Origin of the sequence: Mesorhizobium vachelliae (genome assembly GCF_033977325.1) — a bacterium.
Classification (GTDB): domain Bacteria; phylum Pseudomonadota; class Alphaproteobacteria; order Rhizobiales; family Rhizobiaceae; genus Mesorhizobium; species Mesorhizobium vachelliae.
The window spans coordinates 1-47,655 of record NZ_JAVIIR010000026.1; the positions used below are offsets into that span (position 1 = coordinate 1).

49 protein-coding genes and 1 tRNA gene are annotated in these 47,655 nt (G+C 63.7%); 22 read left to right on the plus strand and 28 right to left on the minus strand.

The window, feature by feature from the left end; all coding sequences use genetic code 11:
- The first annotated feature begins 187 nt into the window (after nt 1-187).
- The 8 genes from RFM41_RS31795 to RFM41_RS31830 all read left to right on the plus strand — a co-directional run bounded on the left by RFM41_RS31795 (nt 188) and on the right by RFM41_RS31830 (nt 7,687).
- On the plus strand, nt 188-616 hold the full coding sequence (locus tag RFM41_RS31795) for a DUF2267 domain-containing protein (protein WP_320319334.1): 429 nt from the start codon (nt 188-190) through the stop codon (nt 614-616).
- A gap of 3 nt (nt 617-619) precedes the next feature.
- A complete protein-coding gene (locus RFM41_RS31800) occupies nt 620-1,339 on the plus strand; it encodes a phosphoribosyltransferase (RefSeq protein ID WP_320253165.1) in 720 nt (239 codons plus the stop codon).
- Between the two features lie 209 nt (nt 1,340-1,548).
- A complete protein-coding gene (gene arcD, locus RFM41_RS31805; protein ID WP_320253166.1) occupies nt 1,549-3,018 on the plus strand; it encodes an arginine-ornithine antiporter in 1,470 nt (489 codons plus the stop codon).
- Between the two features lie 10 nt (nt 3,019-3,028).
- Nucleotides 3,029-4,243 carry an arginine deiminase gene (locus RFM41_RS31810; protein WP_320253167.1) on the plus strand — a complete coding sequence of 405 codons (1,215 nt, stop codon included), beginning with the start codon at nt 3,029-3,031 and terminating at the stop codon, nt 4,241-4,243.
- Nucleotides 4,244-4,254: 11 nt separating this feature from the next.
- Nucleotides 4,255-5,256 (plus strand): ornithine carbamoyltransferase, encoded by a 1,002-nt coding sequence (argF, locus tag RFM41_RS31815; RefSeq protein ID WP_320253168.1) that lies wholly within the window; start codon nt 4,255-4,257, stop codon nt 5,254-5,256.
- A 1-nt stretch (nt 5,257) separates the two neighbouring features.
- A complete protein-coding gene (gene arcC, locus RFM41_RS31820; RefSeq protein WP_320253169.1) occupies nt 5,258-6,160 on the plus strand; it encodes a carbamate kinase in 903 nt (300 codons plus the stop codon).
- A gap of 243 nt (nt 6,161-6,403) precedes the next feature.
- The gene (locus RFM41_RS31825) at nt 6,404-7,231 is read left to right on the plus strand and encodes a universal stress protein (RefSeq protein WP_320253170.1); all 828 of its coding nucleotides are present in this window, start codon (nt 6,404-6,406) and stop codon (nt 7,229-7,231) included.
- Between the two features lie 240 nt (nt 7,232-7,471).
- Nucleotides 7,472-7,687 carry a hypothetical protein gene (locus tag RFM41_RS31830; RefSeq protein ID WP_320253171.1) on the plus strand — a complete coding sequence of 72 codons (216 nt, stop codon included), beginning with the start codon at nt 7,472-7,474 and terminating at the stop codon, nt 7,685-7,687.
- Nucleotides 7,688-8,006: 319 nt separating this feature from the next.
- On the opposite strand, the gene RFM41_RS31835 is transcribed toward RFM41_RS31830, so the two are convergent.
- The 9 genes from RFM41_RS31835 to RFM41_RS31875 all read right to left on the minus strand — a co-directional run bounded on the left by RFM41_RS31835 (nt 8,007) and on the right by RFM41_RS31875 (nt 20,238).
- Entirely contained in the window at nt 8,007-8,522 is a 516-nt protein-coding gene (locus RFM41_RS31835) for a host attachment family protein (RefSeq protein ID WP_320253172.1), read from the minus strand.
- 331 nt (nt 8,523-8,853) lie between these two features.
- On the minus strand, nt 8,854-9,450 hold the full coding sequence (locus RFM41_RS31840) for a DUF2478 domain-containing protein (RefSeq protein ID WP_320253173.1): 597 nt from the start codon (nt 9,448-9,450) through the stop codon (nt 8,854-8,856).
- An 80-nt stretch (nt 9,451-9,530) separates the two neighbouring features.
- Nucleotides 9,531-9,770, minus strand: a complete 240-nt coding sequence (locus tag RFM41_RS31845; RefSeq protein WP_320253174.1) for a hypothetical protein — start codon at nt 9,768-9,770, stop codon at nt 9,531-9,533.
- Nucleotides 9,771-9,825: 55 nt separating this feature from the next.
- Nucleotides 9,826-10,617 carry a peptidylprolyl isomerase gene (locus RFM41_RS31850; protein WP_320253208.1) on the minus strand — a complete coding sequence of 264 codons (792 nt, stop codon included), beginning with the start codon at nt 10,615-10,617 and terminating at the stop codon, nt 9,826-9,828.
- 111 nt (nt 10,618-10,728) lie between these two features.
- Nucleotides 10,729-11,508 (minus strand): respiratory nitrate reductase subunit gamma, encoded by a 780-nt coding sequence (gene narI, locus RFM41_RS31855; RefSeq protein ID WP_320253175.1) that lies wholly within the window; start codon nt 11,506-11,508, stop codon nt 10,729-10,731.
- A gap of 12 nt (nt 11,509-11,520) precedes the next feature.
- Nucleotides 11,521-12,222: a nitrate reductase molybdenum cofactor assembly chaperone gene (gene narJ / locus RFM41_RS31860; protein ID WP_320253176.1), complete on the minus strand. Its 702-nt coding sequence runs from the start codon at nt 12,220-12,222 to the stop codon at nt 11,521-11,523.
- The gene (narH, locus tag RFM41_RS31865; RefSeq protein ID WP_320253177.1) at nt 12,222-13,748 is read right to left on the minus strand and encodes a nitrate reductase subunit beta; all 1,527 of its coding nucleotides are present in this window, start codon (nt 13,746-13,748) and stop codon (nt 12,222-12,224) included. Before narH ends, narJ begins: the two co-directional genes overlap by 1 nt.
- The gene (locus RFM41_RS31870; protein ID WP_320253178.1) at nt 13,745-17,485 is read right to left on the minus strand and encodes a nitrate reductase subunit alpha; all 3,741 of its coding nucleotides are present in this window, start codon (nt 17,483-17,485) and stop codon (nt 13,745-13,747) included. The genes narH and RFM41_RS31870 overlap by 4 nt, the downstream gene beginning before the upstream one ends.
- A 14-nt stretch (nt 17,486-17,499) precedes the next feature.
- Entirely contained in the window at nt 17,500-20,238 is a 2,739-nt protein-coding gene (locus RFM41_RS31875) for a nitrate/nitrite transporter (protein WP_320253179.1), read from the minus strand.
- 135 nt (nt 20,239-20,373) lie between these two features.
- On the opposite strand from RFM41_RS31875, the gene RFM41_RS31880 reads away from it, so the two are divergent.
- The 5 genes from RFM41_RS31880 to RFM41_RS31900 all read left to right on the plus strand — a co-directional run bounded on the left by RFM41_RS31880 (nt 20,374) and on the right by RFM41_RS31900 (nt 24,518).
- Nucleotides 20,374-21,132, plus strand: coding sequence for a helix-turn-helix domain-containing protein (locus RFM41_RS31880; protein ID WP_320253180.1), 759 nt, complete (start codon nt 20,374-20,376; stop codon nt 21,130-21,132).
- 230 nt (nt 21,133-21,362) lie between these two features.
- The gene (locus tag RFM41_RS31885) at nt 21,363-21,908 is read left to right on the plus strand and encodes an iron transporter (RefSeq protein WP_320253209.1); all 546 of its coding nucleotides are present in this window, start codon (nt 21,363-21,365) and stop codon (nt 21,906-21,908) included.
- Entirely contained in the window at nt 21,908-22,270 is a 363-nt protein-coding gene (locus RFM41_RS31890; RefSeq protein ID WP_320253181.1) for a cupredoxin domain-containing protein, read from the plus strand. Before RFM41_RS31885 ends, RFM41_RS31890 begins: the two co-directional genes overlap by 1 nt.
- Entirely contained in the window at nt 22,267-23,115 is an 849-nt protein-coding gene (locus RFM41_RS31895; RefSeq protein ID WP_320253182.1) for an FTR1 family iron permease, read from the plus strand. Before RFM41_RS31890 ends, RFM41_RS31895 begins: the two co-directional genes overlap by 4 nt.
- Nucleotides 23,112-24,518, plus strand: coding sequence for a 4Fe-4S binding protein (locus RFM41_RS31900; RefSeq protein ID WP_320253183.1), 1,407 nt, complete (start codon nt 23,112-23,114; stop codon nt 24,516-24,518). The genes RFM41_RS31895 and RFM41_RS31900 overlap by 4 nt, the downstream gene beginning before the upstream one ends.
- 1 nt (nt 24,519) lies before the next feature.
- On the opposite strand, the gene RFM41_RS31905 is transcribed toward RFM41_RS31900, so the two are convergent.
- On the minus strand, nt 24,520-24,723 hold the full coding sequence (locus tag RFM41_RS31905) for a hypothetical protein (protein ID WP_320253184.1): 204 nt from the start codon (nt 24,721-24,723) through the stop codon (nt 24,520-24,522).
- 284 nt (nt 24,724-25,007) lie between these two features.
- Here RFM41_RS31905 and RFM41_RS31910 point away from each other — a divergent pair, with 284 nt between their 5' ends.
- The gene (locus tag RFM41_RS31910; protein WP_320253185.1) at nt 25,008-25,385 is read left to right on the plus strand and encodes a hypothetical protein; all 378 of its coding nucleotides are present in this window, start codon (nt 25,008-25,010) and stop codon (nt 25,383-25,385) included.
- Nucleotides 25,386-25,506: 121 nt separating this feature from the next.
- Here the strand turns inward: RFM41_RS31910 and RFM41_RS31915 are convergent, their stop codons facing one another.
- From RFM41_RS31915 to RFM41_RS31925, 3 genes are read right to left on the minus strand one after another with little or no spacing between them, the layout of a single operon-like run.
- A complete protein-coding gene (locus tag RFM41_RS31915) occupies nt 25,507-25,794 on the minus strand; it encodes a DUF2249 domain-containing protein (protein WP_320319335.1) in 288 nt (95 codons plus the stop codon).
- Nucleotides 25,794-26,387, minus strand: coding sequence for a UbiX family flavin prenyltransferase (locus tag RFM41_RS31920; RefSeq protein WP_320253187.1), 594 nt, complete (start codon nt 26,385-26,387; stop codon nt 25,794-25,796). Before RFM41_RS31920 ends, RFM41_RS31915 begins: the two co-directional genes overlap by 1 nt.
- Complete coding sequence (locus RFM41_RS31925; RefSeq protein WP_320253188.1) at nt 26,384-27,886, minus strand: UbiD family decarboxylase; 1,503 nt, start codon at nt 27,884-27,886, stop codon at nt 26,384-26,386. Before RFM41_RS31925 ends, RFM41_RS31920 begins: the two co-directional genes overlap by 4 nt.
- A gap of 170 nt (nt 27,887-28,056) precedes the next feature.
- On the opposite strand from RFM41_RS31925, the gene RFM41_RS31930 reads away from it, so the two are divergent.
- From RFM41_RS31930 to mog, 5 genes are read left to right on the plus strand one after another with little or no spacing between them, the layout of a single operon-like run.
- Nucleotides 28,057-28,479 carry a hypothetical protein gene (locus RFM41_RS31930; RefSeq protein WP_320253189.1) on the plus strand — a complete coding sequence of 141 codons (423 nt, stop codon included), beginning with the start codon at nt 28,057-28,059 and terminating at the stop codon, nt 28,477-28,479.
- A 50-nt stretch (nt 28,480-28,529) separates the two neighbouring features.
- Nucleotides 28,530-29,075: a ubiquinone anaerobic biosynthesis accessory factor UbiT gene (gene ubiT, locus RFM41_RS31935; RefSeq protein ID WP_320253210.1), complete on the plus strand. Its 546-nt coding sequence runs from the start codon at nt 28,530-28,532 to the stop codon at nt 29,073-29,075.
- Entirely contained in the window at nt 29,072-30,070 is a 999-nt protein-coding gene (gene ubiU / locus RFM41_RS31940) for a ubiquinone anaerobic biosynthesis protein UbiU (RefSeq protein WP_320253190.1), read from the plus strand. The genes ubiT and ubiU overlap by 4 nt, the downstream gene beginning before the upstream one ends.
- 18 nt (nt 30,071-30,088) lie before the next feature.
- A complete protein-coding gene (gene ubiV, locus RFM41_RS31945; protein ID WP_320253211.1) occupies nt 30,089-30,988 on the plus strand; it encodes a ubiquinone anaerobic biosynthesis protein UbiV in 900 nt (299 codons plus the stop codon).
- A gap of 5 nt (nt 30,989-30,993) precedes the next feature.
- Nucleotides 30,994-31,509, plus strand: coding sequence for a molybdopterin adenylyltransferase (gene mog, locus RFM41_RS31950; RefSeq protein WP_320253191.1), 516 nt, complete (start codon nt 30,994-30,996; stop codon nt 31,507-31,509).
- Between the two features lie 20 nt (nt 31,510-31,529).
- Here the strand turns inward: mog and RFM41_RS31955 are convergent, their stop codons facing one another.
- From RFM41_RS31955 to RFM41_RS31970, 4 genes are all read right to left on the minus strand, one after another.
- Nucleotides 31,530-31,895, minus strand: coding sequence for a hypothetical protein (locus RFM41_RS31955; protein ID WP_320253192.1), 366 nt, complete (start codon nt 31,893-31,895; stop codon nt 31,530-31,532).
- A gap of 115 nt (nt 31,896-32,010) precedes the next feature.
- A complete protein-coding gene (locus tag RFM41_RS31960) occupies nt 32,011-34,341 on the minus strand; it encodes a xanthine dehydrogenase family protein molybdopterin-binding subunit (protein WP_320253193.1) in 2,331 nt (776 codons plus the stop codon).
- Nucleotides 34,338-35,207 carry an FAD binding domain-containing protein gene (locus RFM41_RS31965; protein ID WP_320253194.1) on the minus strand — a complete coding sequence of 290 codons (870 nt, stop codon included), beginning with the start codon at nt 35,205-35,207 and terminating at the stop codon, nt 34,338-34,340. The genes RFM41_RS31960 and RFM41_RS31965 overlap by 4 nt, the downstream gene beginning before the upstream one ends.
- Nucleotides 35,207-35,668 (minus strand): (2Fe-2S)-binding protein, encoded by a 462-nt coding sequence (locus RFM41_RS31970; protein ID WP_320253195.1) that lies wholly within the window; start codon nt 35,666-35,668, stop codon nt 35,207-35,209. The genes RFM41_RS31965 and RFM41_RS31970 overlap by 1 nt, the downstream gene beginning before the upstream one ends.
- Nucleotides 35,669-35,676: 8 nt before the next feature.
- Between RFM41_RS31970 and RFM41_RS31975 the strand changes: the two genes are divergently transcribed.
- Complete coding sequence (locus tag RFM41_RS31975; protein ID WP_320319337.1) at nt 35,677-35,841, plus strand: hypothetical protein; 165 nt, start codon at nt 35,677-35,679, stop codon at nt 35,839-35,841.
- On the opposite strand, the gene RFM41_RS31980 is transcribed toward RFM41_RS31975, so the two are convergent.
- The 9 genes from RFM41_RS31980 to RFM41_RS32020 all read right to left on the minus strand — a co-directional run bounded on the left by RFM41_RS31980 (nt 35,795) and on the right by RFM41_RS32020 (nt 45,216).
- The gene (locus RFM41_RS31980) at nt 35,795-36,073 is read right to left on the minus strand and encodes a DUF2249 domain-containing protein (RefSeq protein ID WP_320253196.1); all 279 of its coding nucleotides are present in this window, start codon (nt 36,071-36,073) and stop codon (nt 35,795-35,797) included. The genes RFM41_RS31975 and RFM41_RS31980 overlap by 47 nt on opposite strands.
- 166 nt (nt 36,074-36,239) lie before the next feature.
- A complete protein-coding gene (locus RFM41_RS31985) occupies nt 36,240-36,398 on the minus strand; it encodes a hypothetical protein (RefSeq protein WP_320319336.1) in 159 nt (52 codons plus the stop codon).
- Nucleotides 36,399-36,414: 16 nt separating this feature from the next.
- Nucleotides 36,415-37,467: an FAD:protein FMN transferase gene (locus tag RFM41_RS31990; RefSeq protein WP_320253198.1), complete on the minus strand. Its 1,053-nt coding sequence runs from the start codon at nt 37,465-37,467 to the stop codon at nt 36,415-36,417.
- Nucleotides 37,464-38,012 (minus strand): nitrous oxide reductase accessory protein NosL, encoded by a 549-nt coding sequence (locus RFM41_RS31995; RefSeq protein ID WP_320253199.1) that lies wholly within the window; start codon nt 38,010-38,012, stop codon nt 37,464-37,466. The genes RFM41_RS31990 and RFM41_RS31995 overlap by 4 nt, the downstream gene beginning before the upstream one ends.
- On the minus strand, nt 38,009-38,839 hold the full coding sequence (locus RFM41_RS32000) for an ABC transporter permease (protein ID WP_320253200.1): 831 nt from the start codon (nt 38,837-38,839) through the stop codon (nt 38,009-38,011). Before RFM41_RS32000 ends, RFM41_RS31995 begins: the two co-directional genes overlap by 4 nt.
- Nucleotides 38,836-39,744 (minus strand): ABC transporter ATP-binding protein, encoded by a 909-nt coding sequence (locus RFM41_RS32005; protein WP_320253201.1) that lies wholly within the window; start codon nt 39,742-39,744, stop codon nt 38,836-38,838. Before RFM41_RS32005 ends, RFM41_RS32000 begins: the two co-directional genes overlap by 4 nt.
- Nucleotides 39,741-41,015 (minus strand): nitrous oxide reductase family maturation protein NosD, encoded by a 1,275-nt coding sequence (locus RFM41_RS32010; protein WP_320253202.1) that lies wholly within the window; start codon nt 41,013-41,015, stop codon nt 39,741-39,743. Before RFM41_RS32010 ends, RFM41_RS32005 begins: the two co-directional genes overlap by 4 nt.
- Nucleotides 41,012-42,943, minus strand: a complete 1,932-nt coding sequence (gene nosZ, locus RFM41_RS32015; RefSeq protein ID WP_320253203.1) for a TAT-dependent nitrous-oxide reductase — start codon at nt 42,941-42,943, stop codon at nt 41,012-41,014. The genes RFM41_RS32010 and nosZ overlap by 4 nt, the downstream gene beginning before the upstream one ends.
- Complete coding sequence (locus RFM41_RS32020) at nt 42,940-45,216, minus strand: 4Fe-4S binding protein (protein WP_320253204.1); 2,277 nt, start codon at nt 45,214-45,216, stop codon at nt 42,940-42,942. Before RFM41_RS32020 ends, nosZ begins: the two co-directional genes overlap by 4 nt.
- Nucleotides 45,217-45,404: 188 nt before the next feature.
- On the opposite strand from RFM41_RS32020, the gene RFM41_RS32025 reads away from it, so the two are divergent.
- Nucleotides 45,405-46,328, plus strand: coding sequence for a ferritin-like domain-containing protein (locus tag RFM41_RS32025; RefSeq protein WP_320253205.1), 924 nt, complete (start codon nt 45,405-45,407; stop codon nt 46,326-46,328).
- 133 nt (nt 46,329-46,461) lie between these two features.
- Here RFM41_RS32025 and RFM41_RS32030 read toward each other — a convergent pair whose 3' ends face one another.
- Complete coding sequence (locus tag RFM41_RS32030) at nt 46,462-47,040, minus strand: pseudoazurin (RefSeq protein WP_320253206.1); 579 nt, start codon at nt 47,038-47,040, stop codon at nt 46,462-46,464.
- Nucleotides 47,041-47,085: 45 nt separating this feature from the next.
- Between RFM41_RS32030 and RFM41_RS32035 the strand changes: the two genes are divergently transcribed.
- Nucleotides 47,086-47,340, plus strand: coding sequence for a hypothetical protein (locus RFM41_RS32035; RefSeq protein WP_320253207.1), 255 nt, complete (start codon nt 47,086-47,088; stop codon nt 47,338-47,340).
- Nucleotides 47,341-47,573: 233 nt separating this feature from the next.
- Here RFM41_RS32035 and RFM41_RS32040 read toward each other — a convergent pair.
- Nucleotides 47,574-47,650, minus strand: a tRNA-Met gene (locus tag RFM41_RS32040).
- Nucleotides 47,651-47,655: the final 5 nt, after the last annotated feature.

The following is a 47,655-nucleotide window of genomic DNA, read 5'->3' on the forward strand; positions in this document are numbered from 1 at the left end:
GCCGAGTTGCAGGACGCGCTGGTCGAGACCTGGGATGCGCTGGGCATTCCCTATGCCAACTCCGGCCGTCCCGCCGTCGCCGAGACCGATCGGATCGTTCCGCTGCTGGTGAGCAACGCGGGCGGGTGAAGCATGTCTCCCGAAAGTGGGAACCGGTTTCGGGATAATAGATTGAAGGATGGCAAAGATGACACGCTCTGTTTCGCACACTTCCCTTATCCATGCCGCCGAGCAGGCGCAGCAATGGGTGAACGAACTCGCAAAGGATCTGGACTGGAACGAACAGAGCGCATTTCGGTTGTTGAAATCAGTGCTGCATGCTTTGCGCGACTGGCTCTCGCCCGAGGAAATGGCCGATCTGTCCGCCCAGTTGCCGACATTGATCAGGGGCATCTACTTCGAAGGGTGGAACCCGGCCGAACCGACTTGGGAACGAAAGAAGCGCGACTTCGTCATCTGCGTCCGCGACAGCTTTGGCTACGAGCCGGAGATCGACGTCGACAAGGCCATCGGAGCGGTGTTCAGGCTCCTTGACCGGCATATCTCCCGCGGCGAGATCGTCCAGGTCCGAAACTCGATGAAGAAGTCGCTGCGCCAACTCTGGCCGGAAGGATGAGCGATGTTTCGCGATCGCCAGGAAGCCGGACAAATGCTCGCGGACGAGCTTGCCAAGCTGACCCTGCAGGATCCTGTGGTCTTGGCCTTGCCGCGGGGCGGCGTTCCGGTCGCCGCGCAAATTGCGAAGGCTCTCAAAGCTCCGCTGGACCTGGTCATCGTCCGCAAAGTCGGAGCACCCGACAATCCGGAACTGGCGGTTGCCGCCATTGTGGACGGCGAACCACCGGACGTCGTTCTCAACCGGGAGATCGTGGAAGCCTATAGGCTCGGCGACGACGCGCTGCGCGTCCTCATCGCGAAAGAGCGTGGGGAGTTGGAACGCCGTCGCGCTGCATATCGCGGCGAACATGCGCCCTTGTCGGCTGAAGGCAAGACGGTGATCCTTGTCGATGACGGCGCAGCCACCGGAACGACGATGAAAGTGGCCATCCGCGCCTTGAAGCACCGCTCGCCGCGCCAAATCATTGCTGCGCTCCCGGTCGCGCCGCCGGAAACTGTCGGCGAGCTTGCGCAGGAAGCGGATCTGGTCCTCTGCCTCAGTCAGCCGGCGCATTTCCGCGCGCTCAGCTATTACTATCTCAACTTCCAGCAGCTCTCTGACAACGATGTCCTCGGCACCTTGGAAGAATTTGCGCAGGCACGCAAGGCCGACCTCGGCGATGGCAACCGGCGCTCCGCCGGACATGCCGTGAAAAAATCAAGGCACGCGTCCAGCCAATAAGGTTCGCTGAAACCTGTCCGAACGCCTCCGTCCTTGGCCAATCGCGCCGGCCTGGCGAAGGACCGGCAGCATGGACCGTCCAACATCCTTGAGATCCATATCCCTCCCATGCGGTCATCGGCGCAAGACAATCGGAATTGACCAGCATCAAGGCCGGCGGCTCCGTTTCCTGTTGAATCCTCCCACTTTTCCAAATCTGGGAGGGCATCTTGTCCACGACAACAGAAGTCAACATTCCGACCAGGGAAGCGTCGACCGCGGCATCGACGAAGTTAAGACTGGGTTCCCTGACGGCGCTCGTAATCGGCTCGATGGTGGGCTCAGGCGTGTTCAGCCTGCCCCAGAACATGGCTGCCGGCGCCGGCCCGCTTGCGATCCTGATCGGGTGGGCCATCACCGCGGTCGGCATGCTCGCGCTTGTGTTCGTCTACCAGTCGCTGGCGGTGCGTCGGCCCGAGCTCGACGCCGGGCCCTACGCCTATGCCAGGGCCGGCTTTGGTCCGTTCATCGGCTTCAACAGTGCCTGGGGCTATTGGATCAGCGCTTGGGTCGGCAATGTCTCCTACGCGGTGGTCGTGTTCAGCGCGCTGTCCTATTTCTTTCCTGCCTTCGGTGACGGGAACACCTGGCAGGCGGTGCTCGGCGCATCCATCCTGTTGTGGGCCATCCACTTCCTGATTCTTGCCGGCATTCGCCAGGCTGCGATCGTCAACACCATGGTGACCGTGGCCAAGATTGCTCCTGTCGTCCTCTTCGTCGGCGTCGTCGCTGTCGCCTTCAAGCTCAACGTCTGGTCGCTCGACTTCACGGGTCTCGGCAACGCTTCGCTCGGCACCATCGCGGCTCAGGTCAAGAGCACGATGCTGGTGACGCTGTGGGTGTTCATCGGCATAGAGGGCGCCAGCGTTTTCTCTGCCCGGGCGGAGCGCCGCAAGGATATCGCGACCGCGACGGTGCTCGGCTTCTTCACCTGCCTCGCGCTTTACGCGCTGGTCTCGCTGCTTTCGCTCGGCGTCCTCAGCCAGCCCGAGCTCGCCGCCCTGAAGAACCCCTCGATGGCAGGCGTGCTGGAGGCGGTGGTCGGGCCTTGGGGCGCCGTGCTCATCAATCTCGCGCTCGTCGTCTCGGTCGTCGGCGCCTTCTTGAGCTGGACCTTGCTTGCGGCCGAAATCCCGCATGTGGCCGGCAAGGACGGAACCATGCCAAAATTCTTCGGCCGGGAAAGCGAACGCGGCGTTCCCTCGACCTCGCTGCTGATCACCAACCTGCTCGTTCAGGCCTTCCTGGTGATCACGCTCTTTGCGCAAAGCACCTACCAGGCGCTGTTCTACATCGCCTCGGCCGCCATCCTCGTGCCTTACATCTTCTCCGGCGCTTTCGCCGCCAAGTTGGCATTGACCGGGGAAAGCTATCAAAGCGGCGAAGGTCGAACGGCGCCGCTCGTTGCCGGCATCGTGGCGACGATCTACGGACTGTGGCTCGTCTATGCGGCGGGACCTGCGTATCTGTTCATGTGCGCGATCCTCTACGCACCGGGCATCGTCTTCTACATCTGGGCTCGCCGCGAGGCCCATCAGCACGCCTTCCACCCGGTGGAGGCCGTCATCGCCGCCGCGCTCGTCGCAGTCGCAATCCTTGCCGTCTACGAGATGTGGACCGGCGCCGTCAGCGCGCTTTGAGAGCCGTCCCATGGCAAATCTGGGGGTTCATTCGGAAGTCGGCCGCCTGCGCGAGGTGATGGTCCACAGGCCGGATCTCAGCCTGCGCAGACTGACGCCGGACAACTGCAAGTCGCTGCTGTTCGACGACGTGCTGTGGGTGAAGCGGGCGCGCCAGGAGCACGACGTCTTCGTCGATGCCTTGCGAGAGCGCGGCGTGGTGGTGCATTCGTTCGGCGAGCTCCTCGCCGAGACCATGGGGATCGGCAAGGCCCGCGACTGGCTTCTTGATCGCCGCGTGCATGCCGGGGTGGTTGGCCTTGACATGGTCGACGAGATGCGAGGCTGGCTGAACGAGATGTCGGCCGGCCTGCTGGCAACCTGCCTCGTCGGCGGCATCGCCCGCGCCGAACTGCCATTCGAGCCCAAGGGGCTGACCGGGAGAACGCTTGCGCCTCAGGACTTCGTGCTGCCGCCGCTGCCCAACCAGCTGTTCACCCGCGACAGTTCCTGCTGGATCTATCGCTCCGTCTCCGTGAACCCCATGTATTGGCCTGCCAGACGGCCGGAAGCGGCCAATGTCGAGGCGGTCTACCGCTTCCACCCGCATTTCCGTGACGGTGGCATTCCGTTCGTATCGCCGCAGGCCGGAGCGGGTATCAGCCTGGAAGGCGGCGACGTCATGCCCCTCGGCGGAGGCGGCGTTCTCGTGGGCATGGGCGAGCGCACCACGCCGCAGGCGGTCGGCGATCTTGCCCGCAGCCTGTTCGCCGCCGGCGAGGCCACCCGCGTGATCGCGGCGCTGATGCCGCGCGACCGCTCCTTCATGCATCTCGACACCGTCTTCACCTTCTGCGACCGGGACCTCGCCACCATGTATCCGCCGGTGGTCGAAAGGCTGCGCACCTTCTCGATCCGGCCCGGAGACGGCGATGCGGCGGTCGAGGTCAGGGAAGAAAAAGCTCCCTTCGTGGCAGTCGTTGCCGAGGCCCTCGGGCTGAAATCGCTGCGGATCATCGCCACGGGCGGCGACCGCTGCGAGGCAGAACGCGAGCAGTGGGACGACGGCAACAACGTCGTCGCGGTCGAGCCGGGCGTCGTCATCGGCTACGATCGCAACGTCTACACCAACACGCTTCTGCGGCGCGCGGGTATCGAAGTGATCACCATCGAGGGCGCCGAGCTCAGCCGCGGCCGGGGCGGCGGTCATTGCATGACCTGCCCCATCGCACGCGACCCGATCTGAAAGGATATCCAATGTCGATCAACCTTCATGGCCGCTCGGTGCTTTCACTGGATGACCTTTCGGCCGAAGAAATCCGCTTTCTCCTGAAGTTGGCGGCCGACCTCAAGGCGGCCAAGCAGGCCGGGCACGAGATACCTCGCCTCGCTCGCAAGAACATCGCCCTCATCTTCGAAAAGGATTCGACACGCACACGGACCGGCTTCGAAGTCGCCGCTTACGATCAGGGCGCCCACGTCACGTATTTCGGACCCACCGGCAGCCATATCGGGCACAAGGAATCCATGAAGGACACCGCGCGCGTGCTCGGCCGGATGTATGACGCCATCGAGTACCGCGGTTTTGCCCAGCATCAGGCCGAAATGCTGGCGGCGCATGCCGGCGTGCCCGTCTACAACGGACTGACGGATGAAGCGCATCCGACGCAGATCCTCGCCGATTTCATGACGATGCGCGAATTCACGCACAAGCATCTGTCGGACATGACCGTCGCATTCGTCGGTGAAGGTCGGGACAATGTCGCCCAGTCGCTGGCGTTGGGGGCAGCCAAGGTCGGTATCGACATGCGCATCGCCTCGCCGAAGGAGCTGTGGCCGGACGAAGCATTTTGCGCTCACATCAAGGAATTGGCGGAAAACAGCGGCGGCCGCTTCCGGCTGGACGAAGACGTTGCCGATTGCGTCCAGGACGCCGATTTCATCTACACCGATGTCTGGATGTCGATGGGAGAGGACAAGTCCGGATGGGCGGAGCGCATCCGACTGCTGACGCCCTATCGGGTTACGAAAAAGGTGATGGCGGCCAGCGGCAATCCGCACGTCAAATTCATGCACTGCTTGCCGGCATTCCACGACACCGACACCGAAGTCGGCGCCTATGTCGCGCGCGAATATGGGATCGACTGCATGGAGGTGACTGACGAGGTGTTCGAGTCCGGTGCTTCGATCGTCTTCGACCAGGCGGAGAACCGCATGCACACGATCAAGGCGCTGCTCGTCGCCACGATCGGCAACTGAGATGCTGATCGTCGTCGCGCTCGGCGGGAACGCGCTGCTGCGGCGCGGCGAACCCATGACCGCCGAAAATCAGCGCAACAACGTCAAGCGCGCCGCGTCCGCCCTGGCCGCGCTGATCGGCGAAGGCCATTCGCTCGTGATCACCCATGGCAACGGTCCGCAGGTCGGCTTGCTCGCGCTCCAGTCGGCTGCCTCACCGGATGGGGCTTTCCCTCTCGATGTTCTCGGCGCCGAGAGCGCCGGCATGATCGGCTATCTGATCGAGCAGGAGCTTGCCAACCTCGCCTCTCAGAGACTGTACGCGACACTGCTGACACAGATGAGGGTCGATCCGCACGATCCCGCATTCTCGCGTCCGACAAAGCCGATCGGCCCGGTCTATGACGAAACGACGGCGCGACGGCTCGCGGGAGAGCGCGGCTGGTCTATCGCGCCCGATGGCGACAGATGGCGCAGGGTGGTGCCCTCGCCTCGTCCGGCCGAGATCCTGGAGGCACCCGTCATCTCCTTCCTCGTCGACCATGATGTCATCGTCATCTGCGCAGGTGGCGGCGGCGTTCCCGTTATCGCGCGCGAGGATGGCGGTATGATCGGCGTCGAAGCCGTCATCGACAAGGACCTGGCCAGCTCACTGCTGGCGCGCCAGCTGAAGGCTGACATGCTGCTGATGCTGACGGATGTCGATGCGGTCTATGTCGGCTATGGCAGGCCGGAGGCCCGCGCGCTTCGCAGGGTCGGGGCGACAGAATTGTCCGGAAGCGGCTTTCCGGCCGGCTCGATGGGGCCCAAGGTCAGCGCCGCGATAGAATTCGTTCAAGCGACGGGCAACCCTTCGGCGATCGGCCGGCTCGAGGACGCGGCGGAGATCGTCAAGGGCCGGCAGGGCACCTTGTTCGAAGCATAGCGTCGTCGTTTCTCCGTAGGGCCATTTGCCCGAAGCCTGGATCGATCCGGGATGGCCGGGGCCAACCATCCATCACGTCGGCAACGGCGCCTTCGTGGACGACGGCGAGGCGATCCATCTCAAATCCCGCATGCCGTGAAGATCGGCCCGGCCTGGAAGCGACTTTGATCCGCATCAAGGCGCGCGCGCTCTTGCGAAATAGGGTTCAGCCTATCGAGAGCAATCAAGCCGAAAGCGCGTGCGATGAGCTACAAATCAATTCTCCTCAACCTCAATATCGATGGTTCGATCGAACCGCTTACGCGGATCGGCGTGAACCTCGCCAAGCGTTTTGACGCCCGCTTGATCGGGTTCTGCGCTGCGGATGCTCCATTGCCGGTGACGATGGCGCCGGAGGGCGCGGCCATCGCCGCCGAGATCTGGGAACAGTCGAGGGATGAGATCCGGCGCCGCCTGAGCGATCTGAACGGCGCGTTCGGCGATCTCGTGGCCGGAGCGGTCGAGACGGATTGGCATGGCGCGATCGAAAATCCGGATCATGCCCTGGCCAGGGGAGCTCGCAGGGCCGACCTGGTTGTGACCAGTGCCCCCAAAGGCGCGTCTACAGGCGATTCCTACCGCACCGTCGATCCGGGGTCGCTGGTGTTGCGCGCCGGCCGGCCGGTCCTGGTCGCCGCTGATGGCGCGGCGGATTTGCCGGCTCGCAGGATCGTGGTGGCCTGGAAGGACACGCGTGAAGCAAGGCGTGCGGTGGCGGACGCTGTGCCCCTGATGGCCATGGCAGATGAAGTCACAATAGTGGCGGTCGACCGCAACCCGGATGATTGGATCAGGGACGGTGTCGATGACGTGGCGAGCCTGCTGGCCGGTCACGGCATCAAGGCGCGCACCGAAGTCATCAAGACGGACGATGATGAAAGCAATTGTCTCGTCGATTTTTTCACCTCGGTGAGTGCCGAACTGGTTGTGTCGGGCGCGTACGGGCATAGCCGGTTGAGGGAATGGGTGTTCGGCGGCGTTACCCGTTCGCTGCTGGACGAGGTGTGGCTCAATCGGCTGATGTCGAGCTGACGCCGGCTTGATCCTTGCTGAAGGCGGGCCTGGCTGAACGCGGGCCGCATGAGATTTCCTTGTTGAACGGCGACGTGAGACGGAGCTTGGAGGCGGCATGGACCCGCCTATGCCTCGCAGCGAGGAGACGCGGTGGGTGACACCGTGGGACTGCATTCGACGTTTTTGATCGAAATCAAACCTTTGTCCGGAATTCCCGGTCATACGTTTTTGAATCGGGCGCTCAGGTAATTCCGTTCAATGACCAACATGATTGCGAGGCTCGTCGTTGCGTGCAACGACGAGAGAAAAAAGGGATCGGACTTTCCAACGATCTGGAAGGACGTCCTCAAGGCACATCCTTATGTTCGCGGATTGCCGATACAAGACAGCGGCGAGGACGGCCCTGTCCTGAAGATTCCTCTGATCACCGGTCAGTTTCTCGTGTTCCTGGGCTCGCATTTCGCTCTTTTGTAGTTCAGCGTCGTCAATGGCTGACCGTCGCCGCCGATCAGCCTGCCCTCGACCAGCTCGATGATGCGGTCTCATTGGGGGGCAGGATCATGGTCGCGAGCGTCGCCCAGGAAGGCCGCGCCCCGTGTCGGTTGCAGCTATCGCCGCTGATCCGCCCGAGCAAGGATGCATGAGCCAAGATGCACGTCGCCATCCATGCGACGATGCTTGATTTTCGCTCAGAGCATGGCCCCGAAAAGTGGTAACCGGTTTCGGTATAAAGATATGCGTAAGGTCAAAGATCTAAAACGCATGGAGCGAACCTGAAAGATCGCGACGCGCTTTAGGCTATCGAAACGGCGAACTTGATCGCCTCTACCGAATGCTTGACGAAATCCTTGCCGATCTCGCCGGTCAGTTTCGCACTCAATGAAGGCTGGTAGTGCTTGCGCATTTCACCAAGCGTGCGTGGATCGGCGATCACCAGTATATGCTCGTATGCTTTCCCACGGGCCTGATCGTTGAGATAGTTCGCGATCGATGCGGCAAAGTCATCTTCACGCAGCCGCGACTGGTCCGGATTGGCGGTTGAGCTGCGATGCCTGGCGCCGGATCCGGCGTGGGCCATTTCAAGGACAGGGTCCTCGACTTCGATCAGATCGAGATGAGGTTCGTGTCCCTTGTTATGGAACAGCCGCAGGCTCTCGCCATCGGTGACCGCGACAAGAGTGCCATTGTTCAGGATCATGTATTTCTCCATCCTCGGATCAGTTGAGTGCTGCGCCGAGGTCCGATCATTTTGTTGCCATTGCCAGGCAGATAACCCCGGATCGGGTGGCATCGCCTTGACCTCGATCAAGGCCCGGCAAGGTCATGACCGATCGATCCATGACGGCGAAAGAGGTCAAGGGCTCTGCGCCAGAGCCTGGTCGTCCCGGCGATCCACGCGATGCCGCGCTACGGGTCCGCATGCCGGCTCCAGTCTTGCCGGGCACAGCTCCGTCGAAACGCCGCTGCCTGGGCGGCCCGCCAGGCCGGCAAGCCGTGAGCTCTAGCGGAAATCGCTGGAGACGCCGAACACGATCAGGATCGCCGCCAAAGAAATCAAAACTGACGGACTTCCCGTCACATTGACAACAGCCGCCCAGGCGCTCGTGACTGCGCCGGCAACGACGGAACGCACAATGGTCTCAAGCCACCTCGGCACCGGCCATGCTCCCGCCCTGGGATTGGTAGGGGCCGCGCACCGTGACACCGCGGTCGAGCAGGCGTTCCAACGCCGCCGAGCGATCGGACGGCAGATCAGACAGTTCGATTTCCCGGGCGAGGTCGGCTGCAAATTCGCGGAACGGCGCGAGGTTGATGACGGGAACGCCGATCAGCACCGGCACGGAAAGCTCGAGCGCCTTGGCGATCAAGGCCCTGAAGCCGCCACCTTCAGCCTCGGTCTTGCCGAATTTGCAGAGAACCAGGAGATCGGTCTGGCCGGACAACGCCGCTTCGGCAGCCTCGCAGGCGCCGAGCAGCCTTTCTATGTTCAAAACGCAGCCTCGGGCATGCGGGCCTCGATCGTCGGATATGCCGTAGAGCTTGCTCGTCGCGAGATCGCTCAGATGCATGTCGCATTTCACGCGATCCGGTTTCGGCTCGCTCAGTTGGACAAGGCCGGCCAACCGCATGCCTTGCTCGGCCATGACGGCAGTAGCTTGCCGCAGGAATGCCTCGAACTCGGAACCGTTTGAATAAACGATTGCGGTAATCGGAAAGTCGGGACGAACGTCCTGCATGGGGGAATCTCCTTCAGCTTGAATTTGCCTGCCGGGCAGAACGGCTTCAGTCCTTCCGATAGGCCGGCCCGCGACGCGCTTTAGGTCTCGCTCACCGCGGGCAGCGCCTTTTCGAGAATCGCGCGCATGGCGGCGAGGCCCGGATCCTGCGAGCTGTTCATGAGACCGATAAGCTGTATCCACAGATCGTCGGAGGCAGTGTCGATGAAATTGCGGATTGCCGAGCCGACAAGGTCGGCTGGCGAACGACCGGTTTTGTCTGCAGCCGCGGCCAGGCGCGCGACCAGGTCAGGCGCATCCATGGCGGCAACGATGGCCATCGCCGCGTCCGGATCTTCCAGCGAAGCAATGAGGTTCCCGAGCATCGCCTCCTCCTCACTGCACCAGCGGCGAGGATGCGCCGTCGAGGGCAATGCCGCCGATGTCCGCCCGGCCGACAAGCAGCGAGACATATTGCGCCGTCGCCTGCCGGCTGACGTGTTCTGCCAGATAGGACGCGATGCGTTCCCGCACGGCCTCGAACGGCAGCTGGCGGCCATCGATGCGCCGCGTCAGGCGGATGAGATGGACGCCGTAGCGCGTCTCCACCGGCGAAGAAATCTCACCCGGTGCAAGATCGCCGAGAGCGGCCTCGAATTCCGGCGTCGTGTCGCCCGGCCCGATCTGGCCGAGGCTGCCGCCGAGGGCTCCCGACGGGCAATCCGAGCAGTCCCGCGCCAGCGCCGCGAAACGCTCGGGCGCCGCCGTCAGGCTGGACCGCATCGACAGCGCCTTTTCACGCGCGCCGTCGAAGGCCTCGCGATCATCGCGGCGGGCCGCTATGAGGATATGGTCGGCTTCATAGAGCGCCGGCGTCACGAAGCGGCGAAGATTGTTCTCGTAGAAGCGCCGCAGCATGTCCTCGTCCGCCTCGGGAACGCGAACCTCGCGCTCGATCAGGTCGCGCACCAGCGCGTCCTCGACGGTCTCCCTGCGTCCGTCCTGGTCCGTCCGCTGGTCCGCGGCGATATCGAGACGCCGCGCCTCCTGCAGGAGCAGCTCGCGCACGACGAGCGCGCGGGTCGCCGCGCGCCAGCCCTCGCCGGGGTTGCGGACGGGAAAATTCTGCACCTCGGCGGCGATCGCCTTGCGCGATATCGCCACGCCGTTGACGGTCACCGGCGGCATCGCCACGCGCTCGCGCGACGGCGTCGTGTCGAGGGTTGCAGGCCGGTGTTCGTGCGGATGTTCGGACGATTTGCGGCCGGACGAATGATCGATGACAAGCGCGGCCATGGTCTACTCCGCGGGCTGGTGGGAGGGAGCGGCAGCGGGCCGCCGCGTCGGCGCGGACGACCGCACCGCGGGCACGGGCGCGGGTGAGCGGCGGGTCGCGAAGCGCGTGCGCACCACCTGATAGCCGGGACGGCCGAGATACCAGACCGGCGCGCTCCACACGTGAACAAGCCTCGTGAACGGGAACACCAGGAAGATCGTCATGCCGAGCAGGAGATGTGCCTTGAAGATCGGGTTGACGTCGGCGACATAGGCCGCGGCCGCCGGCTGCAAGGTGAGGATGCCTTGCGCCCAGTTCATGAATTTCACCATCTCGTGGCCGTCCATGTGGCCGAGCGAGACGAAGATGGTGGAAAGCCCCAGCGTGAGCTGCAGCCAGAGCAGCAGCAGAATCGCGATGTCGCCGGGGGCGGACGTGTTGCGGATGCGGGCGTCGAACAGGCGGCGATGGGCAAGCAGCGCGATGCCGATGAAGCAGGCGACACCGGCGATGCCGCCGACGGTGATGGCAAGGCCCTGCTTGAAACTGTGCGAGACGCCAAGCGCATCGAAGACCCAGATCGGCGTCAGCAGGCCGACAAAATGGCCGCCGAAGATCGCCAGTATGCCCACATGGAACAGGTTGGAGCCCCAGCGGAGCTGGCGCCGCCGCAGCAGTTGGGAAGAACCTGTCTTCCAGGTATATTGCTCGCGATCGAAGCGGATCAGGCTGCCGAGCAGGAAGATGGTCAGGCAGAAATAGGGATACCAGCCAAAGAGCGCGTGGTTGATCGTGTCGGACATGGCTTGCCTCCGTCAGGCCGCGTTGTTGCGCGCATCGCGATTGGCGGCGCGCATCTGGATTCTCAACCGGTCGACGGAACAGCCGTCCGTCGCGTTTCCGGGACCGAATGCGACGGCGGTCTCTTCCCAGGCGGCGTCGATGGCAGCCAGGTCGTCGGGCTCGTCGATCTCGGCGGTGCCCGCGATCATGGCGGGCTCGCTGGCAATCGAGCATATGGCCGTGAACACGGCGGCATAGGCTCCGCTGCGCTTGGCGAGCCGCTCTTCCAGCAGCGAGAAGATGTGGGCGGCTTCATTGAGCAGGCCGCGCGCCTCTTCGAGCGGACGAGCGGAAAGAAACTCCAGGAAGAGCGGGATGAAGTCGGGCAATTCGTTTGCCGCGACGGCAAGCCCGCCACGCCGGTAATGCTCGGCCAGATCGACCATCGCCTGGCCGCGGTCGCGACTCTCGCCGTGGATGTGCTCGAAGAGATGCAGCGAGTGACGGCGCGTCTTGTCGAACAACTCGACATAGCGCTCCTGGAGATCGTAGAGATCCAAGGTGGCCAGGTCGGCAAGCAGGGGCTGCAGCTGCTTGGTCGCTTCGTCCGACACCAATCCCTCGGCTGCGATCGCCGCGGCGATTTCCGGGATCGCCGCGCAAAGCTCCTTGGTCGGATAGGAAAGCAGCGCCGAGAGCGCCTTGAAGGTCCGGTTCGAATGCGGCGCCGTCATCACGCGATCTCCATCGGGTTTGTCGGCCGCTTGGTCTGCTTGGTGCCGAAGAGGTTGGTCTCCGTGGAACCGCCCGAGCAGCCATTGCCGAAGGAAAAGCCGCAGGAGCCGCGCATGTCCTGCGCGTCCTCGCTCCACTCGCGGTGCGATGTCGGGATGACGAAGCGGTCCTCGTAATTGGCGATCGCCATCACCTTGTACATTTCGTCGATGGCCGCACCCGTCAGGCCGACCCGCGCCGCGATCTGCTCGTCGAGGCGGCCGTCGATCGTCTTTGCCCGCATATAGCTTCGCATCGCCAGCATGCGTTCAAGCGCGAGAGCCACAGGCTCCTCATTGCCCGCCGTCAGCAGATTGGCGAGGTACTGGAGCGGGATGCGCAGGCTGCGCACGTCGGGCATGTCGCCGTCCACCCCCATCTTGCCGGCGGCTGCCGCCGACTGGATGGGCGAGAGCGGCGGCACGTACCATACCATCGGCAGGGTGCGGTATTCCGGGTGCAGCGGGAAGGCGATCTTCCACTCCATCGCCATCTTCCAGACCGGCGACAATTTGGCAGCCTCCAGCCAGTTGTCGGGAATCCCGTCGGCGCGCGCCTTAGCGATGACGGCCGGATCGTTCGGATCGAGGAAGACGTCGAGCTGCGCCTGGTAGAGGTCCTTCTCATCCGGCGTGCTGGCGGCCGCCTCGATACGGTCGGCGTCGTAAAGGATCACGCCGAGATAGCGGATGCGCCCGACGCAGGTTTCCGAACAAACCGTCGGCTGGCCCGCCTCGATGCGCGGAAAGCAGAAGATGCACTTCTCCGATTTGCCCGACGACCAGTTGTAGTAGATCTTCTTGTAGGGGCAGCCGGAGACGCACATGCGCCAGCCGCGGCACTTGTCCTGATCGATCAGGACGATGCCGTCCTCCTCGCGCTTGTAGATCGCGCCCGACGGGCACACCGCCGCGCAGGCCGGGTTGAGGCAGTGCTCGCACAGCCGCGGCAGATACATCATGAAGGTGTTTTCGAACTGGCCGTAGATGTCCTTCTGGACGCCCTCGAAGTTCAAGTCCTTCGAGCGCTTCTCGAACTCGCCGCCGAGGATCTCCTCCCAGTTCGGTCCCCATTCGATCTTCTCCATCCGCTCGCCGGTGATGGCCGAGCGCGGACGGGCCGTGGGGAAAGCCTTCGATTCCTTGGCCGTGTGCAGGTGCTGGTAATCGAAGGTGAACGGCTCGTAATAGTCGTCGATCTCGGGCAAATCAGGGTTTGCGAAGATGTTGGCGAGGACGCGCCACTTGGCGCCGATCTTCGGCTCGATCTTGCCGTTCTTCTTGCGCCGCCAGCCGCCGTTCCATTTCTGCTGGTTCTCCCACTCCTTGGGATAACCGACGCCCGGCTTGGTCTCGACATTGTTGAACCATGCGTATTCGACGCCTTCCCGATTGGTCCAGACGTTCTTGCAGGTAACCGAGCAGGTGTGACACCCGATGCATTTGTCGAGGTTCAGCACCATCGCGATCTGAGCGCGGATCTTCATTCTGCGGCCTCCTTGGCAGCATGGTCTTGCAGGGGTTCCTCGAGCCAGTCGACGGCCGCCATCTTGCGGACGACGATGAACTCGTCACGGTTGGAGCCCACGGTTCCGTAGTAGTTGAAGCCGTAGGCTTGATGGACGTAGCCGCCGATCATGTGCGTCGGCTTGAGCACCGTGCGCGTCACCGAATTGTGGATGCCGCCGCGGTTGCCGGTCATCTCGGAGCCCGGCGTGTTCACGATCTTCTCCTGCGCGTGATACATCAGCATCATGCCCTGCTTGACGCGCTGGGAGACGACGGCGCGGGCGGTCAGCGCTCCGTTGGCGTTGAAGACCTCGACCCAGTCGTTGTCGACGATGTCCGCGGCCTTGGCGTCGGTCTCGGAAATCCACACCACCGGACCGCCGCGATTGAGGGTCAGCATCAGGAGATTGTCGGTGTAGGTGGAGTGGATGCCCCATTTCTGGTGAGGCGTGATGAAGTTGAGGACGATTTCCTTGTTGCCGTTGGGCCTCATTCCCTTGACCGCGGGGATAGTCTTCAGGTCGACCGGCGGCTTCCAGGTGACGAAGCCTTCACCGAAGGCCCGCATCCACAGATGGTCCTGGTAGAGCTGCTGGCGCCCGGTCAGCGTGCGCCACGGGATCAGTTCGTGGACGTTCGTGTAGCCGGCATTGTAGCAGACCTTCTCGCTCTCGATGCCGGACCAGGTCGGCGAGGAGATGATCTTGCGCGGCTGGGCCTGGATGTCGCGGAAGCGGATCTTCTCGTCTTCCTTCGGGATGGCGAGATGGGCGTGATCGCGGCCGGTCGCCTTGGAGAGCGCCTCCCAGGCCTTGACCGCGACCTCGCCATTGGTTTCCGGCGCAAGCATCAGGATGACTTCGGTTGCGTCGATGTCCGTCTCGATCCTCGGCAGACCCTTGGCGGTGCCGGCGGCCTGGATGCCGTTGAGCGCGCCGAGCGCGTCGACCTCATGCGCGGCATCCCAGCCGATGCCCTTGCCGCCATTGCCGATCTCGGTCATCAGCGGGCCGAGCGCGGTGAATTGGGCGTAGAGGTTCGGATAGTCGCGCGTGACGACGTTCACCGCCGGCATCGTCCTGCCCGGGATCGGTTCGATCTCGCCGCGCTTCCAGTCGGCGACGTCGAAGGGCTGGGCGATCTCGCCGGGCGTGTCGTGCTGGATGGGGATGAGGACGACGTCCTTTTCCACGCCCAGCACCTCCGGCGCGACCTCGGAAAAGACCTTGGCAAGGCCCTTGTAGATGTCCCAGTCCGAACGCGCTTCCCAGGCAGGGTCCACCGCCGCCGACAGCGGATGGATGAAGGGATGCATGTCGGAAGTGTTGAGATCGTTCTTCTCGTACCAGGTCGCGGTCGGCAGCACGATGTCGGAGTAGACGCAGGTCGTCGACATGCGGAAGTCGAGCGTGACCAGAAGGTCGAGCTTTCCCTGCGGCGCCTCGTCGTGCCAGACGACCTCCTTGTTGCGCACCTTGCCTTCGGCGCCGAGGTCCTTGCCCATGACGCCGTGCCTGGTGCCGAGCAGGTGCTTGAGGAAGTATTCGTGGCCCTTGCCGGAGGAGCCGAGGATGTTGGAGCGCCACACGAACATGTTGCGCGGCCAGTTGGCCGGATCGTCCGGGTCCTCGCAGGCAAGGTCGAGCTCGCCCGACTTCAGCGCCCCCGCCACATAGTCCTTGACCTCGAGGCCGGCCGCCGAAGCGCGCTTGGCTAGGTCGAGTGGATTCTGCTTCAGCTGCGGCGCGGAAGGCAGCCAGCCCATGCGCTCGGCGCGGACATTGTAGTCGATGAAGCTCTGGTTCCAGTCTCCCTCGGGCGCGGTCGGCGACAGGATCTCCGCCGCCGTCAGCGTCTCGTATCGCCACTGGTCCGTGTGCGCGTAGAAGAACGACGTCGAGTTCTGGTGGCGGGGCGGGCGGTTCCAGTCGAGCGCGAAGGCGAGCGGCGTCCAGCCGGTCTGCGGGCGCAGCTTTTCCTGGCCGACATAATGCGACCAGCCGCCGCCCGACTGGCCGATGGCGCCGCAGAACACCAGGAGATTGATGATCCCCCGGTAGTTCATGTCCATGTGGTACCAGTGATTGAGACCGGCGCCCAGGATCACCATGGAGCGCCCGTTGGTCTTTTCGGCATTGGTGGCGAACTCGCGCGCCACGGTGACGATGGCGTCGCGCTTGACCCCGGTGACGCGCTCGGCCCAGGCGGGCGTGAACGGCACATCCTCGTCATAGGAAGAGGCGACATTGGCGCCGCCGAAGCCGCGGTCGAGGCCGTAATTGGCCATGAGCAGGTCGTAGACCGTCGCGACCTTCACCGGCCCGTCGACTGTCTTGACGGTACAGACCGGGATGTTGCGGGTCAGGATCTCGCCATGCTCGGTGGCCACGAAATGCTCGCTCGCCCGGCCGCCGAAATAAGGAAAATCGACCTCCGCGATGTCAGCGCCGTCGCCGGCAAGGGTGAGCTTCAGCCGGACGTCCCGTCCCTTGCCGTCCTTTTCCTCGAGGTTCCACTTGCCTTGCTCGCCCCAGCGATAGCCGGCCGATCCGAGCGGCGCGGCCAGCGCGTCCGTCGCCTCGTCGATGGCGACGGTCTTCCATTGCGGGTTGTTCTTTTCGCCGAGGGCTCCCCGGACCTCGGAGGCGCGCAGCAGGCGCTCCGGGACGAGCCGGCCGTCGCGCTCCGCAAGCCGCACCAGGAAGGGCATGTCGGTGTAGCGCCGGACATAATCGTCGAAATAGGCGACGCTGCGGTCGAGATGGTATTCACGCAGGATGACGTGGCCCATGGCGAGCGCCAGCGCGGCGTCGGTTCCCTGCTTCGGGTTGAGCCAGATGTCGGCGAACTTCGTCGCTTCGGCATAGTCCGGCGACACGACCGCGCTCTTGGTGCCTTTGTAGCGCACCTCGGTATAGAAATGCGCGTCGGGCGTGCGCGTCTGCGGCACGTTGGAACCCCAGACGATGATGAAGCCGGCATTGTACCAGTCGGCGCTCTCGGGAACGTCGGTCTGCTCGCCCCAGGTCTGCGGGCTTGCCGGCGGCAGGTCGCAATACCAGTCGTAGAACGACATGCACACGCCGCCCATCAGTGACAGATAGCGCGAGCCCGCCGCGTAGGAGACCATCGACATGGCGGGGATCGGCGAAAAGCCGATGATGCGGTCCGGGCCATGCTTGCGGGCGGTGTAGGCATTGGCGGCTGCGATGAGCTCGTTCACCTCGTCCCAGGTGGCGCGCACGAAACCGCCATGGCCGCGGATCGAGATATAGGACTGGCGCTTGTCCGCATTCTCGACGATCGAAGCCCAGGCCGCGACAGGCGTCATCTTGGCGCGGGCCGCCCGCCACAGCTTCAGCAGCCGGCCACGGATCATCGGGTATTTCACACGGGCGCCGGAATAGAGATACCAGCTGTAGGAGGCGCCGCGCGCGCAGCCGCGAGGCTCATGGTTGGGCAGGTCGGGCCGCGTGCGCGGATAGTCGGTCTGCTGCGTCTCCCAGGTGACGATGCCGCCCTTGACGTAGATCTTCCACGAGCAGGAGCCGGTGCAATTCACACCATGGGTGGAGCGCACGATCTTGTCGTGCTGCCAGCGCTTGCGGTAGCCGTCTTCCCAGGAGCGGTCCTCATTGGTCACGATCCCGTGGCCGTCGGAGAAACTGTCGACGGTCTTGCGAAAGAAGGTTAGCCGGTCGAGAAAATGCGACATTGCTTTGTCCCTGGTTATTCGGCTGCGGCCGGATGGACGGGCGCGCCGCGCTTGGCGCGCTCGATGGCGTGGAGAAGGCCGCCTTTGCGGGTATAGACAGCCCAGGTGATGGCAAGGCAGCTCACATAGAACAGAAGGAACGCCCACAACGCGGCGTTGGGCGAGCCGGTGAGCGCGATCGAGGTGCCGTAGCTCTTCGGGATGAAGAAGGCGCCGAAGGCCGCGATCGCCGAAGTGAAGCCGGTGATGGCCGCGGACTCCTTCTCCGCCTGCTGGCGGCGCGCTTCCGCGTTGGCCTTCGGCAACAAGCGGCCCATCTCCTTGGCCATGATCACCGGGATCATCTGGAAGGTGGAGGCGTTGCCGACGCCGGTGGCGAAGAACAGGAGCAGGAAGGAAGCGAAGAAGCCCATGAACGCGCCCGGCTGATCCTTGATGCCGATGAACCACAGGACCCCGGAGACTCCCGCGATCATCAGCACGAAGGCGAAGAAGGTCACGCGCGCGCCGCCATATCTGTCCGCCAGCCAACCCGAGCCCGAGCGCGAGAGGGCGCCTACGAGCGGACCGAGGAAGGCGAACTGGAGCGCGTTGACATCCGGAAACAGCATCTTCGTCAGCAGCGGGAAGCCGGCCGAATAGCCGATGAAGGATCCGAAGGTGCCCGTGTAAAGCCAGCACATGATCCAGTTGTGACGGCGCTGGAAGATCACGGCCTGCTCGGAGAAGGACGCCTTGGCCGAAGCGATGTCGTTCATGCCGAACCAGCTCGCGAAGGCCGAGACTATGATGAACGGGACGAAGACGAAGCCGGCATTCTGCAGCCAGAGCGGCGCGTCGCCGGTGGGTCCCTTGACCATGGCCGGATCGCCGCCGAGCCAGCCGAATATCCCGCTGGCGATCGCCAGCGGCACGACGAACTGGACGACGCTGACGCCGAGATTGCCGAGGCCGGCATTGAGCGCGAGCGCATTCCCCTTCTCCGCCTTCGGGAAGAAGAAGGAGATGTTGGCCATGGAGGAGGCGAAGTTGCCGCCGCCGAAGCCGCAGAGCAGTGCTAGGATCAGCAGCACGACATAGGGCGTGTCGGGGTTCTGCACCGCATAGCCGATGCCGACGGCCGGTATGATCAGCGACCAGGTCGTCAGCGTCGTCCAGAGCCTGCCGCCGAAGATCGGCACCATGAAGGAATAGAAGATGCGCAGCGTCGCCCCTGAGATCCCGGGCAGGGCAGCAAGCCAGAAGAGCTGGTCCGTGGTGAAGGTGAAGCCGACGAGCGGGAGCTTGGCGACGACCACCGACCACACCTGCCAGATGGCGAAGGAAAGCAGCAGCGCCGGGATCGAGAGCCACAGATTGCGCTTGGCGATGCGGCGGCCGGTTTCAGCCCAGAAGGTGTTGTCCTCGGGACGCCAGTCGGTAAGCGCGCCGCCGGGGGCCTTTGCCACCGGCTCTGGCATTTGCTGCATTTCGGGGAAAGGCGGGAGCTTGGCGAGAGCCTCGCCGACGGTTCCACGCTCCATCTGGCGGATGGCCATATGCATCCACAGCAGCGCGCCGGAGACCAGCAGGAAGAGCGCCATGAAGCAGCTCGTCCAGAGGCCGGTCAGGTCGAGCAGCAGGCCGAACAGGATCGGCAGCACGAAGCCACCGAGGCCGCCGATCATGCCGACGAGTCCGCCGACCGAGCCGACATGGTTGGGATAGTAGACCGGGATGTGCTTGTAGACGGCGGCCTTGCCGAGCGCCATGAAGAAGCCGAGCACGAAGATCGTGACGATGAAGCCGAAGAGGCCCATCTCGATGTGGAACGAGGTCGTCGTGTCGTTGACGCCGTGAACGATATAGTCGGTCGGCGGATAGGACAGGACGAAGGTCGCCACGACCGACACGAAGAAGGTCCAGTAGAGCACGCGGCGGGCGCCGAAGCTGTCCGAGAGGTGCCCGCCATAGGCGCGGAACAGGCTCGCCGGCACCGAGAAGAAGGCCGCGATCATGCCGGCCGTCTTGATGTCGAGGCCGTAGACATTGATGAGATATTGCGGCAGCCAGAGCGCGAGCGCGACAAAAGCGCCGAAGACAAAGAAATAGTAGAGCGCGAAACGCCAGATCTGGACGTTCTTCAACGGCTCGAGCTCGAGCCAGGCGCTTTTCGGCTTGATGCCGGAGCGCCGGCGTTCGACGATGACCGGATCGTCAGCCGTCGTAAGCCAGAAGATGACGGCCATGACGACGAGGGCCGCGGCCCAGACCTGGGCAACCACCTGCCATCCGAAGGCGACGAGCACGAAGGGGGCGAGGAATTTGGTGACCGCGGCGCCGACATTTCCCGCGCCGAAGATGCCGAGCGCCGTGCCTTGTCTTTGCGGCGGAAACCAGCGCGACACATAGGCGACGCCGACCGAAAAGGAGCCGCCGGCGATGCCGACGCCGAGGGCCGCGACCAGCATCTGCGGATAGGTGTGAGCGTAGGACAAAAGGAAAGTCGCGGCCGCGGCAGCCAGCATGTTCGCGGTGAAGACGATCCTGCCGCCATAGCGGTCGGTCCAGATGCCGAGCGCGACCCTGAGAAGGGAGCCCGTCAGGATCGGCGTGCCGACGAGCAGGCCGAACTGCGTCTCGGTGAGGCCGAGTTCCTGGCGGATACGAATGCCGATGATGGAGAAGATGGTCCAGACCGCGAAGCAGACCGTAAATGCGGCCGTGCTTGCGCTCAGGATTTGACCGGACTTCGCATTGACGGTCGTTTTCATCGCCGGCTGCCCCTTCGACAGTTGCTCTCAAGGATCGGACTCTCGCCCGCTCGGGGCCAAGATGGCTAAGCCGGCATCGTCCGGCATTGATCCAAATCAAGGCGCGGCGTGACATTTGTCACAGACGATGCGGCGATGACCGGAAGGCTGAAGTCGGAGAAGAAGTATTTGCTGGATGAAATGACGCGTGGGGATATGGCGCCGGAAGAGTTGCCGCTGTTTCGGGGGCTGCCCGCATCCCGCCGGGCCGAGCTGCTGCGACATGCCATGGTGCACAGCGTTTCCCCAGGCACCGTTCTGTTCGAACAAGGCGACGTGCCGAATTTCCAACTGGTCGTGCTGGCGGGATCCGCGCAATTGTTCGGACGATCGGCCGAAGGTCGTGAAGTCTTGATCGAGGCTGCCAGGGCTCCGGACCTTATCATCCCTGCTGCCGTCCTGACCGATGCGCCTTATCTCATGCAGGCCCGGGTGCCCGAGCCTTCGCGGTTCTTATTGATTCATGCGGCAGCGTTTCGCGCGGCAGTCGATGCGGACCCTTTGCTGGCGCACGCCGTGATCGGAAGCCTCGCGCACCAATTTCGACGCATGGTCCGTCAGATCAAGAACCTCAAGCTGAGGACAGCGACCCAGCGTGTCGGATGTTATCTCCTGGCGCTGTCGAAGCGGCAGGGCACGCCGGACCGGGCCGTTCTGCCGTTCGAGAAGACGCTCATCGCCTCCGAGCTCGGCATCACGCGCGAATCATTTTCGCGCGCATTGTCGAGCCTGGGACAGTCGGGCATCAGGGTCGACGGCCAGACGATCGCAATTCTCGACGCGCGCCGCCTTGCCGCCGCATGCACGCCCGACCCGCTTATCGATGGAGCGGACGCCGGGGACTTTCTGATCTGATCGGTCGCTGCCGAGGGGCCAGAACATCTATCGGCCATTGGCCGGAAGAATGCGACGCCCAGAAAACGTCGCGTTCTTTGCGCTGGCGCAAAGAGCCAATTGATCCGGCAAATAAGTAGACAAACATGATCATGTTATCGACCTGTCGATCTGGGAACAGATCGAGATCGTTTCAATTCGGAAATACCGCTGAAGGCAGGTCCATGCCGTCGGCAGCCAGGAGGCCTGGTATGTCATGTCAGTCGATTTTGTTCTCATCCATCGCGGCCTTGCTGGCCGGCGCTTCAAGCGTCTGCGCGATGGAGTATCCCATCGGCAAGCCTCAGCTCATGAACGGCATGGAAATCGGCGCCGTGTACCTGCAGCCGATCGAGATGGAGCCGGCAAATATGATGAAACCCGCCGCCGATTCCGACATCCATCTCGAGGCAGATATCCATGCAGCGCGCGGCAATGCCAATGGCTTTGCCGAAGGCGATTGGATCCCCAACCTCCAGATCGAATATCGGCTGATCAGGATTGACGACAATCAGCAAAACGGCGGCGTTTTGATGCCGATGGTCGCCAGTGACGGTCCCCACTACGGCGACAACGTGAAGCTGATGGGACCAGGCAAATACAGGCTGGACTACACAATTTCCTTTGAGGAATCCGGCGGGCACTCGCCGTTCGGAAGGCATGTCGACAAGGAGACGGGCGTCGCCGCGTGGCCCGAACCCTTCCACATCGAATATGAATTCACCTTTGCCGGGGTGGGCAAGAAGGGCGGTTACTAGTGAGGTCGCTCGGCCGCATCACATCGGCGGCGGCGATTGTTGCCGGCGCCTGCCTGCTGGCGACCGTCGCGGTCGCGGATGAAAGTCGCACCTTCGTGATCGACCTCAAGGATGGGGCAATCACGCCGCCTTCCCTCGAAGTGCCAGCCAACTCCCAGTTCAGATTGGAGCTTCGCAACAGCGGGTCCAGCCCCGCGGAATTCGAAAGCATCGAGTTGCGCAAGGAGAAAGTGCTCGGGCCTGGAGCGAATTCGTTTGTCGTGATCCGACGCCTCGATCCCGGCGAGTACCGGTTCTTCGACGATTTTCATCCCGACATGCCGCCTGCCACGCTTGTCGCCAAGGAGCCGGCGGCTCGATGACTGCTCTGTTCGGACAGGTCGCCTTCGTGGTCTGGCGGGAAAGCACCGAAGCAATCCTGGTCGTCGGCATCCTGCAGGGATGGCTGGCGCATCACGCGGACGCCAAAGCCGCAACAGCGCGATATTTCCTGTGGGCCGGCGTCGTCGCGGGGCTGGGCGGAGCCCTTTTGCTGGCCGGGATCATCCTGTTCCTGGAGAGCCTGCTCGACGGAGAGCGCGCGGACTATTTCCAGATCGGCATGGCCGCGCTCGCCGCCTTGCTCATCCTGCAGATGGTGGTCTGGATGCACCGGCAAGGCAGAGGGCTCAAGCAGCATCTCGAGCGCGGCGCCGAGCGAGCCCTGACCGCCGGCAATTGGGCGGGATTGTTCCTGTTGGCGGCGATCGCCGTGATGCGGGAAGGCAGCGAAACCGTCGTTTTCCTCTACGGCCTCCTGGCATCCGCCAGGCAGGCGACATTTCCCGCAGCGCTGGCGGCTGTCGCCGCCGGATTTGCCTCGGCCGCCGCGTCCTACTGGCTGATCCACGTTGCCGCCAAACGCTTTCCCTGGAAGGTCTTCTTCAGGGTGAGCGAGGTTCTTCTGCTGTTTCTTGCGGGATCGCTTTTGATGACCGCGCTCGACCGCGCCATCGGGTTGGAGCTGGTCCCGCCGCTGTCCCGGGCAGTTTGGGACACGTCCTGGCTTCTGGACGATACGGGCAGGCTGGGAGGCCTGGTTGCCGGCATGACCGGCTATCGTGCCCGCCCCGAGCTCGCAACCATCCTGGTTTACGCAATCTACTGGATCGCCGTGCTGGCGCTGCTGCGTTCACCGCGCCTGCATCGCATGCAATCTTCCCCATGACGATAACGATCGTTCCGCCGCACGCCGCTTCCGTTCAATCCGACGACGTCTGGCGCAAGGCCGGCGATTGGCTCCAACGTCACCAGGCGACCATCCGGACGATTCAATGGACGATGGTGCTCGTGTACGGCGCTCTTCTGATCGTGCCCGTCTTCCTGCCGCTTCCTGGTCGTGCGGCCTATCTGTGGACCAACTTCACGCGCTTCGCCCAATTCATCTTCTGGGGTGTCTGGTGGCCGCTCGTGCTCCTGAGCACCGCGCTGGTCGGACGGATATGGTGCGGCATCTTCTGCCCCGAAGGCGCGATAAGCGAATTTGCCAGCGGCCGCGGGCGCGGCAGGGCTATACCGCGCTGGCTGATATGGCCCGGTTGGCCCACCGTCGCATTCGCCTGCACGACGATCTACGGCCAGATGACGAGCGTTTATCAGTATCCTCGACCGACGCTCTTCATCCTCGGTGGCTCGACTTTTGCCGCCGCGCTGATCGGCTTTCTCTATGGGCGCAACAAGCGGGTGTGGTGCCGCTATCTTTGCCCGGTGAGCGGGGTTTTCGGCCTGCTGGCGAAGCTTGCCCCGCTGCATTTCCGTGTCGATCCGCCGCTTTGGCAACTTTCGCAGCTCTCGGGAATCAAGCCAAAGGCGGTCAATTGCGCGCCGCTCGTGCCGATCCGGACCATGCGCGGCGCCAGCGACTGCCACATGTGCGGACGCTGCGCCGGGTTTCGCGGGGCAATCCGCCTGGCCCGCCGCTCGCCAAACCACGAAATCGTCCATGTCGCGGGCACTGTCGCCAAACCCTGGGAAACGATCCTGATCGTGGTTGGCCTGATGGGCCTGGCCGTCGGCGCGTTTCAATGGTCGGTCAGCCCGTGGTTCGTGCAGGCGAAGCTATGGGCGGCGGAACGGCTGATCGAAAACGGGGTGGCCTGGCCGCTCGAAACCACGGCGCCGTGGTGGATCCTGACGAATTATCCGGGCGACGTGATGACGCTTCTCGACGGGGCCTTGCTCATCGCCTATGTGCTTGCGGCGGCCCTCGCCTGCGGCGCTTCGACGCTGTCCCTGCTGGCTTTGGCCGCGCGCAGCCTTGGACCTTGGCGAACGCAGAGGCTTCATCATCTTGCCCAGTCGCTCATTCCCTTGGCAGGCGCCGGAGTCTTCCTCGGCCTCTCCGGCCTTACGGTCGGTCAATTGCGGTCGGATGGGATATCGCTGCCCTTCGTGGACCTGCTGCGCGCAGCGATGCTGACGATGGCGACCTGCTGGTCCGGGGCTCTGTGCTGGCAGGTGACGGGAATTTACAGCCGGGTAGCTGCCCGGCGAGCCCTCGCCCTGTCCCTTGTCGGCCTGGCGATGGCGCCCGCCGTGACGGGGTGGGTGCTGCTTTTCTGGATCTGGTAGGCTATTTCGCGCCAATGCCGAAAAGAGGCTCGCGATAGGCCGTCAGGAACAGGCCGAACGCGATAATCCACAAAGCGCCTGAAAGGCTTGCCAGCAGGCTGAAATAGCCAGGCAGCGCTTCGATCAGCAGGCGAGACAGGCAGCAGACCGTCATCGCCGCGAGCGCGCAGGTCTTGAAGGCTTTGAACTTGCCGTCGGCGCCCATGCGACCCGTCCTGCGGAATGGCGATGCATCTCCTCCGGCACCGCCGCGATTGGACGGACCGGCAAGAAGGACGAGCATGGCGCAATAGGTGCGGGGATCGATTGGGTGTTTGCTCCAGCGCAAACATCTCTCGGAAGCATCGACTATCTTGAAGATTGTTCTTGAAGCAGCCCAGCGATCTGATTCCCGGCATGGGACATGTCTTGCTCTTCTCGGCCAGGTTGCCCAGGCACAAGTCAACTGCACAGCGTCTCCAGGCAGACTGTCTGCGACGGGAGAAGAAGATGAAGCACGGCCTTCCCGAAAACAGCGCCGCGGAAATGGCGATCACCGTTGCCCGGCTGGCAGGGCTGATCGATGAGGCGGGGTTGGACTGCCGGTGCCGCTCCAAGCTCGACGAGACGTTGTCCCGCTTCGCCAGTTTGGAGATAGGGCCGGCGGCCCGCGGGCATCTCACCAACGCTCGCCATCAACGCGCGCATATCGAGACCATTCTGTTGTTCTTGCAGGATCTCGACGAGATAGGAGCGGCCGAACGGGATAGCAGTGTCTACGAGGACCTCGCCCTTCTCTTTGACGACATCGCGACGATCGCAAGGGACGGCGCGCTTTCGATGCGGCAGCTCGGTCAATTTGCCGCCCTCACGGCAATTGTACGCTAAAGCGCGTCGCGATCAGATTCGCTCCATGCGCTTTAGGCTTTTGATTTCACGCATGTCCTTGCCCTGAAACCGGTTACCACTTTCGGGAGACATGATTTAGTTGAGACCTCGAGCCGGCCGGTCATTGAGCCGGTTTTCGTTTCCCGATTTCGATCAGCCATTCGGGTGGCCCGATCTCGAGGCAAACCCAGACGAGGTCGCCGGCGAAAGATGACTCCAGCTGACGCTTCAATCGGCGGGGATCGAAGTCCAGGATCACCGAGAATGTCTGGCCCGGCTCGAGGCCATCGAACATCGACATGATGGCCGACTGTTTCCTTGCCGTATGAAGTCGCCTTACATCATATGGCTCGCCTTGCTGCGCTTCATTGCAATTCGCCGGGGTCTTCCCTCCCATTGGCGGCTCCATCAAAACAACTGACGGGTCGCGACATTCTTTTCGCCCCACCTCGTCAGCTTGTCGCCGGGATCCACGCCGGCCCAGTTGACCAGTCGCGCCGCCATCTCGATGACCATCGCCTCGACCGACGCCGGCTTGACATAAAATGGCGGCACCGGCGGCGCGATGATCGCTCCCATCCGCGTCAATCGCAGCATCGCTTCGAGGTGCCCCTCATGCAGAGGAGCCTCACGCGGCACGACCACCAGCCGGCGCCTTTCCTTCAGGACGACGTCGGCCGCCCTGGTAAGAAGGTTGTCGCCCAGGCCGTGCGCCATCGCCGCCAAGGTCCGCATCGAGCAGGGCACGACGATCATGCCGTCCGTCCTGAAGGAGCCGCTGGCGATGGGTGCTGCCAGGTCCTGGGGGGAGTGGGTGTGGTTGGCGAGCGAGGCAAGCTGCGCCAATCCGTCGGCGCCAAGCTCGTAAGCAATGGTCATGCGCGCGCTTTTCGAGGTGACGAGATGCGTTTCCGCTCCACCTCTGACCAGTTGGCGTATGGTCTCGAGGGCCAGCACCGAGCCGGACGCACCGGTAACTCCGACTATGATCCGTTTTGTCATTTCTGCACCGAACCGGTTGGAAAAAGCTCCTCCCAGCGCTCGGAGACCCGTTCGACGACGTCAGATGACATCTTCAGCTCCTTCCCCCACTCGCGGGACGTCTCGGACCCGATCTTGCGCGTCGCGTCGAACCCGATTTTTCCTCCAAGCCCTTCCAGCGGCGACGCGAAGTCGAGGGAGTCGATCGGGGTCCGATCCAGCGTCATCAGGTCGCGCGAGGCGTCCATTCGCGTGGCGACCGCCCACATCACGTCCGACCACGACCGGATGTCGATGTCGTCGTCCACCATCACGACCATCTTGGTCATCGAGAACTGCGGCAACAGCGACCAGAACCCCATCATCACCCGTCGCGCCTGCCCGGCATATTTCTTGACGATCGATATGACCGCGATCCTGTAGGAGCAGGCTTCCGGCGGCAGCCAGACGTCGAGGATTTCCGGTATCTGCTGGCGTAGCAGCGGCTTGTAGATGTCGAGCAGCGCCTCGGCGAGCACGGACGGTTCGTCGGGTGCACGCCCGGTGAACGTCGTGAGATAGTTCGCGCCGTCCCTCACGCGAATACGCTTGAGCTTGAAGACGGGAAAATGCTCCGCGCCGTTATAATATCCCGTATGGTCGCCGAAGGGGCCTTCCTCTGCCGTTTCGTTGGGGGAGACGGTTCCCTCGAGCACGATCTCGGCGCTGGCGGGAACATGAAGCTCGATGCTCTTGCATGGAGCCAGCCCAACCCGCCGGTCGTTGATCAATCCGGACAGCGACAGTTCCGATACGCCTTCGGGTGCCGGCATCACCGCCGCTATCAATGTCGCCGGATCCGCGCCGATGACGACGGCGACGGGCATCTCGAGCCCCCTCGCCTGCCACATGCGATGGTGGGCGGCACCGCCTCGCATGGGCAGCCACCTTATGATCGCCCGGTCCCGGGCGATGACCTGCATCCTGTATATGCCCAGATTGTACTTGCCGGGATCACCGTCGCCAGGTGGTCGGGTGACGACCACCGGCCAGGTGATGAGAGGACCGGCGTCCTCCGGCCAGCAGGTCTGGATGGGAAGGATCGCGAAATCCGGTTCCGCATCCCTCCATAGTCTTGATGACGATACGATCTTCGGCCGCGCCGCCAACGCGCCACGCGCTGCGGAGAACATGTGGCGGGCCTGACGCAGGTTCTGCGGAACCTGGGGGGACCTCATCCATGCCAGCAGAGCGCCGAGGGTCTCCAGTCCGCGAATGTCCGTACCCAGCCCCCAGGCGACACGCTCCCGCGTCCCAAAGATATTGGCCACGGCCGGGAACGACGAACCCACTCCCTGGCTGTCCGTCGGCATGGTCATGCGCAGCGCCGGCCCCCGCGCCGCGATCACCCTTTTATGGATCTCCGTCAGCTCGAACCGGGTCGATACCGGGGCGCTGATTTCCCGGAGCTGGCCTTTCCCGCCCAGGTAGGAAAGAAAGGACCCAAGATCACTAAACTGGGGAAGAAGGCGATAATGCATGGCGAAATCCGGCACGACCGGTCCGTCGGCGACGCCGTTCTCTCACGGCGGCCGCTCGAAAACATTGCGCTAGGTCAAAGAACAGGCCGTTTGCGCGCTGTACTTTGAATCCGACGGTCCGCTTGCCTGAGAGTTGGCCGATGTCGCGGCAGTGTCGGGAAGACGTTCAGATGGCCAGCAACCTAGTCAACGACGCGCTTCAAGCATGCCGGTCGGCGATCGCCGGCCTGAAGGACTGCAGACGGAGCAAGACTGCGAGAAGAGAATTTTGGGCGCTTGGACCGGAGGAGTGCAAAGGCATGCTGGATGGCATCGGCATGTCGCCCGGCGAATTCGATGATGCCATGCATCTGCCTTATGCCTCGGAAGATTTCCTCACGCTGGCGATGCTTTCAGTCGGGATCGATCCCGATAGCTTTCATACGCTGGAGTTCGCGCGTGACAGCTTCATGTCCCGAACCTGCATCACGTGCCCCCATCGCCGCAGGTGTCACAGTCATTTGGAAGCCTTCGATTTCGAAAGTCACTATCGCGATTTCTGCCCCAACAGAGAAAATTTCTCGAAGCTCCTCGCCAAAAGATGCGACGCCTAGCTGGCCACAAGAAACTTCACAGTCGAACACAGAACGGACAGCGATTGACGATGCGGCCACAGGACACCCGGACAACACTACCAGGATTTGTTCGCCACCTGTTTCCGACGGTGGCAGGACTGCCGCTCGGGCCGTTGCTGACATTGTCCTTGCGCTCGCTTGCCAGGCGGCGCCCCGGCCTTTTCGAGCGCCTGGGCGAATCCCGTTCGGCCTGCTTCGGTATCGATCCTGTCGACCTCGCATTCGCGTTCTGTGTGGTCCCGGACGGACAACGATCCAGCGTCCGCGTCGTGAGCAAGGATGAGGCTGCCCGATCGGACGTGCAGGTCAAAGGGCCGCTTCTGACCCTGTTGGGCCTGCTTGACGGCACATTGGACGGCGATGCGATGTTCTTCAGCCGTGTGATCTCGATAAGCGGGCGCACGGAAGCAGTGCTCGCCTTGAGGAACACGATAGAGGATGCCGAGCTTCGCCCGGCAGACCTGCTCGGGCTGCACGGCATCCTGGCCCGCTGTGTCGATACCGGGGTCCTCGGCGCCTTGGGCGTCGCGCGCCGATTGGCCGACAACAACACCAGCGAGACGCAGGAAGCATGACGACGACACGCATGGAACTTGTCTGTCCGGCGGGGACCCCCGCTACGTTGAGGGCAGCCGTCCAGGCGGGCGCGGACGCGGTTTATTGCGGATTTCGCGATGAAACCAACGCCCGCAATTTTCCCGGGCTCAATTTCTCCCGGGACGAGCTCGTCGAAGGTGTCCGCTTCGCGCACGGCCACGGCAGCAAGGTTCTGGTTGCGATCAATACCTTTGCGCGCGTCGACGATGTCGACATCTGGAAGAAGGCTGCTGACGCAGCCGCCGAAGCTGGCGCGGATGCCATCATAGCCGCGGACTTCGCCGTCCTCGATCATGTGGCCAGGAACCACAAGCAGATCCGCCTTCATCTGTCGGTGCAGGCTGCCGCGGCGACGCCGGAAGCGATCGGCTTCTATGCGGCTCAGTTCGGCATCCGTCGCGTGGTGCTTCCAAGGGTTCTTTCGCTCCAGGAGATAGCGGCGCTGAACCGCGCCATCGGCGTGGAAACCGAAGCCTTCGTTTTCGGCGGCCTTTGCGTGATGGTCGAAGGGCGCTGCTATCTCTCTTCATACGCGACGGGAAAATCGCCCAATCTCAACGGTGTCTGCTCGCCGCCGGAGATGGTGAGCTATGATGAAGAGCCGGGCGGCACCACGGCGCGGCTGTCCGGCTTCACGATCGACCGGTACGAACGCGGCCAGCCGGTCGGTTATCCCACTCTCTGCAAAGGCAAATTCAAAGCCGACGGCAAGACATCCCATTTGTTCGAGGATCCCGTCAGCCTGAACGCCGGCAGCATGATCGCGGGCTTGAAGGCCGCCGGGGTGACTGCGTTGAAGATCGAGGGGCGCCAGCGCGGCAAGGGCTACGTAAGCGAGGTCGTGCGGGCGTTCAGGAAAGCCGTCGACGCGGTCGAAAAGGGCGGCGACGCTGTCGACATCGACCGGCTTCTCGCCGGCCAGTCGGAAGGGGCTCGGCAGACTGCTGGCGCTTACGAGAAGAAATGGAGATAGGCGGTGCCCGAAATCGCCCTGACGGAAATCGTGCTGACGCTTGGGCCAGTCTTCTTCCATTGGTCCCCCGACCGTCTCCTCGACTTTTACCGCAGGATAGCGGACGAGGCTCCGGTCGAGCGCGTTCACGTCGGTGAAGTCGTCTGCGGAAAACGCATGCCGTTTTCGGACCCGGCGTGGCCGGCAATCATCGAACGGCTGGAACGCGGCGGCAAGCAGGTGGTGCTGTCCACACTGGCCGCGCCGGCGACCGTCCGGGACCGCAAAAGCCTTCAGGACATTTGCGGAGACGACAGGCTGGTCGAGATCAATGACGTATCCGGCCTGCCGTCACGCTCCGGCAAAGCCTTCGTCACGGGTCCATTCCTGAACGTCTACAACGAGGCTTCCGCCAAGTTCCTGATCCAGCTCGGCGCGCAGACTATCTGCCCACCCGTGGAATTGTCGTTTGCGGCGATCGGCGCCATGGCCGTGAAATGTCCGGAGGCCGAGTTCGAGATTTTCGCTTTCGGGCGGCTGCCGCTCGCTCTTTCCGGACGCTGCTATCATGCGCGGGTCCACGGCCTTCACAAGGATTCGTGCCAGTTCACATGCGAAAGGGATCCCGACGGTCTCGCGGTCGATACGCTCGACGACCAGCAGTTCCTGGCCGTCAACGGCGTGCAGACCCTTTCCAATCAGGTGCAGGCCTTCTGCCCCGCGCCCGACACGCTCGCCTCAAAGGGCATCAGGCGACTTCGTTTGTCCCCCCAGACATGCGACATGGTCGAGGTGGCGAGGATCTATAGAAAACTTGCCGACGGCAAGGAGGAGCCCGAAGATGCCCGCTTCGCCCTTTCATGCCTCGATCTGCCGGGCACCCTGGTCGACGGGTACGCCCATGGCAGGCCCGGCTGGCAGGTAAATGCGACGGCCTGACTAAAATGGCCCGGATCGCGATCGTGACCATATCCGACCGTGCGAGCCGCGGTGAGTACGAGGATCTCGGCGGACCGGCAATCGAGCGCTGGCTTCGCCGTGTCCTGGCAGAGCCCTGCGAATTTGTTCGCCGCATCGTCCCTGATGGCCTGGAGAGTGTCCGCGACGTGCTTATCGAGCTCTGCGACCAGGCAGGCGCCGACCTGATCCTCACAACCGGCGGAACCGGTCCCTCGCCAAGGGATCTCACCCCGGAAGCCATGCGGCAGGTCATCACCAAGGAATTGCCCGGTTTCGGCGAGCTCATGCGGCAGGCAAGCCTGCAGCATGTGCGCACGGCCATTCTTTCACGTCAGACCGCGGGAGTGCGCGGCCGCTCGCTGATCATCAACCTGCCCGGAAAACCTGCCTCCATCGACGTGTGCCTCAGCGCCGTCTTCCCCGCCGTGCCCTACTGTCTGGAACTCATCGGCGCGGGCTCGATCGCGGTGCATCCCTCCATGCTTGAGCAGCGTGACTGAGCCGCTTTCCGTCTGGCCGTTCAGCGGCCAACCCGGTTTCGGTACCTGGCAAAATAGTCGCGAACGTGCGAAACCGCCGCCATCCCGTCAGACACTTCGGTCACCTCGGCGCCGACAACGCAGCCATCGAGCTTGCGCCGACAAATGTAGGCAAGAAGCCCGAAACAGCCCGACCTGGTGCCGAGAATGATCCATTCTTGCGCCACATCGAGGCAGCGAGCGACTTCGCCGAAGAAATCGTCCGCTCCCTCTGTCCCCCCATTGTCGCGGTCGCGATGTTCTGTCAGCGGGATCTCGACCCAGGTGTCTTCGATGACAGTCCCGTCGAACAGGAATATTTTGGCCGCCCGGAATTCCAACCAAACGATCGCATACCTGACCTGCATGCTGTGCCCGCCTAAAGCATGTCTCGCGAAAGTGGAAACCGGTTTCGGGATAAAGACATGCGTAAAATCAAAGACCCAAAGCGCATGGAGCGAATCCGAACGATCGCGACGCGCTTTAGCGCGGCCGCCTGGGGTTTTCGGGGGCGGGCATCGCGCAATCCGAATCATCAGGCCAAGCCGCTCCACATCGCGACCCCTCCTGGACCACCGCGGCAAGGATGCGTTCAGGCGAAAGCGGCAGTTCCGTCAACTCGGTTCCCAATGCGTCGTTCACGGCATTGACGATCGCCGCCGCCACCGGAATCGTCGCAATCTCCCCGACCGCTTTCGCACCGAAGGGGCCGGTGGGTTCGCCCTCTTCTACGAGCAGCACGCGTATGGGCGGCATCTCGGGGGCATTGGCCAACGTGTAGCGGCTGAAGCTGTCAGCGCGCATGCGTCCCGTGGCGCGGTCGATGGCGACATCCTCATAGAGCGCGTAGCCGATGCCGATCTGGATTCCGCCATGGATCTGGCCCTCCACCAGCATCGGGTTGATCGCCCTGCCGATATCGTGGACGGCCAGGTAGTCTGTAACCTTTACGCGGCCGGTAAGCCTGTCGACCTCGACCTCGGCGAAGTGCGCGGCATATGAGCCCGGATTGGCCTGGGCGCGGTAGCTTTCTGTCGCCGCCGGCAGTTCGGCCTTGCGGTTGGCCAGGCGTCCAGCAAGCTCCGAGAGCGCCATCCCCGAACCGTCCTGGAGCAGGACTGCGCCAGCTTCCAGTCGCAAGTCATCGGCTTGCGTGTTCAATTCCAGACCCGCAACCGCGCGGATCGACTTCGCAAGGCCGACGCCCGCGCGACGGATGGCTTCCCCACAGATATAGGTCATGCGACTGGCCCGCGTGCCGAGGTCGTAGGGACAGGTATCGGTATCGGCGGGAACGATGACGATGTCGCACGCCCTTAGCCCCAGCGTCTCGGCAGCAATCTGCGCCAGCGTGGTGTCGGCTCCGCAACCGAGATCGTGGAGCGCGCAGACGAGCTCGGCCCGTCCGTCCGGCAACAGTTTCAATGAGGCCGTGGTCTCTTCGTGGAACCCCGGATAGCAGCCGTTGATATGAGTGGCTGAGGCAACCCCGACTCCCCGTCGCCACCGCCCCCGCGTGAAACCCTTCTGGTAGCGTCCGGCCCAGCCGAAGGCCTCGGCGCCACGCGCCAGACACTCTCTGCCGCGGGCGTTACCGAGGTCGAGCCCTTGCCAAGGTTCGATGGCGCCGGGGCCGACGAGGTTTCTCTGGCGCAGCGTCACCGGATCCATTCCCATTCGGCGAGCTGCTATGTTCAACGAAATTTCCGCTATTGCGTGAATTTGCGGCGAGCCGTAGCCGCGGAAGGCGCCCGCAGGCACGGTGTTGGTATATACGGCACGGCCGCTGTAGCGCTCCGCCGGAACATCATAGAGCCGCACCAGCCGCTGAAGCATTGAACTCGGCAGGTAATTGCCGCCGGTGCAGTAGGCGCCGATGTCGACGAGCGTCTCGGTCTCGCGCGCGAGGATGCGGCCGTCGGACCTGAATGCGATGCGCATCCGCCCGGTGACGCTGGAGCGCGTGCGGGTTGCGATGAATGTCTCCTGTCGGTCATAACGAATGATCACCGGACGGCCGAGCTTCAGGGCGAAGAAGGCACAGAGAGGGTCGAGGATCGGCTCCGCCTTTCCTCCGAACGAGCCGCCTATCGGGGTTTTTTGCACTCTTATCTTCTCGGGCGGCAGGCCGAGCGCCTGGCAGACGACTGCCTGAACGGCAAAGACGCTCTGGCACGGCGACAGGATCAGGATGCGGCCGTCAGGCTCGGGCCTGGCGATGCAGGCATGGGTCTCCACGGCACAATGATGGCTGCGAGGGGTGGCGACGCTGGTCTCGACGATCAGATCGGCGGCGGCGAAGGCGGCGTCCGGGTCGCCGTAGACGAAGGTCTCGCCGGCAACGGGGTTCAGGAATGTCGGGGTATCGTCCTCCCGCAGCGGCAATCCCGCATGAGCCAGCGCGACTTCGGGATCGAAGACAGCGGGAAGATCCGAATAGTCGACCTCGATCAGTTGCGCCGCATGGCGGGCGATTTCTTCCGTGTCGGCAACCACCGCCGCCACTCGATCGCCTACGTGGCGCACGATCTGCGGAAACATCTGCTCGTCCGCCAGCGCCTTCTGCCCTGAAAACCATATCGAGCTGTTATAGAGGTGGGACGGCGTGTTGCCGTGCCAGAACACGTCGTGGACACCCTCGACCGCCAAGGCGGCCGTGATGTCGACACGGGCGACTCGAGCATGGGGACGGCTGCTCAGCATCAGCGCGCCGTGCAGCAGGCCCTCGATATGCAGGTCGGCAGTGAAGCGCAGGGCGCCCGTCAGTTTCGCGACGCCGTCGACAAGCGGCACGCGGCGGGACAACTGGTTCATCGCGCGGCGTCCTCGAAAAGGCGTTCGCGCGGGCTCAGCCCAAGCGCTTGCGCAACCAGGTCAAGCCCTAGCCCGGTGATCGCGTGACGCTTGTAGGCTTGCGAGTTCCGGCCCGGGATAGCCGCATCGACCTCGGCGGTCAGGGCCGAAAGAAAATCGCGCAATGTGGCCGAACACAGATCCTTGCCCGCAAGCGCAACCTCGGCAAGGGGCAGGCGCAGCGGACGCGGCCCCAGCGCCCCGGCAGCGATTCGCACACAGCCGAAATGACCATCCCGAAACTCGGCCAGCAGCGCGATATTGAGGCGCGAGATGCTGAGGTCCTGCCGCGGTCCGAGCTTGACGAAAGCGCTGTACGGAAGGAGGCCGCTCCCCGGCAGGATCACTTGCGCGATCAGGTATCCGTGGCCGGGCGTGTAGTCGTAAATCGCGAGTTCGCGCGATGCGCCATCGCGTCCGATACACTCCAACCGGGCTCCGGCTGCGACCAATACCGGCAGGAGATCCGCGGCCGGGGCGGCATTTGCGATATTGCCGCCGACGGTGGCCCGGTTGCGGATTTGAACGGACCCACATTGCGCGGCGGCCTCGGCAAGGGCGGGCAGCCGAGCTCGGAGCCCGTCATCGGCAGCTATCGCAGCGACAGTGGTGGCGCCGCCGACGCGGATATCGCCGCCATCGGAGGAGATGAAACCCATGCCCGCTATGCGAGAGAGATCGATCAGCAACCCACCCGCGGGCGGTAGGCGGCGTGCGATCAGCATGTCCGTCCCGCCGGCTATAAAGGTTATCGGGCCCTCCGTCGCGGCGAACAGCGCCCGCAGCTCCGCCATGTGGGCCGGCGCGGCGACCGAGACCTCGCCCATCAATAGGTCCCCTGGCGAGCGGCGGCGTGGGCGGCGACGGCTTGGACGATGGTCTCGAAACCTGTGCAGCGGCAGATATTGCCCGCCAGCGCGTGGCGGATTTCAGCTTCGACGGGATTGGGAATGGCACGCAAGAGCCCTTCGGCGGCCATCAGAATCCCCGGCGCGCAATAACCGCATTGCACCGCGCCCGTTTGCAGGAACGCATTTTGCAGATCACCGCTTCCGCCGAGTCCCTCAACCGTGATGACCTCGCGCCCAGCGGCCTGGAACGTCAGCACAAGGCAAGAATTGACGGGTCGGCCGTCCAGCAGCACGGTGCAGGCTCCACACTCGCCTTCGCAACAGCCTTCCTTGACGCCTGTCAGGCCAAGGACATCGCGCAGGAAACTGCTCAAACGCGAAACGGCCGAGCCTTCCGTCTCGACTGCCTGACCGTTAACCTTGAAGAATATTCGCATGGCAAGGAATGGTTCTGTCCGAAACGTTTGCTTCGCGGCATTTCGCCAATACTCTAAATATTGTTTCCGCAATTCTGGGCAGAAAACCGCTGCACGCTGGAATTGCTCTGGACAGCGACGTGATCGTCAGCCGCCGCAGCAACAGTCGCACCCGGATGAATGCAGCCTCTTGATCTCAACGCGCCAAATGTCCGGTCCTTGCTGCAGGTATTCCCAACCGAACAGGCCAGGATATCTGGCTTCCATCTGGTAGCGTAAAGGCCGTGGGTCGTGATCGTTCACGATGACGAAGGATTGGCCCCCGGCCAGCGCCTGGGCGATCCCGAAAATCCGAGCGTGGCGCTCCACAGGCGGGACGGCGCGCACATCCAGCTGGGGTTGTGATGAGATTTGCGATTCAGACATATTCATAAATCCCGACTGCTGTGGAAAGCACCGAACACCGACATCCTTGGCCCGGTGCCGAAACGTAGCCTCGGTCGAAATCCGTCTATTTGCCGAAGCGCAAACATTTCGCGGAAAGTGCCGCGATAGGCTGAAAGGCGCCGCCGGTCCCGCACAGACTTTTCTGCTACACAAAGATCATCACGACCATTCCACCAAGAACTGCCAGTGCTAGCCCCGCGATGAGCATGGGCAGCAACGTGTGGCCTGCCTTGGTCCCGCTTGCCGCTTCAGTGCTGAACACAAGAGCTGGCCACTCTTCGATCACTTTTTGCTCCTCAGCCACGAACTTCGTTCACCTTTCAGGCGCTCCGGTCGACGACGCTCCCGTCAGGGAGCACGAAATAAGCCCGCGTCGCTCCGGCGCCGGCGAGAGCCGAAGATGCGCGATCTATGGGCAAAATGGACAAGGCGGTCGAAAGCGCGTCGGCGCAGGTCGCTGTCGGCGCAATGACCGAGACGCTGAGGTAGCGGTTCGCGCACAATCCGGTTGCCGGGTCGAATATGTGGTTGAAGCGCCCCGCCGCATCAAATTCGGTGCCGTAGCCGCCCGAGGTCGCGATGGCCTGGTTGTCAAGCGCAAGCTTCGCGAGGAGACCATCCTCGACACGCGGATCCTTGATGCCGACCGACCAGGGCCGACCCGCGGGACTTCCATCGAGCGCGCGGGTCTCCCCCATGTCGACCAGCGTATGCGTTACCCCGCGGGCTCGCAGAAGCTCGGCGACACGGTCGGTGATGTACCCTTGCGCAATCCCGTTCAGCGTCACGGCCATGCCGGGACGCGCGAACGCGACTTGCCCGTCGTCGACCGCCACCCCCTCATAGCCGCACCGTGCACGCGCGATTGCTATGTCGGCGGTCGACGGCCCATTCGGATCGGCATCCGGTCTGCCGAAATGCGCAGCATAAAGCTCCCACAACGGCTGCACCGTCGGATCGAAGGCGCCGCCGGTCGCGCGTGAATAGCGCGCGCTCGCGGCCAGAAGCTCGACGAGCTCCTGCGGCGGATCGGCGAGCGTGCCATCGCGGTTCAGCCGGGATAGCGCGGAGGTGTTGTCGTAGAGACTGAACACGCGCTCGAGCCGGTGCACCTCGGCTACGGCGTCCGCAACAAGGCGCTCGGCGTCCGCCGCGTCGGGATGGTAGATGCGCAGCGACGCATCCGCGCCAAGCGCGACTCCCCGCCATTCGTGAAGGAGAGACGGCGCCGCTTTTCCCGGGAACCGTCCTCCCAGCGCTGCCAAGCCCAGCCCGGCTACCGCGCCGCTGATGCGAATGAAGCGTCGACGCGACATCGGAGCGCTCGATGCACCGCGCGTCTTTCTCAATCCCTCGGTCATCGTCTTGCTCATTGCATCGCTGCCTGTTCGGACTTTTCGGCTTTATCGAGCGGCACGCCGTCCAGAATGTATTCCTGCGGAATCCGGTCAAACCGGCGTACAGCTCCGCCATGCGCGCTCGCGAACGAACGCGCGGCATTCTCGTCGGAGAACGGCACGGCCTCGTTGCCGCCCATCCCTGAGCCGTAATCGCTGCCGATGACGTACCAGGCGTCGTGCGCCTCGACCCAGGCTCCCGCTTCGGGGCGATCCCAGTTCCTGGCCTTCGCCATGTCGTTGACGTAGATGGCGACGATGTCCTTGGGCTCTCCGGGGAGCATCGAGAAGGCGACGGCGTCGCGAACGGACGAGAACCAGACCGGCTCGGATTTGCCGGCACGGAAGGCCTGCCCCTTCGGGCCGCCATGCTCGAGCAGGCCCATCGAACAGAAATAGGCGACCGACGTGGCCGTCGGCTCCTGCGGTGGCGGCTTGGGCAGGCCGGCGATCTCCTGGCTGCAGCCGGCGAGCAGGAGGCTGGCGGCGACCAGCGCGCCGAGGATCGTTGCGCGTGTCATGGTTCTTTCCTCGAAAAGGCGAAGGCGGCCAGCGCGAGGGGAACCGCCACCCAGGCCGCCAGCGCCGTGAGCAGCACGGCACGGCCGAACTGCATCTGCTCGGCAAGGCCGGCCATCCCGGCGAACAGGCTGGTCTTCGACAGCCCGGCAAGATTGAGAAGCCGAAAGATGTCGGCGGGATCGAGCAGCAGCAGCCAGTTGAAGGCGGCGGCGCTGATCGTCCTGCCCTGATCCGCGACCAAAAGGCCGAGCAGCGCCATGTCGTAGAGGAGGACCAGAACCAGCCAGATGCCGATGGCAAGGCCTGCCGCGGTCGCGCGCTCGCGCACGGTCGCGCTGATCAAGTATCCGAGCGCGACGAAGACGGCGCCGAGCAGGACCGACGAGCCGACCATCCGCGCGAAGCTGCCGAGGCTGTCGGCATCGAACTCGCCGGCCGCGAAAGCGAGCGCTGCTCCGGCGGCGCCATAGCCGAGCACGGTCGCCACTGTCAGGATCGAGAGGTGCCCGAGGAACTTGCCGAACAGGATCTGCCAGCGCGAGAGCGGATAGGAAAGAAGAAGGAGCAGCGTGCCCCGGTCCCGTTCCCCGACGATTGCATCGTGCGACAGGAGGAGCGCGATCAGGGGGACCAGGAAGATCGTCAGGCTCGACAGGCTGACGACCGTGACTTCGAGCGGACTTGCGCCCACCACCCCGGTGGGAGCGCTGCCGAGAAATGCAAGCGTCAGGGCTAAGCCGGCCATAAGCAGGACGGCGCCAAGGGCCCAGCGGTTGCGCAGGCCGTCGCGTATCTCGCGGCCGGCAATCGTTGCTATGGCATTCATTCCGCGGCCTCCCGTGTCAGCTCGTCGCATAGATCGACCAGTGTCGGCGGCATCACCTCGATGTCGCGGACGCCTTGCAGCAGCGAGACGCTGCGGATCGCCTCGATCTTGCCGTCGTCGGCGCAGGTGAGCTCGAAGCGCAGATCGTCGAGCCACTGCACGCCAGGCCGGGCGGTGAATTCCCGCGCCGCATTCCCGTCGACGACATGTACCCGTATGCGAAGCGGCAGGTCCGCCAGACGGCGGAGTTCAGGGAGCGGGCCGCATGCGACCATGCGGCCGGCCTTCATGATGGCGATGCGGTCGGCCTGCTCGATGTCGCTGAGCGCGTGCGAGGAAAGCAGCAGCGTAGCGCCGGCGGCACGCAGCTCAGCCATGACGTCGTAGAACATCTGCCGCGACTCGATGTCGAGGCCGGTTGTCGGCTCGTCGAGGAAGAGGACGCGCGGCTCGCCGAGAAGGGCCTGCGCCAATCCGAGGCGCTGGCGCATACCCTTCGAATAGGTGCCGACGCGGCGGCGCGCGGCGTGAGCGAGACCGACGCGTTCCAGGAGCCGGTCGGTGACGCCGAGCGGCACTTGCTTGAGACGCGCGTAGAAGCGCAGCACCTCGCGGCCGGTCATGGCCGCGGAGAAGGCGACGTTCTCGGGCAGGAAGCCGATCCTGCGCCGGAATGCCATGGCCTCGCGCCCGGCCGGGTCCTCGCCGAGCAGCGCGATGCGCCCGGCGGTCGGCGCGATGAGGCCGAGCGCCATCTTGACCAGCGTGCTCTTGCCGGCTCCGTTGTGCCCGACGATGGCGACGCACTCGCCCGGCGCAACCGAGAGATCCACGTCGCGCACCACATAGGTATCGCCGTATCGCTTCGACACGCCTTGCATGAAGATCGTCGGCAATATGGTCATGGCTTCACCTCGAGCGCTGGCGGGACGGGCGCCATCAGCGGCGCGCTGTCGATGACGCCGCCCGGATGGAGCGCAGGGAACTCCGCTTGAGCCCAGCGTATGACCTGCACGGCCGGGCTGTTGATGAGGAGCTTGGCCGTCGGATAGGTCCACACGACCTTGTCGAAGATATCGTTCGGGCGGTAGGCGGTATCGGCGATGCCGTCGCCATTCAGGTCGAACGCCGGGTTGTCGCTCCAGTAATTGCCGCGCCCGTCCGCCGACCAGTCGAGCGACCGTGTGCCGACGTAGACGACCTGAGAGCGGTTATGGACGAAGGCATTGCCGGTTATCCGGTTGCGCTCCGAACCCGCGGTGAAGTGGATGCCGACAGCGCAATCCTCGAACCAGTTGTCGGCGAACCGGTTCTTGTTGGCGTTGTAGATGAAGACGCACTGGTCGGCCCGCCGCACCAAATTGTCTTCGATGTCCGCATCGTTGGCGTAGTTGAGCAGAAGACCGTGATCGCCATCGTCTTCCGACAGGTTGCGGCGGATCGCCAGGCGGCTCGAATACATGATGACGTAGCCGTCATGGTTGCCGCGCGAGATGTTGTCGGTGACCTCGCTGTCGTTCGTGTACATGTAGTGGACGGCGAAGCGGACATTCTCGATACGGTTGCCGCGGAAGATGTTGTTGCGGCTGGCATTGGTGAAGATGCCGTCGCGTCCGCCTGTGATGTAGTTGCCGATCACCTGCGCTCCCGGCGCGTTCCAGACATAGACGCCGTTGCCGAGCTCGTTGGTCCTGAGGTCGGTCCGCCCGACGATACGGTTGTTCCGCACGATCGCGTTGGCGGCGCCGTGAACATAGACGCCGACGAGGCTGTTCTCGATCCGGCTGTCCTCGACGATCGCGCCCGCGGCGCTTTCTTCGAGGAAGACCGCAGCGTCCATGGGATCGTCGATGCCCGAATTGCGTATGGTGAGGCCGCGTATGACGACGTTCGGGGCAACCACCTCGACGGTGCGGCCCTGGCCCTGCCCGTCGAGGACGGCGCCGGGCTCGGCCACGATGGTGAGAGCGTGGTCGATCCGGATCGGTCCCTGATACAGGCCGGCGGCGAGCCTCAGCGTATCGCCCGAATGCGAGGCGGCAACCGCTTGCCGAAGACCATCGCCCCCCGCAGGGACGGCGAGGGTTTCTGCCCGCCCCGTCCCTGGGAGGAGGAAGGCGCAGGCGGCGACGAGGGCCGCCGCGACTGCGCTCCTGCTATGCTGTTTCCGGATCATGCCGGCTGCGGCTCCACGATCATGCGCCCGGCCATCTCCATGTGGAGCGCATGGCAGAACCACTGGCAGTAGTACCAATGGACGCCGGGGCGGTCCGCGGTGAAAGTCACCGACGCCGTCTGCTGCGGCCCGATCTCCATCGCAATGCCGTGGCGCACCATGGTGAAGCCGTGGGTCAGATCCTCGACGTCGTCCATGTTGGTCACGGTGATGGTGACCTCGTCACCCTGCTTCACCGTGAACTTGTCGAGGCTGTAGGCCGGCGCGACCGAATGCATGTAGACGCGCACCTTGTTGCCGTCGCGGATGACGTTGGCCGCTTCCTCGAGCTTGACGCCGTCCTTCGCCGCCTGCTGCCGCGCTTCCTCCCACATCGGGTCGTCGCGCTTCCACACGATCACGGGCCGGACCTTCGAGCGATGGACCAGGCAGATGTCGTGCGGCTCGGCGAAGCTCGGCCCGTCATGGACCAGGCGCATCTCGTCGCCCGAGATGTCGATCAGCTGGTCGTTCTCCGGATGCAGCGGCCCCACCGGCAGGAAGCGGTCCTTGGAGAACTTGTTGAGCGACATCAGCCACTTGCCGTCCGCTTCCTTGGTCTCGCCCATGGAAGTGTGGTTGTGGCCCGGCTGATAATGAACGTCGATCTTCTGGATGATCGGATCGACCTTGGCGCCGCCGTAAGCCTGGATCGCCTTGTCGATGTTCCACTTGACGACCTGGCTGTCGAGGAACAGCGTGGTATAGGCGTTGCCCTTGCCGTCAAAGGCCGTGTGGAGCGGTCCGAGACCCAGCTCAGGTTCGGCGACGACGACGTCGCGCGGCTTGATCTTGTCGTCGAACAGGTCGTCGAAACGGCGCACATCCAGAAGCGTGACGGTCGGCGAGAGCTTGCCGGCGATCGCGAGATGGATGCCGTCGGGCGCCGTGTTGCAGCCGTGCGGATTGTTGCCGGCCGGAACGTAGCGCGTGTAGCGCGAGCCATGCCGCCCGTCGACCACCGGTACGCCGTTGATCTCCTTGTAATCGCCCTTCTTGACCGCATCCTCGATGCGCTTGAGGTTGAAAAGCACCACCCAGTCGCGATCCGCCGCCGTCATTTCAGCGAGCGTCACGCCCCGCTCCGAATTGTAGCAGGTCGAGAACGCGTACTTGCCCTGGTAGTCGGCGTCTGTGTTGTCGAGATTGCCGTCGACCAGCACCTGCCAGGCGATCTTCATGGTATCGCCATCGATCGCCGTGAAGACCGACCAGTACTGCTTGGGATCGTCGAGGACCTTGCCGTCGTTCGGGATCGGGATGATGTGCTCGCTGTTAGCGAACACGTAGCCGGTCCGCGGATACTTCTGCAGACGCAGTCCGTGAATGTCGGACGCGTTCGGAATCTCGATGATCTTGTCGCACTTCATCACGTCGCAGCGGATGCGCGCGACGCGGCAATTGGCCTTGTCGTTGACGAACAGATAGCGTCCGTCATAGGTGCCGTCCGTGAAGGACATATGCGGGTGATGCAGGTCGCCATTGGGGTAGACGCCGCCGCGCTTGGCGAGGAACGCCTGCGTGGTCGGCATCAGGCCTTCCGTCATGATCTTCCGGCTCTCGTTGGTGGTACCCCAGCCGGTGGCGCTGCAGCGGTTGAACACCGGAATGCGCATCAGCTCGCGCATCGAAGGCAAGCCGATGACACGCACCTCGCCGCACTGGCCGCTCGAGCTGAAGCCGTAATATTCGTCGAGATCGCCGGGGCGGATCTCGCTGGTCGCCTCCTTGGCATGGGCGGGCCTGGTGAACCCGGCAACGCCGACGGCTCCGCCACCGGCTGCGCTGGCGAGGCCGGCCAGTATGGCGGCCTTGCCGCTTCCGGCCAGAAGCTTGCGGCGGCTTACTCCAGTCTCCGTTTCCACCGACCTGTCATCATCGTCCTTCATTGGTCGTCTCCTTCTATTGACGCGGCCTGGCTGGCCGCAGGCTTCCGTTCCACGGATGGTTCGCGACCGTTGACGGTCACCAGGACCCTCGGCTTGCGCTTGGGTTCCGGCACCATCGACGGCGACTGCAGGGCCAGGAACTTCTCACGCTTGATGCGCTTCTGGATCACCACCGGACAGCGCTGGTCGTCGTGGTAGAGCACCTGGCAGTTGAGGCACTGGATGCATTCGTTGGGATTGATCGTCCCTTCCGGATGGATCGCCTGGACGGGACAGTCATTGGAGCAGCGCTGGCAGGGCGAGCCGCATTCCTTGTAACGCTTCAACCAATCGAACATGCGCACACGGGCCGGGATAGCCAGCGCGCCGCCGAGCGGGCAAAGGTAGCGGCAGTAGAAACGTTCGATGAAGAGTCCGGGCGCAAGGCAGCCGACGGCAAACAGCACGAACCACCACTCGCGCGCGAAATGCAGGATGATCGCGGTCTTGAAGGGCTCCACCTCGGCCGCTTCCTCAGCAAGGCCGAGCGAGCCGAAGGAAAGGCCGAAGAGTGCGAGGAAGATCATATATTTGAACGGCCACAGGCGCTGGTTGAGCCAGAACGGCACGCGGACCTGCGGAATGCGCGCCCAGCGCGCCAGCCGGTTCGTCCACTCCTGCAATGCGCCGAACGGGCAGAGCCAGCCGCAATAGGCGCCGCGCCCCCAGAACAGCAACGCGGCCGCGACCGCCGACCACAAGATGAAGATCAGCGGGTCGCGCAGGAAATAATCCCAGCGGAAGTCGCCGCGCAGCGAGTTGAAGAAGGTGAGGATGTTCACGACCGACAGCTGCGCGTGCTCGTACCAGCCAAGCCATAGAAGCGTGAAGGCGAGATAGCTGAGCCGGATGCGCTCGTAGGCGCGCGGCCACTTCACGAGGATATCCTGGAAGAAGAAGATGCCGGTGAGCACGCCGATGGCGGCGAGCATGATGGCGATGTCGACCTTCCGCGCCAGCCACATCCGCTGCCAAAGCGGCGGCTCGTTGTCCGCCGCCGCCACCGCCGGTTGCGTGGCCGCCGACGCCGGTGCGGCCACCGCCAGGGGCGTGACCGCCGGCGGCGCAACAGGCGCGGTCAGGAACTTGTCGGGGGTCGAGTAGTCGAGCCCCGTCGTGACGAATGCCTTGTCGAGCGCACCGGTCGCCCGCTGCACGAGCAGCTGGAACCGCCATGGCGCCCCGGGATCGAGGTTCGAGCCGTCGGGCGTGACGAAGACGCCGATCTCCGGAAAGTCCGGCGCGCCTTCGGCGGCCACCGCGCCGAGCCGCCGATAGTTGCGATCGCGGAAGCGTATGCTGCCCTCGCTCTGGATCAGCTCGATGCGATCGAAGATGCCGCCGCGCACATAGCCGGAGCCGCGAAAGGAATACGGTCCGTCGCCGGCGACGAGGATCGCCTGCTGGCCGGGCTTCAGGTCCTGGCGAAGGCGGTCATATTCAGCGTCGCCGAGCAGCGATCGGCCGACCGCCGGCACGCTTGCCAGCGCAACGTAGACATCGACGAAAGAGGCATTGGGGTCCCCCTGCTGCGGGCGGGCGATCGCCGCGGCATTGCCCGTCCGCTGAAACAGGTCGTCGAGCTCCTTGTTGGTGATCGCAAGCCTGCGGACCGATCCGTCGCCGAGCAGGGCCTGCCAGGTTTCGACGGCGCTTATGGTCTGATCGATGGTGCGGCGGGCGGGCTCAGAAGCGACACCGGCAACACCGGTGCCGAGGTTGCGCGATCGCGCGATCTTGACCGCCGACTGCGTCATGCTGTCGGCGATGACCATCATGGTGACAGTCGCGCCGCTGACGATGTCGACCGGCATGCGGCTCTCCTCGCTCGGATCGAGGACACGCCTTCCGATGAAGCCGTCGATGTAATGTTCGATCTTCGCTTGAGGGATGCCGACCAGAACGATCGGTTCGTGATGCTCGACAAGCTTTGCGCCGGTGATCTTGCCGTCGAGGTCGATGCCGACGACGATGTTGATCGGCTTGCCCGAGTAGCCGGTCGAATCGACGACATCATTCGTGAGGAAGGCGTAGCCGACGGGCTGACCGCCCTTGAGCAATTTCGCCGCGGGCGGGTTGCCCTCGACGCCGCCGAAACTGTCGGCCGCGGGATCGATGTCGGATGCCTTGATCCCGCCCAGGAATTCGCCGAGCCGCCCGGACGCGTTGGCTTCAGCCTGCGGCAACAGGAGGGCAAGCAGGAGGAAGAAAGAAGCCAGGAAACCCAGGCTCACCGATTTCCATCCGAATCCGAAAACTGGTTTCATTTCCACGGCCGGCCGTCTGCACCAAAGCCCGATCGTTCGTCGATCGGACGCGCGCTACCCTTAGACGATCGCCCCGGAGGCTCTTTGATCTAAGACAAACTCAAATGGCACCAGCAGGTGTCACATTGGCGCTCATTGAACGAGGAGACGCTCGCATGAGGCGGCTGAGTGAAGAACCCAATGTGCGGCTGCGCGATGTTCCGCAACTGCTCGGCTTGGCGACGGCCATGGAGGAAACGGCGGCACAGCACCACCAAAGGCTCGCGGCTCGTATGGAAAAGCTGAACGAGCGAGAGATTGCCGGAACGTTCAGCGCGCTTGTCGAAGAGCAGCGCGACCATATCGAAGAAATCGCGCGCCATTCCATTGAATTGACGGGCGCGCCGCCGCTGGCACCGGCCGATTTGCGCGGACTGCCTTCCGAAATCTCTCGATCATGGGACGAAGCGGAGGCCAGCGCGTTGCTCACCCCGTACCGGGCCCTCGGCGTCGCGGTGGACAACGAAATGCTGGCCTTCGCCTTCTATTCCTATGTCGCGGCGCATAGCGAAGATGCGACAGTGCGCGCAACGGCGGAGTGGCTCGCCGGAAAGGCGCTCGACCACGCCGCGAGGCTGCGCGGGGAACGGCGTCGCGCCTATCGGCGCGAAGGCGCCAGGCACGCCCGCGATGGGAGGTCGATGCTGGACGCCTCGTCGCTGCCGGAGTTCGCGCGCCAGAGCCGGCGGCTGGAATCGCGTGCGGCCGTCATCCATCGCCGGATCGCCGCGCGGCTCGCCGCGCTGGGCGAGAATGCGGCCTCCAAGACGATCGCCGAGGTTGCCGAGCGGGAGCGCGCGGGCGAGCCTGAAGTCGCCGACGGAACTGTCGAAGCAGCAAGAACAGACTTTCCGCAACCTGCCAAACCCTTGCCGCTTCTGCGCGCCGCGCTCGCCGAGGCCGAACGGCTGCACCAGGCCTATCTCGATCTCGCCGACCACACGCGCGACGAGCAGGTGCTCGCCGCGGCCCAGCAGGCGGCGGATCGAGCCATGCAGAGCCTCGCGGCCATAGCGGCGCGGCTGCAGGCGTTCGGCTGACGTGGCACGTCAGCGTGGGGCGTGGGCGCGCCCTAGAGCGTTTCACCGTTTCACGGAAACAGCGAACCGCTCTATCTCCTTGTTTTTACGCAATTCCGGACGGAAAACCGTTCACACTTTTCCTGGAATTGCTCTATTGGCTGATCTGTTTGAACAGCTCCTCGAAAGCCTTCTTGGCCTTGCCGGGCTGGTTGACCGACTCGGCCGCCTTCAGATTGCTGCTCGGATCGCCGACCACGACAAGCGCGACCATGCCCATGCCGTAGTGAGGATTGCACTTGATGCCGTAAACGCCGGGCTTGGTGAATGTGACCGAGACATCCTTGTTCATCTCACCCTTGAACGGCTGGGCGCCGTCCGGCAGCATACCGGGGATGGACTCAACATCGTGGCCCTTGTCCTTGGCGACGAAATGGACGGTGTCGCCGGGCGCTACCTTGAGAAAGGAGGGATCGAGCTGAAACATCCCGTGCTTACCCATGTTGAGCATGTTGACTTCAACCTCGGCTGCATGAGCACCGGCCGCAATCAGGGTGGCTGCCGCAACCGACAGCGCAAGTTTAATCGAACGCATTTTCTTCCGTGTCCTTATTTGCTGGGATGAGATCGCTGAGGATCGATCCATAACGTCATTAGACGAAGCCAGCCGCCGGACGTTGCGCTGGATCAAATTCGCGGGCGGTTGCCGTTGAAATGCGCGGACTTTGTTCATGCGCTATGCGCTTGAGGGCAATTTCCGGCGGTGCAGGAGCCCTGCATGAAGGACGACCGCCTTAAGAGGATCCGGCGCTTTTTGTATTTGGACGGCCCCTCGAACATCATCAATGATCCGGCGAGCGCGATCGGCCCCTCGCTGCCGGCGCTGCGACGGGGTTTTGTGGAAGAGGAAGGCGCCGGATCGGACTACAAACAAAAACACTCCCGGAGGCGAGCTCTCGGGAGTGTCGGTCGGATACAAGAACGCCCGCTTAAAGCGCGTCGCGATCTTTCAGATTCGCTCCATGCGCTTTAGGTTTTTGATTTTGCGCATGTCTTTATCCCGAAACCGGTTCCCACTTTCGGGAGACATGCTTTAATGGGGCGTTTTGTTGTTTGGTTGGGGGAGAGGATTTGGCTTTTTTGTTGCGCGGCGTTGGTATTGCCTTTTTGCGGGGCGCTCTTGCGGGCGGCTGATGACAACTCAAATCAGCCGGCCACCACAGCCGGATACGACAACGCCCGCTTGATGCGGGCTTTTTTGTTGTTTGGTTGCGGGGACAGGATTTGAACCTGTGACCTTCAGGTTATGAGCCTGACGAGCTACCGGGCTGCTCCACCCCGCGTCACC

What these genes read in the sequence shown, in the direction of transcription:
- RFM41_RS31795 (WP_320319334.1), top strand. Translation starts at nt 188, where the DNA reads ATGACACGCTCTGTTTCGCACACTTCCCTTATCCATGCCGCCGAGCAG.
- RFM41_RS31800 (WP_320253165.1), top strand. Translation starts at nt 620, where the DNA reads ATGTTTCGCGATCGCCAGGAAGCCGGACAAATGCTCGCGGACGAGCTT.
- RFM41_RS31810 (WP_320253167.1), top strand. Translation starts at nt 3,029, where the DNA reads ATGGCAAATCTGGGGGTTCATTCGGAAGTCGGCCGCCTGCGCGAGGTG.
- argF (WP_320253168.1), top strand. Translation starts at nt 4,255, where the DNA reads ATGTCGATCAACCTTCATGGCCGCTCGGTGCTTTCACTGGATGACCTT.
- arcC (WP_320253169.1), top strand. Translation starts at nt 5,258, where the DNA reads ATGCTGATCGTCGTCGCGCTCGGCGGGAACGCGCTGCTGCGGCGCGGC.
- RFM41_RS31825 (WP_320253170.1), top strand. Translation starts at nt 6,404, where the DNA reads ATGAGCTACAAATCAATTCTCCTCAACCTCAATATCGATGGTTCGATC.
- RFM41_RS31830 (WP_320253171.1), top strand. Translation starts at nt 7,472, where the DNA reads ATGACCAACATGATTGCGAGGCTCGTCGTTGCGTGCAACGACGAGAGA.
- RFM41_RS31840 (WP_320253173.1), bottom strand. Translation starts at nt 9,450, where the DNA reads ATGCAGGACGTTCGTCCCGACTTTCCGATTACCGCAATCGTTTATTCA.
- RFM41_RS31845 (WP_320253174.1), bottom strand. Translation starts at nt 9,770, where the DNA reads ATGGCCATCGTTGCCGCCATGGATGCGCCTGACCTGGTCGCGCGCCTG.
- RFM41_RS31850 (WP_320253208.1), bottom strand. Translation starts at nt 10,617, where the DNA reads ATGCCGCCGGTGACCGTCAACGGCGTGGCGATATCGCGCAAGGCGATC.
- narI (WP_320253175.1), bottom strand. Translation starts at nt 11,508, where the DNA reads ATGTCCGACACGATCAACCACGCGCTCTTTGGCTGGTATCCCTATTTC.
- narJ (WP_320253176.1), bottom strand. Translation starts at nt 12,222, where the DNA reads ATGACGGCGCCGCATTCGAACCGGACCTTCAAGGCGCTCTCGGCGCTG.
- narH (WP_320253177.1), bottom strand. Translation starts at nt 13,748, where the DNA reads ATGAAGATCCGCGCTCAGATCGCGATGGTGCTGAACCTCGACAAATGC.
- RFM41_RS31870 (WP_320253178.1), bottom strand. Translation starts at nt 17,485, where the DNA reads ATGTCGCATTTTCTCGACCGGCTAACCTTCTTTCGCAAGACCGTCGAC.
- RFM41_RS31875 (WP_320253179.1), bottom strand. Translation starts at nt 20,238, where the DNA reads ATGAAAACGACCGTCAATGCGAAGTCCGGTCAAATCCTGAGCGCAAGC.
- RFM41_RS31880 (WP_320253180.1), top strand. Translation starts at nt 20,374, where the DNA reads ATGACCGGAAGGCTGAAGTCGGAGAAGAAGTATTTGCTGGATGAAATG.
- RFM41_RS31885 (WP_320253209.1), top strand. Translation starts at nt 21,363, where the DNA reads ATGTCATGTCAGTCGATTTTGTTCTCATCCATCGCGGCCTTGCTGGCC.
- RFM41_RS31895 (WP_320253182.1), top strand. Translation starts at nt 22,267, where the DNA reads ATGACTGCTCTGTTCGGACAGGTCGCCTTCGTGGTCTGGCGGGAAAGC.
- RFM41_RS31900 (WP_320253183.1), top strand. Translation starts at nt 23,112, where the DNA reads ATGACGATAACGATCGTTCCGCCGCACGCCGCTTCCGTTCAATCCGAC.
- RFM41_RS31905 (WP_320253184.1), bottom strand. Translation starts at nt 24,723, where the DNA reads ATGGGCGCCGACGGCAAGTTCAAAGCCTTCAAGACCTGCGCGCTCGCG.
- RFM41_RS31910 (WP_320253185.1), top strand. Translation starts at nt 25,008, where the DNA reads ATGAAGCACGGCCTTCCCGAAAACAGCGCCGCGGAAATGGCGATCACC.
- RFM41_RS31915 (WP_320319335.1), bottom strand. Translation starts at nt 25,794, where the DNA reads ATGGAGCCGCCAATGGGAGGGAAGACCCCGGCGAATTGCAATGAAGCG.
- RFM41_RS31920 (WP_320253187.1), bottom strand. Translation starts at nt 26,387, where the DNA reads ATGACAAAACGGATCATAGTCGGAGTTACCGGTGCGTCCGGCTCGGTG.
- RFM41_RS31925 (WP_320253188.1), bottom strand. Translation starts at nt 27,886, where the DNA reads ATGCATTATCGCCTTCTTCCCCAGTTTAGTGATCTTGGGTCCTTTCTT.
- RFM41_RS31930 (WP_320253189.1), top strand. Translation starts at nt 28,057, where the DNA reads ATGGCCAGCAACCTAGTCAACGACGCGCTTCAAGCATGCCGGTCGGCG.
- ubiT (WP_320253210.1), top strand. Translation starts at nt 28,530, where the DNA reads ATGCGGCCACAGGACACCCGGACAACACTACCAGGATTTGTTCGCCAC.
- ubiU (WP_320253190.1), top strand. Translation starts at nt 29,072, where the DNA reads ATGACGACGACACGCATGGAACTTGTCTGTCCGGCGGGGACCCCCGCT.
- mog (WP_320253191.1), top strand. Translation starts at nt 30,994, where the DNA reads ATGGCCCGGATCGCGATCGTGACCATATCCGACCGTGCGAGCCGCGGT.
- RFM41_RS31955 (WP_320253192.1), bottom strand. Translation starts at nt 31,895, where the DNA reads ATGCAGGTCAGGTATGCGATCGTTTGGTTGGAATTCCGGGCGGCCAAA.
- RFM41_RS31960 (WP_320253193.1), bottom strand. Translation starts at nt 34,341, where the DNA reads ATGAACCAGTTGTCCCGCCGCGTGCCGCTTGTCGACGGCGTCGCGAAA.
- RFM41_RS31965 (WP_320253194.1), bottom strand. Translation starts at nt 35,207, where the DNA reads ATGGGCGAGGTCTCGGTCGCCGCGCCGGCCCACATGGCGGAGCTGCGG.
- RFM41_RS31970 (WP_320253195.1), bottom strand. Translation starts at nt 35,668, where the DNA reads ATGCGAATATTCTTCAAGGTTAACGGTCAGGCAGTCGAGACGGAAGGC.
- RFM41_RS31975 (WP_320319337.1), top strand. Translation starts at nt 35,677, where the DNA reads ATGGTTCTGTCCGAAACGTTTGCTTCGCGGCATTTCGCCAATACTCTA.
- RFM41_RS31980 (WP_320253196.1), bottom strand. Translation starts at nt 36,073, where the DNA reads ATGTCTGAATCGCAAATCTCATCACAACCCCAGCTGGATGTGCGCGCC.
- RFM41_RS31990 (WP_320253198.1), bottom strand. Translation starts at nt 37,467, where the DNA reads ATGAGCAAGACGATGACCGAGGGATTGAGAAAGACGCGCGGTGCATCG.
- RFM41_RS31995 (WP_320253199.1), bottom strand. Translation starts at nt 38,012, where the DNA reads ATGACACGCGCAACGATCCTCGGCGCGCTGGTCGCCGCCAGCCTCCTG.
- RFM41_RS32000 (WP_320253200.1), bottom strand. Translation starts at nt 38,839, where the DNA reads ATGAATGCCATAGCAACGATTGCCGGCCGCGAGATACGCGACGGCCTG.
- RFM41_RS32005 (WP_320253201.1), bottom strand. Translation starts at nt 39,744, where the DNA reads ATGACCATATTGCCGACGATCTTCATGCAAGGCGTGTCGAAGCGATAC.
- RFM41_RS32010 (WP_320253202.1), bottom strand. Translation starts at nt 41,015, where the DNA reads ATGATCCGGAAACAGCATAGCAGGAGCGCAGTCGCGGCGGCCCTCGTC.
- nosZ (WP_320253203.1), bottom strand. Translation starts at nt 42,943, where the DNA reads ATGAAGGACGATGATGACAGGTCGGTGGAAACGGAGACTGGAGTAAGC.
- RFM41_RS32025 (WP_320253205.1), top strand. Translation starts at nt 45,405, where the DNA reads ATGAGGCGGCTGAGTGAAGAACCCAATGTGCGGCTGCGCGATGTTCCG.
- RFM41_RS32030 (WP_320253206.1), bottom strand. Translation starts at nt 47,040, where the DNA reads ATGAACAAAGTCCGCGCATTTCAACGGCAACCGCCCGCGAATTTGATC.
- RFM41_RS32035 (WP_320253207.1), top strand. Translation starts at nt 47,086, where the DNA reads ATGAAGGACGACCGCCTTAAGAGGATCCGGCGCTTTTTGTATTTGGAC.